The organism is Rhodanobacter sp. BL-MT-08, from assembly GCF_054161255.1.
The window spans coordinates 1081010-1138387 of the sequence record NZ_CP167872.1; the positions used below are offsets into that span (position 1 = coordinate 1081010).

A 57378-nucleotide genomic window follows, 5' to 3' on the forward strand; every position below is an offset into this window, starting at 1 on the left:
ACCGCCCGGGGACGAGGCGAGGCCGTCGCAGGTTTACCGCTGCGATCCGCGTGCCGGAAACGGCACTACCTGGGGCGATGCCGACCCGGGCAGGTGCCAGAATGGCGTGGCTGGCCACTGGCCGGCAAAGTTGACGCCGCTGGCCAGCGCCTGGGTGACCTGGCCCCGATCCAGATGCGGCGCGAACTGCGCCACGAACTCCAGGGCCTGCTCGCGCAGCGGGCTTTCACGCCGCAGCACGATCCACGTGGTGCAGGTCGGAAACAGGTGATCGGCCGGCAATGCGCGCAGGTGCTCCGCATCCGCCGGCTGCAGCGCCATCTCGGCCAGAATGCCCACGCCCATGCCGGCGTTGACGTAGGTTTTGATGAGGTCGGCGTCGCCGGCGGTCATGGCGATCTGCGGGTGCAGGCCCGCCGTCTCGAAGATCTGCCGCAGCGACGAATCCGCTTTCAGCGACGAGTCGTAGCTGATCAGCGGCACTCCGGCCAGCTCGACCAGCGTCAGCGGCCGCGTGAGCTGGGCAAAGGCGTGTTCGCGCGGCACCAGGGCGACGCGGTGCCAGCGGTAGGCCGGCAGCGCCAGGCCGTTGGTCTTCGGCGGCCCGCCCGATGTGCTGACGATAGCGATGTCCGCGCCGTCGCTGTCCAGCACGTCGAGCAGCAGGGCGTCGGCCGTAGGCTGCAGATGCACGCTCAGGTTGGGAAAGCGCTGACTCAGCACGCCGATGGCTGGCGGCAGGGCAAAACGCGCCTGCGTATGCGTGGTGGCGATGCGCAGCATGGTGCGCGTCACGCCATGCATGGTGGCGACCACCGAGCGGATCGAATCCACTTCGGCCAGGATCATGCGGGCACTTTCCAGCACGCGGCCGCCGACGTGGGTAAGGCTTTCCAGATTGCGCCCGCGCCGGTTGAACATCGGAAAGCCGAGTTCCTCCTCCAGATGGCGCAGATGCTTGCTCAGCCCGGGCTGGGTCGCGTGTACGCGCTCGGCGGCCAAGGAGATATTGAGTCCGCAATCGACGATCGCGACGAGATGGCGCAGCTGGGTCAGGGTCATGGCGTTGTTCGCAGTGCGTTTATGAGGGGCTGGCTTGAGGTTTGCCCGAGGAAAGGCAGCTACCTCCGCAAACATCGCCCGTCATTGACGCACGGCCATCCATACGGGCCAAAGCGGCTTGCGCCACTCGACTCCGCTGCGATGCTGGTCTGCACAATAAAGGCCATATGGACGTCTATACATCCATAATGAATGATGAGTCAAGCGTGTTGCTCAGATCGACGGGCGAGTGTTAGCGCGAATCAAGTCCGCAATCCATAGCGGCAGTGACGCGTACTCGTGCTTTGCTCCCTTACGTGCATCGAAGATATGTCGGTGCCGTTGGTACGACCAGTCGTCGCGGCGTACGTAGTATCCAGTAACCCAAGCCTGCAGATTTTCCAGCATCGCGTTCTGCGCCTCGACCGAGGCGTACTTGTGCGGTTCCCATGGCCGTCTCCGGTTGTTGGCCAGGCAGGCCTCACGACCGGGATTGAGAAACACCAGCTCGTCGGCGTGTGGCGCCGCGGCGGCGACAAGTTCGCCATAGCAGCCTTCGATGATCCAGCGCGGATGGGTGTGGAGAAACCCCTGCAGCGAGCGATCGACATCGGCGACTGCACGCGGCACGGCGACCTGTCCGGACTCCCATACGATCGTGTCCAGATCCAGATGAGCCAGTGCGTGCCGCTCGGCCATTGCCTTGGCGTAGGTGCTTTTGCCGGAGCCGGAGTTGCCGAAGACCAGAATTTTCATGACTTGCCTTGACGCACGCCTTTTTATGCAACGCCTGCCGACAGCAGCAGATCCTCGTAGAACGCGCCAAAGGGCTCGGTGGGGTGCGCGATCTGGATTTCCAGAATCCACAGCCCGCTCGCCGGCGTGGCCTCCAGCGCGTCGAGGTCGCCGCCCTTGTGGATCGCGTGCGGAAAGTCGCTGACGCGATGGCCTTTGGTGGCGTGGTTGAGACGGTAGCCCAGCGCCTCGGCGCGTTCGTCGGCATAGGCATACAGCGCCCGGCCGCTCAAACCTTGATTTCGCCACGCGTCGGCAACCTCGTGGAACAGCGCGCGCGCCGCGTCGGCGCAGGCCTGCTGCAGCGGCGCATCGCCCACCGTAAAGGTATCGCCCACATCGCCTTCGTGGCCGTTGAACACCAGGCCAAGGTCGATGAAGTAGCTGTCGTTTTCGCCCAGCCGCACGGTCGGATCGGATTTTTGCCGATACGTCTTGGTGGTGTTGGCGCCGATGCGGATCAGTACCGGATGCCAGAGTCGTTCCGTGCCCAGCTCGCGAAAGACGTTGGCCGCTTCCACTCGCGCCTCGTCTTCGGAAATGCCGGGGCGCATACGCGCGCGGATACCGTGGAGCGCCGCCCAGCTTTTGTCGCGAGCGTGTTGCATCAGGTGGATGTCGTAGCGTGTGCCGACGGCTTCGCGCGTGGTGGCAGGCACGGTGTCGAACCCTAGGGAAAGTTGTTGACGAAGTGACACGATCAACCCAGATGCAAAAGCAGCAAAGCAATCAGCGCCGGCAGCGCCTGGATCCACAGAATCTTCCGGCTGACCGTGAGGCCGCCGAAGATGCCGGCCACCAGCACGCAGGCGAGAAAGAATGTTTTTACACCGAAGCCGGCGACGCCAAGGCTCAGGCCCCAGATCAGTCCTGCGGCGAGGAAGCCGTTGTACAGCCCCTGATTCGCCGCCAGCGCTTTCGACTGCTGGGCAAACTCCGCGGTGAGGCCAAAGGCGCGGCGGCCGGCTGGCTTGGTCCACAAAAACATTTCCAGCACCAGGAAATACACGTGCAGCAACGCGATGATGGCAGTGACGACGGTGGCGGCGACGGACATGAGCTTCCCGGGGTGGCGACGTTCGCCGGCTGCGGCGGTGATCGTGTCGGCCAGTGTCGCAGCCGGATCAGCCTATCGCAAATCCGTCGATCACTAGTTCAACGCGACACCGGAGCAACCGGCGCCAGCACCGGCCGAACATCAACTACTGGCGTGGCCAGCCGCCGCAGCCAGCGATAGTGCGAGGCGATGCCCGCGGCAAAGCTGCGGTGCGTGCGGTAAGTGATGCCATATTCTCGACAGGTGGCCTCGACTACGCGCGCCACGGCCGGGTAATGCACGTGCGAGATGCGCGGAAAAAGGTGATGCTCGATCTGAAAATTGAGTCCGCCGATCAGCCAGCTCAGCACGCGGCTATCGCGCGAAAAATCCACCGTGGTCTCCAGCTGGTGAATCGCCCACGGCGTGTCCATCTGTCGGCTCGCGGTGTTAGGTGCGGGAAAGTCGGCTTCTTCGACCACGTGCGCCATCTGGAACACCAGCGCCAGCAGCACGCCGGCCACGGCGGAGGTGGTTGTATAGAACAACAGCACCGCACCGATCGAGTGAAAGAACAGCGGCAGTCCAAACGCCAGCATAAAGAACACCAGCTTGCCGATCACAAAGCCCGCCAGATCCCACCTACGCGGCCGATCGAACGGGCGCTCGCCGACCGTACCGGTGATCATGTCGCGAAAATCGCCGTAGACGTGCCAGCGAATGGCGGTGACTCCGTACAGCACCCACAGATACAGGTGCTGCCAGCGATGCCAGGGCCGCCAGGGCTGCTCCGGCGACAGTCGCCCCAGCACGCCCAGATCGATGTCGCTGTCGTGCCCGGCAACATTGACCCAGGTATGGTGAAAGCGCGCGTGCTTCCACTGCCAGATGTACGAGCTGCCGCCGACCAGATCGAGCGTCAGCGCCATCAGCCGGTTGACCCAGCGCCGATCCGAATACGCCTGATGGCCGCCGTCGTGCATCACGTTGAAGCCGATGCCGGCCACCGCTGTGCCGAGCACCACGCTGATCGCGAGTGCCTGCCATCCGTTGTCGGCAAAAAACACCAGCGCAATATAGCTGGCGGCAAACGCGGCCAGGATGACGGCGGTTTTCAGAAACATCGCCGCGCTGTCGCGCTGGCGGGTGCCGCTGTCCCTGAACTGCGCGTCGACGCGGCGACGCAGCTCGCGATGAAAGCGGTTGTCGCCGCTGAACTTCAGGCGTTCGGACGGGGCGTCGGGCAAATCCGCGGCGGCGGTCGTCCTGCGATGCGATAAATCGAAGGACATGGGGCAGCCAGACGAGAGATGTGGCTACCAGCCTAGCCCATCCGCGGTTACGCGGGTGTTGTGGTGCTGCGGGTTCGCCGACAGGCAGGCTTAAACCGCCGCCTTGAACGTCACCACCAGCACGTCGCGATGCGCCGGCTTGGTCGGATCGAACGGCGTCACCGCGGTCACCCCGTGGCTGACCTTGGCGTCGTCGACCAGGGCCGCGTCCAGCGCGTGGGTCAGGGTGAAGCTGCCGAGCAGGTCGCCGTTGCCGCCGTGGATGGTGGTAATGCCGCTTTCGATATTGGTACGGTCGATCAGCAGCACCAGCACGTAGTCCACGCCGTCGCGGTGCACGCCTTCGGGGGTCGGTTCGCCGGCCTCGCCGATGCTGGCCTCGATGCGGAACTGATGCACCTCGACGTGCCAGCGCGCCACGCGCGGCGCCAGCGAGCCGAACAGCGCATGGCTGAACGCAATAATGCGGCGAAAGCTGGGGCCGTCGGTGATCTTCGGCCGGATCGGCACGAACCATCGCTCGATGCCGCCCTGCAGCTTGTTGTGCTGAAGCGTTTGCACATGCGGCTGCTGCGGATTGCGGGTGATATCGCCTTCGGCACTGATTTCGAACGTGGCGTGGCGGCGCCGGCGCTTGCGCCCCTTGGCGGCTAGGTAGGCGTCGGGCGCCAGATCGTTCCAGCTTTCGGTGAATGCCTGCCAGTCCGGCAGCGAGCGCGGATCGTCCAGCAATCCATTCATGGTCTCGGCGCCGAGAAAGGCAAAGCCCTCACCCTGCAGCCGGGCGTGCAGGGCGGACAGATCGGATTGAGTCGTCATGCCGTTACGTTACCAGCAGGCGCAGGTGCGCCGATATCCGGAGCGGTCGATGCATGTGCTCTATCAGCCAGGAAACGCGGCATCCAGCCACGCCGGTACCGGAATATTCTTTTCGCGCAGAAAGCCCGGATTGAACAGCTTGGCCTGATAGCGCGTGCCGGCGTCGCAGAGAATCGTTACCACGGTGTGGGCCGGGCCCAGCTCGCGCGCAAGCCGAATCGCGCCGGCCACGTTGACGCCGCTGGAGCCGCCGACGCACCAGCCTTCGTCGTGCAGCAGCCGATGCGCCAGCGGGATCGATTCATCGTCCGGTATCGACCAGGCCAGATCGATCGGCGCGCCGTCGAAGTTGGCGGTGACGCGGCTGGAGCCGATACCCTCGCTGATCGAATTGCCGCTGGCGACCAGTTCGCCGGTGTTGACGTAGCTGGCCAGCGCCGAACCCGTCGGGTCGGCCAGCGCAATTCGTACGCCGGGGTTGCGCGCTTTCAACGCACGACCCACGCCCGCCAGGGTGCCGCCGGTGCCCGACGCGCAGATGAAGCCGTCGATGCGGCCGTCCGTCTGCTCCCATATTTCGACGCCTGTGGTTGCTTCATGGAAGTCGCGATTGGCCGTGTTGTCGAACTGATTGGCGAACCACGCGCTGCCGGGGTCGGCGGCGTTCAGCGCTTCGGCGTGTGCGCGAGCCTGATGGGCGTAGTGGTTGGGATCTTTGTAAGGCACGGCGGGCACCAGCCGCACTTCGGCACCAGTGATGCGCAGCGCGTCGATCTTTTCGCGGCTCTGCGTTTCGGGCATGAAGATGATCGTGCGGTAGCCGAGGCTGGCGCCGAGCAGGCCCAGACCGATGCCGGTATTGCCGGCGGTGCCTTCGACAATGGTGCCGCCGGCGCGGATCAGCTGGCGATGGCGCGCGTCCTGCAGCAGGCCCAGCGCGGTGCGGTCCTTGATCGAGCCGCCCGGGTTCATCAGCTCGGCCTTGGCCAACACCTCACAGCCGGTGAGTTCCGAGGCGTGGCGCAGGCGCAGTAGCGGCGTGCGGCCGATGGCGCTGGCGAAGTTCGGGTGATGGGTCATGAGCTGGCGTCGTCAGTGGCTGGATTCCGGAGGCCAGTTTAGAGCGAATGGGTCACGCCAGCGGGCTGCGAGCGGCAGCTGCGCGCATTTGCTTCAGCAGCGCGTCATCGCATGCGCCCTGGCGAAGTGTGGCGTCGGCGGTCGTAAGGCGGTATGTAGGCATGATCAACGGTTTATACGTTTAGATGTTTAGACGTCTATTGACAACAAAAGGACCAGCCTTTACTGTCGATCCACTCATCGAGACCGGCTGAGGGACAGGCCCATTGAAGCCGGGGCAACCTGCGGAACGTTTCCGCAACGGTGCTAATTCCTGCGGAAGCGCCATCTGGCGCCAATCCGGAAGATGGGCGTCATGTCTCGCAGCGCTTTGCTGACGATTTCACGCATGACGACCTCTCCGGCCCTTCGCAGGACGATGCCGACTGGAGAGATGCCATGACCTGCCCGCCCGAAACCCTGGCCACCACCAGCGCCCACGCCGCGATCGATGCGATCCTGGCGCCGCTGCGCCATCGCCCCAGCCTGACCGTTCGGCGCAGCATGCGCCGCGTCACGCTGACGCCGAAGTACGGCAGCGAAGCGGTCGAGGGTGACGTGCGCTATGCGTGGACCGGTGCGCCGGACGCGCCCACGCTGATCGTGCAGGGCGGTATTTCGGCCGACCGCGACGTGGTGACGCTGGATCGCGACGCGGCGCCGGGCTGGTGGCAGCCGCTGGTCGGGGCTGGCGCGGCTATCGATCTCAACCAGTGGCGCGTGCTGTCGATCGACTGGCTGAGCCCGGCTGAACTGGGTGCCCATGCCATCTCCAGCGAGGATCAGGCCGATGCGCTGGCCGCCCTGCTGCAGTCGCTGAACGTGCCGCAGGCGCACGCCTTTGTCGGCTCTTCCTACGGCGCGATGGTCGGTCTGGCGTTTGCGGCGCGCCATCCGCACGCAGTCGATCGGCTGGTGCTGCTGGCTGGCGCGCATCGTCCGCATCCGCTGGCCACCGCGCAGCGCAGCGTGCAGCGCGGCATCGTGCGCATGGGCCAGGCCAGCGGCCAGGTGAACGAGGCGCTGTCGCTGGCGCGTCAGCTGGCCATGACCACGTACCGCGGCAGCACCGAGTTCGGCAAGCGCTTTGCCGGTGGCCCGGAGTTCCGCGATGGCCGCTTCCATTTTCCGGTCGAGGATTACCTGGAGCACGCCGGCCGCCGCTTCGTCGAGCATTTCGATGCGGACCGCTTTCTGGCGCTGTCCGAATCGATCGACCTGCATGACGTGTCGCCCGAGCGGGTGCCAGTGCGCTCGACCCTGATCGGCTTTCCGTCCGACCGGTTGGTGCCGCTGTCCGATCTGTGCGAGCTGCAGACGCGCCTGCAGGGGTCGGCCACGCTGGAAGTGGTCGACTCGCCGTACGGTCACGACGCCTTCCTGAAGGAACCCGAACAGCTGGCGCCGCTGCTGCGCGGCGCGCTGACCTGATCGACGCGGGCTGATCGCGCCAAACCCCTCTTTCTTTAGACACATATCAAAAAACGGTTTCGGAGATTTCCATGAGCAAATGCTCCCCCTGTACCACCGCGGTCCGTGCCGGCATTGAAACCGATACCCAGCACGGTGCCGTGGTGCCTGCGCTGCATCTGTCGAGCAACTACAGCTTCGAGGGCTTTGGCCGCAAGCGCGCCTACGACTATTCGCGCAGCGGCAACCCGACCCGCGATCTGCTGGGCAATGCGCTGGCCGAGCTGGAGCAGGGCGCCGGTGCGGTAGTCACGTCCAGCGGCATGTCGGCCGTAGCGCTGGTGCTGGAGCTGGTACCGGCCGGTGGCCACGTGCTGGCGGCACACGACTGTTACGGCGGCACCTGGCGCCTGCTTGATGCGTGGGCAAAAAAGGGCCGCTTCACGGTGGACTTTGTCGACCTGACCGACAGCACCGCGCTGGCCGCCGGCCTCGCCAAGAAGCCGGCGCTGGTGTGGGTGGAGACGCCGTCCAACCCGCTGCTGCGCATCACCGATATCCGCCACGTGGCGCAGGCCACGCACGCCGCCGGCGCGCTGCTGGTGGTCGACAACACCTTTCTTTCGCCCGCGCTGCAGCAGCCGCTGCTGCTCGGTGCGGACGTGGTCGTGCATTCGACCACCAAGTACATCAACGGCCACAGCGACGTGGTCGGTGGTGCGGCGGTAGCGAAAGATGCGGCCGTCTACGACCAGCTGAAATGGTGGGCCAACTGCAACGGCCTCACCGGCGCGCCGTTCGACAGCTACCTCACCTTGCGCGGCCTGCGCACGCTGGCCGTCCGTCTGCGCCAGCACCAGGAAAACGCCGAGCGCATCGCCAGCCATCTGGACGGCCATGCGGCCGTACGCAAGGTCTATTATCCGGGCCTGAAAAACCACGCGGGCCACGCGTTGGCCGCCCGCCAGCAGCAGGGCTTTGGCGCCATGCTCAGCTTCGAGCTGGAAGGCGACGTGAGCCAGATCGAAGCCTTTGTTGACGGGCTGGAATATTTCTCGCTGGCCGAATCACTGGGCGGTGTCGAGAGCCTGATTGCCCATCCGGCCTCGATGACGCACGCGTCGATGGCGCCCGAGGCGCGCCACGCCGCCGGCATCGCGGACAGCCTGCTGCGCCTTTCGGTCGGTATCGAGGATGGCGACGACCTGCTGCGTGATATCGATGCCGGGTTGACCCGGGCACATGCGCTGGCGAGCCAGTCAGCGCGTGCCGTCGCTGCCGGCCGGGTCCAAGCATGAGTTCGGCGGTGGTCGCGCCGGTCGCGGGCTTGAAACCTTCGCTGGCTTCTGCGGCAGGGGCGACGACAGGCATCGTGCTGCTTGGCACAGGCGTTGTTGGCGGCGCCTTGCTCAAGCTGCTCAACACGCCGGCCGCTGCGAGCATCCGGCTGGTCGGCGCGGCCAACTCTCGCCGCCAGCACACCGACGCGGCCAGCCTCGCCAGCCGTACGCTGCGCGAGCAGTTGAACAACCACGGTGATGCGCGTGACGACGCCTTGCTGCTGGCCGCGCTCGATGCCAGCGGCGTGCCGCACAAGGTCATCGTCGACGCCACCGCCAATACGTCGCTGGCGTCGCGTCATGCCGAATGGCTGGCGAGCGGGTATCACGTGGTCACCGCCAACAAGGCCTTGGCCGGTGGCGAACTGTCCGGCTGGCGTGCGCTGCAGGCGGCGACCGCGCACGGCGCGCGCTACGGCGATGCGGCGACCGTCGGCGCCGGCCTGCCGGTGCTCTCGACCTTGCGCCGGCTGCGCCAGTGCGGCGACAGCCTGCTCACGCTGGAAGGCGTGTTTTCCGGTTCGTTATCTTGGCTGTTCAACCAGTACGACGGCAGCCGGCCGTTTTCCAGCCTGCTGCTGGAAGCCCGACGGCTGGGCTACACCGAACCCGATCCGCGCTCCGATCTCTCCGGCGACGACGTCGCACGCAAGCTGCTGATCATCGCGCGGAACGCCGGGTTCGCATTGGGCGTCGACGAGGTTCAGGTGGAAAGCCTCGTGCCCGAAGCGCTGCGAGCGATATCGGCCGAACAGTTTCTCGCACGGCTGACCGAACTGGACGAGCCGCTCGCCGCCCGCTACGCCGAAGCGAAAGCCAAGGGCAACGTGCTGCGCTTCCTCGCCCGCCTCAATCAGCGCGGCAAGGCCCGCGTCGGCATCGCCGAAGTGCCGGCGACGCACCCCGCGGCTAGGCTCTACGGCACCGACAATCAGTTCGCCCTCACCACCCTGCGCTACAACACCCAGCCGCTGGTGATCCAGGGGCCCGGTGCCGGGCCGGAAGTGACGGCGCAGGCGCTGCTGGGCGACGTGCTCGCGCTTTGCTGATCATGTTGCTGTACGCGTAGGTTGGCGGTGAGCGCAGCGAACCCCAACGTGTAGGAATCATGTCGTTGGGGTTCGCTGCGCTCACCGCCAACCTACGGACCGCAGGCTACCGAATCTGCAGCGGCCCGACCGTAACCGTACCAATCAGACCCTGGAACGCCTTATCGGCCTCCGCGTGCAGCTGAGTGACCACGGTGTTGGCATCTTCGGGAAACGGCGAATAGCCCCTGAGATAAACAATGCCACCGGTATTGGCCGCATCTTCCAGCGGAGCAATTTCGTGATTGAACCGGCGCATCGCACGCAGGCCGGCGAATTTATCGCCGTACTTCGGCGTCATTTTTTTCAGCAGCACTTCGGAGGCCTGAATGTCCTGCGCGCTGCTTTTGGCGCGGGCGATGGCATAGGATCGTTGATGGTCGAAGTCGTTTCGTTCGGCCGCCAAGGCAAACCATGCCAGCGCCAGCGGACGGTTGGCCGGGATCCCTTGAATGTCGCCGTTGAAGTACATCAGGCCCAGCGCAAACTGCGCATCCTTGTTGGCCCAATATGCCGCTTCCTCCAGTTCCTCAGCGCCGCGCGAGTTGTGGCCGTTCTGGAAGTAAAAGCGCGCTTCGCAGGCGTAATAGTCGCCGGGAAGAATCTGTTCCAGGCCCTGGTTGCAGTTGTTGATCTTTTCGTCTGCCGGCACGCGCGGCGTGGTCGCAGACGAATCGGCGAGCGCGGCAGGGGCGCACGCGATGCTGTTGAGCGCGAGCCAAACCAGCGCGAATCTCATCAATCGTTCCACGCCGATCTCCCTAGCCGCGTCTGCCTCTGATGTCCGAAGTTTGCGTGATATTCGACGCGTCACCGACAAAGTGGCCGATCTGCCTCGTCAGTCAGACACAAACGCATCAGGCACGCTTCTGTTTGCCCGCGTTTCGTATCGCATCGCTTCGCGTGGCCGAGCGGAAGGAGCTTGACTCAGGCGTCCCGCGCTTCCTCGCGCGCCGCCTCGACCGACGGCGTGCGCCAGCCGGACTTCACGCCCCACAGGAAAAACACCAGGCCGATCACCGCGACCACGGCCAGATCCCAGCCGTAGGGCAGGTAACCCATTCCGCCGAACTTGCTGCTGCCGATCAGGGAGACCACCGCCAGGGAAATCAGGTAGAACACCAGCCACCAGGCGCCCTTCATCTGTCGGCCGAAATCGTGGAAGCCGCTCTTGTACTGGTAGTAAAGATATATCGGCAGTGCCACCACGATCAGCAGGATGATCTTGCCGGTCAGCGGCCACTTGGCCCAGTACAGCAGCTCGGCCGACATGATGAACGCGATGCCGGCGATGATCGGCAAACCGATCAGGCGAAACGGACGATGCAGCTCGGGTGCGGTGCGGCGCAGGGTCATCACACTGACCGGGCCGGTGAGATAGGAAATGATCGTGGCCACCGAGATCACCGCGGCCAGCGAGTCCCAGCCGCGGAAAAAGAACAGGAACAAAAACGACACCACCAGATTCAGCCACATCGCCGGCCGCGGCACGCCAGACTTCGGGTCGACATGGCCAAGAATTTTCGGCAGCGTGCCGTTGCGCTCCATGCCGTAGATCATCCGCGCGGTCGAGGCGGTGTACGTCATGCCGGTGCCGCTGGGGCTGACGAACGCGTCGGCGTACAGCAGGATTGCCAGCCAGTTGAGGTTGACGATCACCGCCAGCTCCGCGAACGGCGAGCTGAAGTTGATGCCGTGCCAGCCGGCCTTGGCCAGCATCGCCTGCGGCACCGAACCGAGGTAGGCTACCTGCAGCAGCACATAGACGATCGTGGCCAGCACGATTGCGCCGATGATGGCGAACGGAATGCTCTTGCCCGGATTGCGCGCCTCGCCGGCGAGATTCACCGGACTCTGGAAGCCGTTGAAGCTGAAAACGATGCCGGCGGTGGCGACAGCCGTGAGGATGGCCGCGAAGTCGTTGGTATGGCTGCCGCCGTCGAAGCCGACGGAGAAGTTTTCGCGATGGAAGCCGCTGGCGATCAGCGCGACGCCGGTAGCGGCCGGGATGATCAGCTTGATCACCGTGATGACCGTGTTGGAGCGCGCGAACAGTTTCACGCTCCAGAAGTTCAGCAGGAAATACATCACCACCAGCACCGCGGCGATGCCGAGACCTGCGTGGCTCAGCTCGCCCTTGCCTGCAGTCACCACGTAAAGATCCTGCGCCCAGCCCCACTTCCAGCCCGACATGTATTGCACCGAGGCTTCGGCTTCGACGGGGATCACCGAGACGATCGCGATCCAGTTGGCCCAGCCCGCGATAAAGCCGACCAGCGAGCCATGCGAATAATGGCCGTAACGCACCATGCCGCCGGACTCGGGAAACATCGCGCCCAGCTCGGCGTACGTCAGCGCAATCGTCATGATGATCGCCGCGCCCAGCACCCACGCCCAGATCGCGCCGGGACCCGCCAGCTTGGCCGCGTTCCACGCGCCGAACAGCCAGCCGGAGCCAATGATCGAGCCCAGCCCGGTAAACATCAGGGCCATCGGGCCGACGTCGCGGCGAATCGAATGGGATGCGGACATGGAATCTCCTGGCAACAAGGGTATTGATCGTGGCCGCCATCCCCGATGGCGTCAGCGGTCGATAATGACAGAGGGGGTGCGGACTGTCAGCCCGAAGGGCGGCTTGTCATCAAACGATCAGGTCGCATCGCTCCACGCAAGGGAGTTGATACGTTGAATGGAGTCGTGCTTGGTTGACTGCAACCTGGTCAGGCGCCGTCATCCAGCAAAAGCCCGGTTTGTGACCGTGCAGTGGGCGTTACACGCGCTCGGGAAAAGGCCAGCAATTCATCCAGCCTGGCGCCTTTGTCACGCCAGTCATAAAACAGCGATTCGCCGACAAGCGCATAGCCCCACTCGCGCTCGTCGCGTTCGCTCCCGTCAAGCGCATTGATGCGCTCGCACCAGGTGACGGCAGCTTTCAGCTTGCGCTGCACGTTGGCATTGTTGACCTGCTGCTGCGCCTTGGTTTCGACCAGATAGATGGCCTCAGCCGTACGCACCAGAAAGTCGGGAAAATAAAATGCCGGCAAGCCATCGTCCTTCACATAGCGCAGTCGTACAAAGTCGTGCCGGTTTTCGCTGATCTTGCAAAACGCCTCGACACCGGCATCGGCCTGAGCCCATTCGACGAACGCGCGCTCCAGTCCACCGCTGCGGGTAGGGAAGGGCAGCCGTTCATAGATGCACTTGCTCACTTCGATCGATGCGCTTTCTCGCACCATCAGCTTACTGACCTCGGACAACCATCGATGGCGAACGTCGGTGAGGCCCGTGGTCGATCGTTCTTCCGCGCGTACCAGCGCAAGGCCGAAGATGCGTACAACGTGTTCGATCACCGGCTGTAGAAGAAGCAACCGCCAGCCTTCGTTCTCGAACGGTTCGAATGTTTCGCCGAACAGCCGTTCGCGAATGTAGTCATCCAGCGCGGTAGCCAGTGCAGCGGTATTCAACTGCAGGTACGGCAAATCCAGATGCTGCGCGATCTTGTTGCCTCTGGGTAGCGGCTGATTCAGCGCTTGGCTCACCCGCCGGGTGAGCCGCGACAACAGCTCGTTGTAGCCGCTGACGTTCATGGCGGCGCCATCGACGCGATAGTCGCCGAACAGCGTGCTGCTTTGCAGATCCTGCGAAGTGAACGTGTCGCCCTTGCCAAGCAGTTCACTCAGCTTGGTGCGACTCATCGCCGTGAAGGGCGATAGAGCCAGCACATCGATCGGCAGGTGTTCGATGGTGTCGTCGACTTCGCGCATGATGAAGGGAATGGCGAAATCATAGCGTTCGAATCCCTCTCGCAACTCGGACGCAATCAGGTCACCCGTGCTGCTGCCTTCGTCATCGTCACCGGTCGTGCCTACCAGGCCTTCAGCCATCAGTTCGTCGTAAAAGCTCTGGAATGCCGGATGCTCGACGATCGACAGGATATCGATCAAGCTGCCAGGCTCCTCGCCGTGATTGATACGTTCGCGGTTCTCGCGCTTGATGTCGGCGTATTCGGGATCGCGCCACATCAAACGCAGCCCACGACCGATGGTTTGCTCCAGCAGGATCTGCGCCTGACTGGAACGCAGCGGCACGATGACGCAGATGTTGTTGACGTCGAAGCCCTCGCGCAACATCAGCACGCTGACGATAACCCTGGGCTTGTCAAGCCTGTCGACATTGAAAAGCTTCTGGCGTAGCGGCGCCCACTGCTTTTCGCCGAGCTCTGCCTTCTTGCCCGAGTCAACCGTCAATATGTCGTCTTCGTGCAGGCCTTCGTCGCGAAGAAACTGTTCGACCAGCGGCGACACCGTGGTGTCTTCGCAGACCACCAGCATCTTCGGATGGCGTAAAGCATCGACACGGGCAAAATCCAGCTCCAGCTTGCGCAGCTTTTGCAGGCCGGCGCGCAGCATCACGCACTGTCCTTCGGAGAGGCGCACATTGCCGTCCTCGTCGCGCTCGGCCTTGAACTCCAGCGGCAGCGCGCCGAGCTCCTTGCGTTTGTCCAGCACCAGCGACTTCACCAGGCCAAGCCGCATCGCCTGCTTCAGGTCGAAGTCGACCACAATATGCGGAAAGTAGACCTTGCGTCGGTTCCTTCCGCCACCAACGTCGTTATATGGCGTGGCGGAAAAATCCATCTGCACAAAGCGTCGGCCCTTGCCGGCGGCGATGATCGACAGGCTTTTCTGCCATTCGACCTCGGTGGTTTCGCCTTCTTTTTTCAGCTCATGGATGTGGTGCGCCTCGTCGTTGAACACCATCAGGTCGGGCAGGTCGGCGAGATAGCTCAACACATTGCCGCGCGCCCAGCGGCGATCGAGCACGTCCAGGCTGTTGCCGGTGGCGCGGCCGGGCGTCAGCGGCAATACGCTGTAAGCGACGGCGGCGGCATCGGCAACCATGCCTGGCGCAGTTATCCACTCGGATTCCTCAAGCTCGCTTTCCTCTTCCGCCTCGCTAAGCAGGTGCCAGTTGGTGATGGCGATCATGCCGTTGCCGGTGGCTTTGAGGCCGATCTCGGTCTTGGTGCACACATTGTTTCGCACGAATTGCGCAATTCGCTCACGCCTCGCCGGCGGTGCAAACAGCTCGGCGTAGCTGGCGATGTCGGAGCTGGCAAAGTCACGGCTCTTGTCCTCGCGCTCCTTGCCAAGAAAGGCTTCGATCAGGCGCTCGTAAACGATCAGGCCCGGAGCCACGATCAGAAAGCGCCGGGTGAAGCGGGGATCGTCGCGGCCTTCGTCCAACGCCGCTGTTTTGTTCAATAGCTGCCAGACCAGCAGCGCCTGCAGCACCCAGGTCTTGCCCGTACCCGTTGCCATCTTGAGACAGTATTTCGGATGGCCGTGCTTGTCCTGCGCCAGATCGGTAAGGCGAGTGCCTTCCAGCAGTGCATTCGCGCAAACCTGCCGGTACAGGTCGCCCAGATTCGGGCTGGCCAGCACCTCGTGCGCCACGATCACGTTGAGAATGGCCTGGCGCTGACCCGCGTGAAAATTGAAGACGCGCGATGCGCACGCTTCCTCGCCAAACCACCAGCGCAGCAGTTCCGCAGTGACCGGCGTTACCAGGTCATACAAATCGGCGATGCCCTGTTCCAGGCCCACACAAAGCTGCTCGGTGCGTCGGCTCAGCGCTTCAGCCAATGCCATCGGATGGTCGTTCGGGGCGGCGGTCATGCCATGGACTCCGCCACAACCTGTATCACCTCAGCCTCGAAGCCGAATACATCCACGACGCGCACGCAGATGCGGCGGCTGCCAACTTTGTGCGGTACAGAGAAACTAGCCTCGCTCACCACACGCAACGGGTCGTCGTCATTGGCGGTATTGCCGCGGTAGTCCTGCCAGACGGAGCGGAAGACCTCGCCGTCATAGTCGGGGTCGACGGCCCAGTACTCGATCAGTGCCAGCGGCTCGACATTCATCACCTCGAGCAGCTTTTTGCGATTGTCCTCGTCGAGGTTGATCGCCTCGGGCGAGAGCAGCACGTAATTGTCCAGCGTCACCTGCACCTGCTCGCCATCGCCGTTGCGCTGGCGACGGATAGGTTTGACGGTGAGGTACTACAGGCTGGAGAAACGTACCTGGCCGCGCAACTTTTCAATGCCGCCCTTTTTGCGCAGGCGATCGAGCAGGTCAGGCGGAATCACCAGCACCTCAAGCCGTGCGTCGTTCAGCGCGGTGATGCTCTGGCCGATCGATGGCTCGAAATTCCAGCCCAGCACGACCACACGGTCCCAGCCGCCGAGCAGGTTGTCACGTTGTGCAATGGCCTTGCGCAGCGTGGCGTCGCCGGTGAGCTTGTTCGGCGAATCCACCAGCACCAGGGTCTTCTTGCCAGCGTAGACCACGGCGCCGAGATTGCGCAGCGGATTGTCTTCCGGCTGCAGCGGCAGCGCGCCGTAGAGCGACAGCACGATGCCCGACAGATCGCCGACGCGAAAGCTGCGGCCCATCGCGCTCTTCGCGGCTTCGACCTGGTAATCGCCGATAGCCTGATACAGAAATGGTTTCGCGCCCTGATCGATCAACCGCTTGCGCATGATCATGCAGGCCGGCTTGCCGAGGTCGGTGGTGACCCAGCGCCGGCCCAGCTTTTCGGCGACGGCAGCCGTTGTGCCGGAGCCACCGTTGAAGTCTGCGACGAGGCCATCTTCTGGGCATGAACTGCGAATGATTCGCTCCAACAGAGCCTCAGGCTTTTGTGTCGCGTAGTTCAACCTCTCTGCACCGGACTTCGTCATTTTTATATCTGTCCACACCGACTGGACAGGTCTTCCGGGACTTTCGTCGAGATATTGCTTGACGTAGGGCATTCCAGTTTTGGAAAAGACGATCTTTCCTGTGCCGATTAGGTCATCAATGGTTTCTTGGCTGTAGCGCCAATGAGTTCCCGGTGGAGGGGTTCTGAGCTCTCCATTGAAGAGGCGGGCAGGCCCAGGTCCGGCGGCAGTGGCGGTATTGAGCCAATAGCGTCGACCTGTTCCTTCTTCCGCATTTCTGAAGCGCTCTTGTATGTATTCTTCATCGTAGGGAGTGTGTGTCTGAAAAAATGGGCGAGAATTGGTTTTGCCGTAGAAAAATATGATGTCGTGGATGTTGCCAAATCTGTTGGAATCGTTATGGGCGCCGGTGCGTTGCCACACAATTTCGTTGGTGAAGAAATCCTTGCCGAAGATTTCATCCATCACCACTTTCACGTAATGCCCTACATGCCAATCCAGATGCGCATACATCGATCCGCTGTCGCTCAATAGCTCCCGCATCAAAACCAACCGCGGCGTGATCATCGCCAGATACGACGCCGTACCATCCGACCACGTATCCGAATAAGCAAACTGCTCGATCACCGTCGGGCGCTGCTCCAACTCCACGCCGGGCAGCGTGACCTTGGTGCGGTAGTCCGCCTTGGAGTCGAACGGCGGATCGATATAGATCAGATCAACCTTTCCTCGGAGGCTCGGTGTGTGTTCGTCGCCGGCCAGCAGCGCGGCCATTGCCAGCAGGTTGTCGCCGTAGATCAGTCGATTGGTCCACTCGGCACTACCCGCATCACCCAGATGCACCTGCCGACTCGCATTGTTGATCCAGTCGCTGTCGCGCGTGTCCTTCGAGGGCAGCACCCATTCGCGCGTCTGCAGGCTGACCCGGTGGCGGCCTTCCAGGCTCTCCAGAATCTTTTCGGCCTGCTGGCGCCCGCGCGCGACGATCTCCGGAAGTTGTTCGAGCAGAGACTTGGGCATGACGACGACCGGGATGAGGTTCAATCGTCGATGAAAGAAAAATTTTCAATCTATATAATGAAAAACTTTCATTTGCAGGGCAGAGCGACGCCTATGGTCCCAGACCATGAAGATCGACAAGACAGCCTTCGCCGACCGCCTCAGGGCAGCGTTAAAGCATGAGCGAATTGAAGCCAGCGCCGCAGAACTGGCAAGGCTTCTCGAGTTGCAGGGGGAGAGCGTGTCGCAGCAGGCGGTATCAGGATGGCTCAACGGCAAGCATCGTCCCAGGCCGGCACATATGGAGGCGCTCGCCAAGATTCTGGGCATGGAGCCGCATGAGCTGGAGTACCCAATCCATCGGTCGAAGGGGGTCCGCGATGTGAACACCGCCTGGCCGGATCACGTCGGCGGCCACGATCGATTGGCTTTCGAAGACTACCTTCGCCTGTCCGATGAAAAACGCAAGCTGGTTCGCGAGCTGATCACCGAGTTGGCGAAGAGTTCGTCGGCCAGGACGCGCTGACGCTGTGAGAAGGCGGCACTGCCTGACCGTGGACTCTCTCACCGTTCCTTTAAGCTCAGCGCGTGGCCGACCGCCGAGCTGCCTTGGGTTTTGGCGCAAGCGTAATGCGCAGTACGCAGCCCACCGCGTCGGCGTAGCGACGCAGCGTTGCCATCGACGGCGCATGTTTGCGACTGCCGGCGCTGGATTCAAGCCGTGCCACGGAGGCCTGTGCAATACCCATGCTTGCGGCGACATCCGCCTGGGTCATCTCGGCAAGCTGACGTGCCCGCACCAGTTCGCCCAACGTGGCGAACTCGTCGGCCAAAGCAGCGTAAGCCGTGGCAAACGCAGGGTCTTTGGACCAGCGCTTGCCGGTGGTGGCTGGATTCAAGGGAACAGGGCTGTAACGTTCACGGGTCATGGCTGAACCTCCTTTTGCCGGGCACGAGCCTTGGCCAGCTCACGCGCGGGGGTCTTATCTGTTTTCTTTATGATGACGTGGAGAATCACGATACGCTCGCCGATGCGCGTGCAATAAAACGCCCTGCCAATGCCTTCGCGCCCTCTCGTGCGTACTTCAAACAGGCCCGCGCCCATCGCTTTCGTATGCGGCATGCCGATATCCGGGCCGTGCACCTGCATCAGCTCGACGATTCGCAGAAATGAGGCACGGATGCCGACAGGCCACGTTTCCACCTGGGCCGCCACCTTCGCGTTGTAATAGCTCAGCTGCCATGCCATGACTATATCATCCTTGTTATTGTCAATGCGCCACATGTAACGGCCGCCGTGCCAGTCACGTCCCTGGGTGTTCGGCAGATGGGTCTCCGAGCGCGCGCGTCTTTGAGTCTTTAAAAGACGTGCGTCGCTCAACACTCCATCACGCTGGCGACCAGCCCGCTGCGCGAGGTCGAGGCTGGATCGACATGCGTTGAAGCGCATGTCGATACGGGCGAGAGCGAGCCGTGAACCGGCGGACGGTGAAATGGCAGTGCCAGCCTCGCGCCTCAGCACTCGATCACGTTGACGGCCAGCCCACCGCGCGATGTCTCTTTGTATTTGTCCTTCATGTCGCGGCCGGTGTCGCGCATGGTCTTGATCACCTTGTCGAGTGACACATGGTGTTTGCCGTCGCTGCGAAGGGCCATGCGGCTGGCGTTGATCGCCTTGACCGAGCCCATGGCGTTGCGCTCGATGCAGGGAATTTGCACGAGGCCGCCGATCGGATCACAGGTGAGTCCGAGGTTGTGCTCCATGCCGATCTCGGCTGCGCTTTCGACCTGCAGCACGTTGCCGCCGAGCGCGGCGGTGAGGCCGGCGGCGGCCATCGAGCAGGCCACGCCGACCTCGCCCTGGCAGCCGACTTCGGCGCCGGAGATCGAGGCGTTTTCCTTGTACAGAATGCCGATCGCTGCGGCGGTGAGCAGAAACTCGATCACGCCGTCGTCGTTCGCTTTCGGGCAGAAGCGCTCGTAGTAGTGCAGCACGGCCGGCACGATGCCGGCGGCGCCGTTGGTCGGCGCGGTGACGACGCGGCCACCGGCGGCGTTCTCTTCGTTGACGGCGAGCGCGTACAGATTGACCCAGTCGAGTATCGTCAGCGGATCGCGCAGTGCGGCCTCGGGCTGATTGCGCAGTTCGGTCGCCATGGCGGGTGCGCGGCGCGAGACTTTCAGCCCGCCCGGCAGCACGCCGGGCGAACGCAGGCCGCGCGCGACGCAGTCCTGCATGGCCTTCCAGATGGTCATCAGGCCGGCGCGGATTTCTTCTTCGCTGCGCCAGACCTTTTCGTTGGCCATGGTCAGCTGGGCGATGCTGAGGTTGTGCTTTTTGCACAGCGCCAGCATCTGGTTGCCGGTGGAAAACGGGTAGGGCTGTTCGGTGGTGTCGGCGACGATGCGGTCGTCCGCGGCCTCGTCGGTGTTGACCACGAAGCCGCCGCCGACCGAGTAGTAGTCGCGGCTGGCCAGCTCGTTGTCGTCGGCGTCGTACGCGGAAAAGCGCATGCCATTGGTGTGGAACGGCAGCTTCTGGCGCTTGTTGAACACCAGGTCGCGCTTCTCCTCGAACGCGATCATCTTCTTGCCGAGCAGCAGTAGCTGCTGCGTGCCGCGGATGCGTTCGAGCACGGCGGGGATGCGGTCCGGATCGACGCTGTCAGGATGCTCGCCCTCCAGGCCAAGCAGCACGGCCTTGTCGGTGCCGTGGCCGCGGCCGGTCATGGCCAGCGAGCCGAACAGCTCACCACGCACGCGCGTGACGCGATCCAGCACGCCGTTCCCGTCCAGCCAGCGCTCGGCGAAGCGCGCGGCCGCGCGCATGGGTCCGACGGTGTGCGAGGAGGACGGCCCGATGCCGATCTTGAAAAGGTCGAAGACGCTGACGGCCATGGCGCTACTGCTGATCGAAGAAGATGACCGGCTATTCTACGCGTCGCCTCCAGCCATTCGCAGCCGCATGTCCGATCTGATCCTTTACCAGCGCGATTACTGCCACCTGTGCGATCAGGCATTGGCCGTGCTGGCCGAGGCGCGCGCGCCGGATTTCGAGAGCCTGTGGGTGGATGACTCGGCCGATCTGGTGCAGCGTTACGGCATTCGCGTGCCGGTGTTGCGCGACGATCGCGACGGCCGCGAGCTGGACTGGCCTTTCGATGCCGCCGCGGTGCGTGCGTTTATCGCGGGCATCGATTAGGCGGCCACCCGGCGCGGATTACTTGGCGACGAGCTGCAGATGCGCCGTGACCTTGACGTCCGCCGCAATCACCGACGTATCGGCGTAATCGCCCCCGCCGACGCCAAAATCCAGCCGCTTGAGCGAGCCGGCGACATCCAGCACCGCGCCCGCGCCCTGTGGCTTGAAACTCACGTTGAGGGTCACCGGCTTGGTCACGCCGTGGAGCGTCAGATTACCGTCGGCCAGCACCTGCGCGCCTACCTGACGAAAGCCGGTGGTGACGAAGTGCGCCTGCGGGAATTTCGCGACGTTGAAAAAATCGGCGCCGGGCAGCGCGGTGTCGCGATCCTTGTCACCGGTTTTCGCGCTGGCCAGATCGACGGTCACGTCGAACTTCGACGTGTTGAGGTGCGCCGCGTCGTAGCTGATGGCGGCGGTCCACTTGCCGAATGTGCCGCTGAAGCCGGCGCCCTGGAACGTGCCGGCAAAACCCAGCGTGCTGGTAGCCGGCTGCACTGTGTAATCGGCGGCAGCTGCGACGGCTGGTGCGGTCAGAGCGAGTACGAGCAGGGCGGAATAAAAGGCTTTCATCGAGACTCTCCTGGGGAACATGATTCGGTCGGTAACGCGATCATTACGGACGCGGACTGCCGAAAGGCATCATCCGGCGCAGCACGTTGTCCTTGTCGAACACGTGGTGCTTCAGCGCGGCGCCGACGTGTACGACCAGCACCGCCACCAGAAACCAGAACAGGTACTCGTGGACGGCGAACACGGCGTCGGCGATGCTGTCATTCTTGGCCGCCAGCGACGGCAGGTTGAACAGCTTGAACCACTGCAGCGGCTTGCCGGCGACGGAATTGAACCACCAGCCGCTCAGCGGAATGGCCGCAATCAATACGTACAGCACGCCGTGAACAACGTGGGCCGAAATCTGCTGCCAGCGCGGGCCGGGCTCATCCGGCGGGCGGCGATCGATCAGCCGCCACAGCACGCGCAGCAGAAACAGCGCGAGCACGGTGAGTCCGATCGACTTGTGCAGCGCCAGCCAGTTGATCTTCTGCATCGGGCCGTGCGCCAGATCCATCAGCAGCCCGAAGATGCCGTTGCCGATAATCGCCAGCGCCGTGATCCAGTGAAAAAACCGCGCCACCGTACCCCAGCGGCGATTGTCGTTGCGCAGACTCATGGTGTGTCCTTGGTCGGTTTTTCGTCGTCGCCACGGATGGCTTCGAGCTCCATCCAGATCGCCACGTCGTGACCGATCGAATGGGCAAAGGCATTGATGCCGAACGACTCGCGCTGCAGCGACGCGGTGGCGGAAAAACCGGCCACGGTGTGCATGCCGTAGATAGTCGTGGCGAGACGGTTGAAGGTGAACATCAAATCCATCGGCCGGGTCACGCCGTGCAGCGTGAGCTGGCCGTGCAGCACGCCGTGCTGATCGTCCTTGCGCTCCACGCCGGTGCTGACAAAGTGCGCATAGCGATCGTGCGCGCAGTCGAGCAGCGACGGTTTGCATACGGCCGCATTCCAGTCGGCGTCCCCCATGTCCACGCTGGCCAGATCGATGTCCAGTTCGGTGGCCGCCGTGCTCCAGTCTTTCGGATCGAACTGAAGCCAGCCTTGGGCGATGTGCAGGCGTCCAATCGGTCGCGAATAGCCGTCGTGGTCGATGCTGAAAAGCACCTGGCTGTGCACCGGGTCATAGTGATAGCGCGCGCCGGCGGATTTCGCGGCCAGCGGCAGCCACAGCAGTGCGGCGCATAACAGCAACCGGTGGAATGGGTGGGCTCGAGGCATGAACGAGAGTCTGGCTGATCTTGTTTGGCCACGCCAGCTGGCGGCCGCTGGACGCACTGTTTCGCTGGCGCGTTCAGTGTTGCTCGCGGCCGGGTGCCAGTTTTGGCATGATGAGGCAGGGATCGGGGGATTTGTGCATGGCTGCATCGCGTTTGCAACAAGGTGTTTCTGCGCTTGTTCTGCTCGTCGTCGTTGCCAGCGGCAGGGCTCAGGTCGACACGCCGCCCCAGGCTTCGATGGCTCCCATGACGCGTATGCCGGCCATGACCGGGCCGGTGTCGACCCTGCCCGCAATCAACCCTGCGGCGACCGACAGCGCTTCCAGTCCGACGCCATTGGCGACGCCGCAGTTTCGCCGGTATGGCGTCGACGAGGGCGTGCTGCGCGGTCCGGTTTATGCGGTGGCGCAGGATCGCCATGGACTGATGTGGTTCGGTTCGGCCGCCGGCTTGATGCGCTATGACGGCGTCAGTTTTCAGGCGTTTCGCAACGCACCGGACGATCCGCGCTCATTACCCGCCAACCAGAGCTACGCGCTCTACGTCGACCGCGACAACAAGGTGTGGGCGGGCGGCATCTCGACCGGCCTGATCGTCTACGATCAGCAGACCGAGCGCTTCCGGCAGTGGACGCACGACGACGCCAAGCCCTTGAGCCTTGCCGACAACGAAGTGTGGGGCATCACCCAGACAGCCGACGGCCAGCTGTGGATTGCGACCGGCGACGGGCTCGATCGCATGCGCAAGGACGGCCAGGGCTTTGATCACGTGCCGCTGGATAGTGACGGCACGCACGCGGCGTCCTTCGGTGAAACGCGTGCGCTGCTGGCCGAAGCCGATGGACGGCTATGGATCGGCACCGCGAAAGGCCTGTATCTGCGCAGCGCCGATGGTCGGCTGCGCCGCATCGCCATGGATCCCACCTTTCATGGTGACCCCGGCAAGATCTGGCGCATCGAAGGCGGCCTGGCTGATCCGCAGCAGCGTGAGGTGCGCATCGCGATGGAGGGCGGCCTGCTGATCGTTCACGATGACCTGGTGGCGCATTTTCTCGCACCGCAGGTGCTGTCGTCGCTGCGTGTTGTGAGCAGCACGCGCGATGCGCAGTGCCGACTGTGGATCGCCACGGTCAGCGGTCTGCTGCTGGACGAGGGCGACGGACGGCTGCAGCCGCTCACGGGCCAGCCGCTTCTGCCGGGTGGACTGCCGAGCAACAAGATCTGGCAGACCATGCTTGATAGGGAGGGCGGACTGTGGATTACCTTTGACCAGTCCAGCATGGCGTATCTGCCGCCATCGTGGAACGGTTTTACCCGCTTCACTCACATCCCGGATGATCCGAACAGCCTCAGTGGCATCTCTGCTACTTCCGTGGCTTTTGCACGAGACGGTCTGCTCTGGGTTGGGGGCAACGACGGCTGGATCGACAAGCTCGACGTGGGCACGGGTACCGTCACGCATGTCATTCGCGACATGCATAACCAGATCATCGCGATGGTGGAGGATCCGCGTGGACGACTGTGGATCGTCAGTTCCGGCGAACTGCACGTGTTCGACCACGGAAAGCTCATCGCGGTGCCGGCGGGGGATTCGCCGATGCAGCGGCCTGTGCTGATCGCCATGGCAGAGGACGGCACGCCCTATGTCGGTTCGTGGGGTGGCGGCATCGTGAAGGTGAATCCGGAGACATTGGCGATCACGCCATTGCGTCTTGAAGCCGGCGCATCGCCGTCGGTGACAGACGATAGCTTGCTGCCGGAGCAAATCAGTTTTCATGCCGGCAGCCTCTGGTATGTGAATCACGGGGGGCTGATGCGCTGGGATGCTTCCGCCCAGAAGCTGGTCTTCGTGCCGGGCGTACCGCAAAACCTTGTGCGCAGCGCGGCCTTCGATGCCACCGGATTCTGGCTGCTCTTTTCCTCCACCATCGAGCATTATCGCTATGCCAACGGCCGCGCCGTGCGCGACGATATCGTCGATTTCACGCACGAGCCGTTCGTCTCGGATCTGGTCGACATGCAGGTCGATCGCCTCGGGCGTCTCTGGCTCCTCGCCAATCCCGGGCTGCTCCGCTTCGATGCACGCAGCCGCCGCTTTCAATCGTTCGGTCCGTCACAGGGTCTTTCCAATGCCGACTTCAACAGCGCGACCATCGCCGCTGACGGCACCATCTTTGCGACCAACAGTGCCGGCGTGCTGATGTTCCAGCCCGAGCAGTTGACCGCGGCGAGTAACGCGCCCACGCCACCGGCGCTGAGCTTGACCCGCGTCAGCGTGCGCAGGGGCGGGGATGTTTATGAGCTGCCGCTCACGGGCGGCGCCATAGCGCTGGGCTGGCGCGATCGCGACCTGCGCGTGGACGTGCGTGCAGCGTCATTCATCAATCCCAAAGGCAACCACTACCGGTTCAAGCTTGGCGGTTTCGACAATGGCTGGGTCAGTGTGGACAGCCGGGGCGAGCGCGATTTCGCCGGACTGCCCGCCGGCAATTACACGCTGCAGGTGCAGGGCGCGGGCGAGAACAGCGCGTGGAGCAGCCTGTCGACACCGCTGCGGATTTCGGTGCAGGCGCCGCCGTGGGATCGCTGGTGGGCGTGGGCCTCCTACGTGCTGCTGGTCCTCATCACCGCGGGCCTGATCCTGCGCGGCTGGCGCCGACGCCTGGCGCAGCGTCATCGCATGCAGATGATCGAGCAGCAGCGGCAGCTGGCCGAGGCGGCGAGCGCGGCGAAGACGCAGTTTCTTGCCACGCTCAGCCACGAGATCCGCACGCCGATGACCGGCGTGATGGGCATGGCCGAACTGATGCTGACCACACCGCTGACGCCGCAGCAGCACGACTACACCAAGGCAATGCAGCGGTCGGGCGGCATGCTGCTGAAGCTGCTGAACGACGCGCTCGACCTGGCCCGCATCGAGGCCGGGCGACTGGAACTCGAGCCTTCGCCGTTCGATCCGCGTCAGCTGCTGGAGGATGTAAGCCAGCTCGAGCAGGGCCTCGCGCATATGAAGGGCATCCGTTTCGTGCTCGATGTGGCGGACGATCTGCCTGTGCGCCTGATCGGCGATGCGGTGCGTATCAAGCAGGTGCTGCTCAATCTGGCCAACAACGCGTTGAAATTCACCGAGCGCGGCAGCGTCACGCTGCGCGCGCAGCGCACGGCGCAGGGGCTGGTTTTCAGCATCAGCGACACCGGCCCGGGCATTCCCGAGGCGAGCCGGGCGCGCCTGTTCCAGCGCTTCGAACAGGAGGAGGGCCCGCACCGCAGCGCCGGCAGCGGCCTGGGCCTGGCGATCTGCCGCGAGCTGGTGGAGATGATGAGCGGCAGCATCGAACTGGAATCGCGCATGGGCCACGGCAGCACCTTCCATGTGCGCCTGCCGCTCTCCGAGCCAGCGGCGACAGCCGTGCCGTCGTCCGCCGTCGCCAACGGCCCTCGCAGCTATCGCCTGCTGCTGGTGGAGGACGACACCATCATCGCCGCCGTGATATCCGGCCTGCTCGAACAGCAGGGCCATACGGTTCTCCACGTGGCCAACGGTCTGGCCGCGCTGGCCGAGCTGGCGCACGCCGACTTCGATGCCGTGCTGCTCGATCTGGATCTGCCGGGCGTAGACGGTTTCCAAATCGCGCGGCTGATTCGCCAGCGCGAACACGACGGTCAGCGTTTGCCGATCGTGGCGGTCACCGCGCGTTCGGGCAGCGAAGACGAAATGCGCGCGCAGGCCGCCGGGATGGACGGCTTTCTGCGCAAGCCGCTCAGCGGCGATCAGCTCGCGCAGGCGCTGGCACGCGTGATTGCCCGTCCAGAAGTGGTGACCGACGACGCGCGCTAAGCGTGTCGCTACTACTTACATATCGAATTTTTTCAGCTCGAAACCCATCGTCTGGTAGTCACGCCAGCGTACGCGCGAGCCGTCGCGCTCGGCCGGATCGGCGGCGACCACTTCGAGAACGCGCTGAAACTGGCCGGTGGCGCAGCTGTCGCGCAGGTTGATCAGCAGCGGCCGATCCGCCGTCTCGATGCCCGGCGGCACGATCAGCACGGCCGTGTCCGCATCGTCGTCGTCACCGGCGAGCTGATGCGGAATCCACACGTCCTCGTCGAACGCCCACAGCAATTCGTCGATCGCCTCGGCCTGCTCGAAGTCGCGGGTCAATATCAGCGTCGGCTGCTGCGCCGCGAAGGCTTTCTTGGTCAGCTCGCACACGAGCAGCAGCGGCTGCTCGCGGAACCGCGGCTTGTCGATCAAGTAAAAATCAGCGCGTGGCACGGGATTTAAGCGGGCAACGGGGAACAGGGAATCGGGAACATCCGCGATGCGGAGATCGTCCGCATCGTCGCAGAGTCAAAATGCTGGAAAAAGGCGATGAGGGTGCACAAAGGCTCACGCTCGCCGCGAGCTGTGCGTTCCCTGTTCCCTGTTCCCCGCTCTTCATACCCGATCCATCAACCACTGCGTCAGCAGCGCGACCGGGCGGCCGGTGGCCAGGCCCTTGCGGCCCTCTTCCCACGCGGTGCCGGCGATGTCCAGATGCGCCCAGCGCTGGCCTTCGGTGAAGCGAGACAGGAAGCAGCCGGCGGTGATCGCGCCGGCGCTCTTGCCGCCGATGTTGGCGATATCGGCAAAGCCCGAATCGAGCTGGACCTGATAGTCGTCCCACAGCGGCAGGCGCCAGGCGCGGTCGAGCGTTGCTTCGCCGGCGGCCATCAGTTCGGCGGCCAGGTCGTCGTGCTTGCTCATCAGGCCGCTGGCGTGCTTGCCCAGCGCGACAACGCAGGCACCGGTGAGCGTGGCGGCGTCGATGATGGTGTGCGGCTGGAAGGTCTGCGCGGTGTAGGTCAGCGCGTCGCAAAGAATGAGGCGGCCCTCGGCATCGGTGTTGAGCACTTCGATGGTCAGGCCGGACAGGCTGGTGATCACGTCGCTGGGGCGGTACGCGTCGCCGTCGGGCATGTTTTCCACAGTCGGTACCACGCAGACCAGGTTGACCTTCAGCTCCATCTTCACCGCGGCGATAAACGCGCCGAGCACGGCCGCGGCGCCGCCCATGTCGAACTTCATTTCCTCCATGCCCGGGCCGGGCTTGAGGCTGATACCGCCGGTGTCGAAGGTGACGCCCTTGCCGACGAAGGCATACGGCTTGTCACCTTCGGTACCGTTTTTGTATTCCAGCACCACCAGCTTGGGCTTGTTGACCGAACCACGGGCCACGGCAAGCAGCGAGCCGAAGCCCAGCCGCTCCATTTCCACGTGGTCGAGCACACGGCAGCTGACCTTGTCGCCCTGGCCGTCGGCAAACGTCTGCGCCTGTTCGGCGATGTACGCCGGATTGCAGATGTTCGGCGGCAGGTTGGCCAGCTCGCGGGTGAACTCGATGCCGGAGGCCAGCGCGCGCGCCTGCTCGAGACCGGCCTGGGCGTCGGCGCCGCCGGCAAAGCTCACGCCGGCCAGCGTCACCTGCTTGCTCTTGTCGCGCGGCTTGAAGGTGGCGGTGTAGCGATACGCGGCGTGGTCGGTCGTCAGCGCGGCCATGCGCACACGCCAGGCGCTGTCGCGGCCCGGCACGTCGACTTCGGTGAGGTACGACACGGCGTCGGCCACCGGCAGCTTGCCCAGCGCACGCGCCGCTTCGATGCAGACTTTCTGATAGCGTGCCGCGTCGAAGGTTTTCTGCGCGCCGAGGCCGACCACCAGTACGCGCTTGGCCGCGACGCCGTGGGGTGCGAACAGCAGCGTGGTCGAGCCGGCCTTGCCGGTAATGTCGCCGCTTTCCACCTGGCGTTTGATGATGCCCTCGGCCGCGCTGTCCACGCGCGCGGCGGCGCTGGTCAGCATGCCTTGCTCATACACGCCCACGAGAACGCAGGCGGTGTCGACGGCTTCGGGGGCGGCGGCGCCAAGGCTGAACTGAAGTGTCATCGGATGTTTCCTGTGCGGGCGCGACGGCTGTCGAACCGGCTAGACTTGAGGTTTGCCGACCGTATCGGTCGCGGCGAAGGATCACTTAAGTTTATCTCATGCTGAGCATTCTCGACCGCTATTTCCTGCGTGAGCTGGCGCAAACCGTGGCTGCCACGGTCGTGGTGCTGCTGGTTGTGGTGGCGGGCAGCGCGTTTGCCAAGGTGCTGCAGCAGGTCGCCAACGGCAGTTTTCCGGCCAGCGTGATGTTCCAGGTGCTGGGGTTGCAGACGCTCGACGGCCTGACCAACATGGTGCCGCTGGCGAGCTTTCTTGGCGTGCTGATGGGGCTTGGCCGCATGTACCGCGAAAGCGAGATGCACGTGCTTGCGTCCTCCGGCATGGGCCCGCGCGGGTTGCTCAAGCCGGTGCTGATTCTCAGCGCGGTGCTGGTTGCCATCACGGCCGCCGTTTCGCTGTGGGTGGGACCATGGGCTGTCAGCACCAGTGACAACATGGTGGCGGTGGCCAATCGTTCGGTGATTGCGGCAGGCCTTGATGCGGGCCGCTTCACCGACCTGCCGGGCAAGGGCGGCATCATCTTTGTCGATTCGTTGAGCCGAGACGGCAGCAAGCTTGGCCATGCCTTCGTCGAAACGCAGCGCGATGCGGCGGGCGGCGCGTTGCATCTGAAGGTGGTCAGCGCCGACCACGGCGAGCTGTATCAGGAAAGCAACGGCTCGGACCGCTTCATCACCTTCCGCACCGGCTGGCAGTACGACATCCCGCTGGGCGCGGACAACTGGCGCAAGATGCAGTACGAGCGCAACGACACCTCGCTTTCCAGCGTGCAGTCTGACGATGGCGACAATGATCCCAGCCACTCGATGGATACGTTGAGCCTGCTGCGATCGCGCGATCCCGACGCGCGCGCCGAGCTGGCCTGGCGCGTCAATTCGCCACCCCTGACCTTGGTGCTTCTACTGCTGGCACTGCCATTGTCGCGCCAGAGCCCGCGCGAACCGCGCTATGGCCGTCTGTTTCTGGCCATCGTCACTTTCTATCTTTATTACGTGGTGCTGGCGCTGTGCCGTGGTCAGATTGCGAAAGGGCACTGGCACAGCCAAGTGCCCATGTGGGCACTGCACCTGCTGGTTTGCGGCATCGCCGGCTGGCTGCTGTGGAAGCAGTACGCACCGCGCAAGCTGCGTCTGAGCCAGCGCGCATGAGTAGCCCGGCATGAGTGTGCTAAGTATCAAGCGCGTCGACCGACTGGTGATGCTCAGCGTCCTCGGGTCGGTGCTGATGGTCTGGCTGGTGCTTGCCGGCTTCGATGCCGTGACCCAGTTTTTGCGCCAGCTCGGCAGCGTGGGCAAGAACGGCTACACGTTGAACAACGCGATCGTCTACGTTCTGGTGACGTTCCCACGCCGGCTGTACGAGATGTTCCCCAACGCAGCGCTGATCGGCGGCCTGCTCGGGCTTGGGGGTCTGGCCTCTACGGGCGAGCTCACCGCGCTGCGTGCGGCGGGCATGTCGCGCCTGCGCATCGCCATCTCGGCGGTCGGCGTGGTCACGCTGCTGATCATTGGCGTGGTCATCATGGGCGAAACGATCGGCCCCTGGGGCGATCAGAAGGCGCAGTCGATGCAGCTGCGCATGAAAAATGCCAACGTCGGCACCACCAGCAGCGGCACCTGGGCGCGCGACGGCAACAATTTCATCAACGCGCGTGGCAGCATGCTGACCAACCGCGGAGGCATCAGCAGCGTCGAGCTGGCCGACGTGCGCATTTTCACGATGACGCCGGACGGTCAGCTTACCCGGTTCGAATGGGCCAAGGCAGCCGAGCACAACGGCAAGCGCTGGCTGCTCAAGGACGTGCGCGACAGCACGCTGGATGCAACCGGTGTCCACACCACCACACTGGCCACGCAGCCATGGGCTACCGGGCTCAATCCGCAGGTCCTGGCGCAGTCGATCATCCTGCCGCAGTACCTTTCCATGCGCGACCTGCAGCGCAATATCCGCTACCGCGCCGCCAACGGCGAATCGCCCGGCGTGTATGCGGTGGCGTTCTGGGGACGTGCGCTTTATCCGCTCAGCGTGCTTGTGCTGGTGCTGTGCGCGATGCCGTTCGCCTTCGGTGCACTGCGCTCCGGCGGTCTGGGCAAGCGCATGTTCATCGGCATGCTGCTGGCGATCGGCTGGTACTTCCTGCAGAAGGCGATGGTGAACTTCGGTACCGTTTACGGCATGCCGCCGCTGCTGGCGAACCTGTTGCCGATTCTCATACTTGCCACTGCAGGTTGGCTGTACTTCCGCCGCAGCGGCTGAGTTCGCCCGCCTTCCACTTTTTATTCTTCTTCAAGCCGCGAGAGTCCGCCATGCGAGTTGTCGATTTACGCAGTGATACGGTCACCCAGCCGACCCAGGCCATGCGCGAAACGATGCTGCTGGCCGATGTCGGTGACGACGTCTACGGCGAAGATCCCACCGTCAACGCGCTGCAGCAGCGGCTGGCCGACGATCTCGGTTTCGAGGCCGGACTCTTCGTGCCTACCGGCACCCAGTCCAACCTGCTGGCGCTGATGGCGCACTGCGAGCGTGGCGATGAATATCTGGTCGGCGCCGACGCCCATACCTTTCGCTGGGAAGGCGGCGGTGCGGCCGTGCTCGGCTCCATCCAGCCGCAGCCGATTCCACAGGACGCCGACGGCACGCTGCCGCTCGACAAGGTCATCGCGGCGATCAAGCCGATCGATCCCCATTTCCCCCGCACCAAGGTGCTGGCACTGGAAAACACCTGGTGGGGCCGCGTGCTGCCGCAGGACTATCTCAAGGCCGCACGCGACCTCACCCGCGAACGCGGGCTCGGCCTGCATCTCGATGGCGCACGCCTGTTCAACGCCGCGGTTGCCGGCAACCTCCCGGCGCGCGACATCGCGCAGCACTTCGATAGCGTCTCGGTCTGCCTGTCGAAGGGATTGGGCGCGCCGGTCGGCTCCGTGCTGGTCGGCTCGAAGGCGCTGATCGACAAGGCGCGGCGCTGGCGCAAAGTCGCCGGCGGCGGCTGGCGCCAGGCCGGCCTGCTCGCCGCGGCGTGCATCTTCGCGCTCGATCACCATGTCGCGCGGCTGGCCGACGACCATCGCCGCGCCGCCTATCTGGCCGGCCGCCTGCGCGAGATTGCCGGCGTCAACTTGCTGGGGCAGTTCACCAACATGGTCTACGTCGACGTGCCCGCCGAGCGCTTGCGCGATTTGGACGTCCATATGAAAGCCGCCGGTATTCGCATCAGCATCGGCTATCTGCCGACGCTGCGGCTGGTGACGCATCTGGATGTGGATGATGAGGGGGTGGAGAGGGTGGTCGAGGCGTTCCGCTCGTTTTTTGCTCGCGGTTAGTTCGCGCTGCATTTTTCGCTAGTTTCTGCCGTGAATCTTCGCGGGTCTTGATGGATTGAAGTGCAGAGCTTTCGCACTCCTTCGGAGCGCGAGGTACTTCTCTTTTGCTTGTCCACACGCACGCGTTAGCGTGCGTGAACAGCGAAGCTGACCCGAAGGGCGAGGGGCTTTCAGCCCGGAGTAAAAGAGAAGTACCCAAGAGAAAACGACACCCCGCTTGGCGCTTGCCGGGCATCCCTGCCCGGCAAGTCCGTAAGCTGGGGCCGGGCTTTTCGACAGGACTCCTGTCCTGACGAAAAGGAATCGACATCCTGTCGATCCCCGCTGCGCGGCCTGTCGACCCCACCTCACCGCCGCACAGGGGCCCTATTAAAAGCGGCGCGCATCCTGCGCTCAGCAGGCTGACCGTTTGAGTCAATGTAAAAAGCTTTGTCTCGCTGATTTTCTTATCGCTTGACGCAAAACACGCGCAGCCTGAACATCTATTGCATATGCCTCAATCCGAGGTCTATTAGGTGTTAGCTCCAAGGGGAAAATATGCCAGGCCGTCCGCCAAAAGCTGCACATGTCAGGGACACATTTCTTGCAGCATCTTCATCTGCAAGTGATTTGGTGAAGACCATCTCAGGTCTTTCGGGAGTAAATCCCAATTCAACTTGTCCACGGCTGCACGCAGAACAGGCGCGACGGGTTGTAGAACTTGCTTTCCTCGGCCTCGTGTCTGCATGGGAGGAATTTTTAGAACAATCCTTCGTGCGCTACTTAGCGGGAGCCAAAGCAGACAATGACTTTTGCCCAGAGCTTCGCATGGGAAAGGCAACGGATATCTCTCATGCTTATCAAATCATTTCAGGTGATCCGAACTTCGATCCTTCCCGCAACTATGCGAAATTTGGAGAGCCTAAATGGGTCATATCCATCTCAAAAAATTACTTTGCGTTAGGTGCACCTTACGCCACAGTGCTTCAACCAAACATTGACCCAATTCAGCACTCGATCAAGCTTCGGAATCGTGTTGCGCATAACTCAAGCAAGTGCCGAGAAGACTTCATAAAATCGGCAAAGATTCATCTAAACATTCCAGAAGACGGAAAACTCAGGCAAGGCTACACAGTTGGGGATCTACTAGCTGCGCCCGCGGACCGTTTATTTGGGCAAGAAGCAAGGAATAAGGGTTGGACGTACTTTCAAGCCTACAATGCTCGCTTTCGCGCAATGGCACGCAAGATTGTGCGTTAGAACTAACAAATCGTTCGAGGCGGACGGCTGCGCCGCGGCGTAACTCCAGCGTTAGCCACTTAGGAATATCATGTTCTATCACGTAATCGTCGAAACAACTGAGAAGGTCGGCAAGCAGGGTGTGAATAAGGAGTATTTTGAACTCGACAAGTCCGATTTAAACGACGTCATGGAGCGCATCGTCTATCCCTTCCTTCGGAAGGAGGGATTCCAATTTGACGGATATTTCCTTCAGTACAACGAAGTTCGACGTATCGCCATTAAGGAGACGGAGAAGAGCTCTCAAACATTGTCGAAGTACGAAAACGACAATATGCCGGCTGGCATAATCATGTTCGTTTCGCCAACAAGCGTAATTTCTTATGAGAGACATGCGAAGGACATCACTGTCAAAGTCTTCGATGAGGCGAAGACGACTGTTCCTCCTAAAGCCCTATCAAAAACGTCTGCTAACCGCGACTTATCTAAAGTATTCATTGTCCATGGTCGTGAGGAATCGGCAAAAACAGAGGTTGCCCGTTTCGTTGAGAAGCTTGGCTTTGAGGCCATAATTCTTCACGAACAAGCGAGTTCCGGACAGACAATTATTGAGAAGATTGAAGCTCATACGAACGTAGGTTTCGCGGTTGTTCTTTACACCCCCTGCGATATCGGTGGCTTTGCAAAAGAGCCTCAACGGCCGCGCGCGCGGCAGAACGTAGTGTTCGAGCACGGATATCTCATCGGCAAGCTTGGTCGCCACAACGTGTCTGCTCTAGTGAAGGGCGACGTTGAGATTCCTAACGACATAAGCGGCGTTGTTTACGTGCCGCTGGACCAACACGGGGCTTGGCGCGTTGCTCTTGCTAAGGAACTCCGTACGGCTGGTTATCCCGTGGATATGAATCGTGTTGTTTAGAGCGAGGGCTAACCACTCGTTCAAGGCGGACGGCTTCGCCGCCGCTTAACTCCAGCGTTAGGAGTCTGCGTGAGCAACGATCAGGATGACCCTATGTGCCTTATGTTCAATCCGCCCCTGGTGGCATTGCTCTACAAGGCAGAGCAAACAATGGGCGCGCCGCTCACCGAGGCCCAAGTCCTCGCAATCCGGGACCAAGCCACTTGCATTGTTCTGCCTTATAGCGTGGCCGCCGCGGGGGAGAAGGCACGAGGCTATCCGGACATCGTTGCCGAGAATTGCTGGGCCGAGTGGCAATCGGTTCGGACTCAGCTTTTCGGCCAAGGCTCCTAACAACTCGTTCAAGGCGGACGGCTTGGCCGTCGAGTAACTTCAGTGTTGTACGGCATAGTGAAATTACGGGAACCTTCTTTGCTTTTCCAACCCCCTGTGCGGCGGTAGGGCGTGGTCGACAGGCCCGTCAGGGGAATCGACATGGATGTCGATTCCTTTTCGTCAGGGCAGGAGCCCTGTCGAAAAGCCCGGCCACGGCTCACGGACTTGGCGGGCGCAGCCCGGCAAGCGCCAAGTGGGGTGTCGTTTTCTCTTGGGTACTTCTCTTTTGGACAAGCAAAAGAGAAGTACCTCGCGCTCCGAAGGAGCGTGAAAGCTCTTGAGCTTTTTATTCCGAATATAGATGGCGAACAGCGGAAGGTTGAAAGCGTTGCGCACGCTGGCCCTTCGACTCCGCTCCGCTACGCTCAGGGTGAACGGAGTTCGATGATTGATCGAAGTTTGATGATTGATCGAAGTTTGGTGGTGAGGCCGTTTGGTCGTGAACGGATATGAGCATGTCCGGCGGGGAACTCGTTGATCATGACCGCGTGGCATAGGTCGAAAAAATGCGCCACCGCATGTGCACCAAATCAGCCCGCCGCAGGCGCCTTCTTCCCGACCACCGCCACCTTGTCAAACTTCCGAATAAAATCCCGCACCTGCGGATATACCGTCTCGCGCCAGCGGCGGCCGCTGAAAATGCCGTAGTGGCCGGCGCCTTCGATCACCTTGTGCGAGCGGCGCTTGGCAGGCACGCCGCTGCACAGTTCGTGCGCGGCTTCGGTTTGGCCGAGGCCGGAGATATCGTCCAGCTCGCCTTCGATGGTCAGCAAAGCGGTGGTCTTGATCGCCGAAGGCGTGACGCGCTCGCCGGCAACGTCCCACAACCCGCGCGGCAGCAGGAATTCCTGGAAAACTTTTTCTATGGTGTCGAGATAGAACTCGGCCGGCATGTCGAGCACGGCGTTGTATTCGTCGTAGAACTTGCGGTGCGACTCGGCGTCTTCCATGTCGCCGCGCAGCAGGTCCTGGTAGAAATCCCAGTGCGAGTTCAGGTGCCGGTTCGGGTTCATCGCGATGAATCCGGCGTGCTGCAGAAAACCCGGATACACCTCGCGGCCGTGGCCGGGGTAGTTGGCCGGCACCGTGTGGATGACGTTGCTTTCGAACCACGACAGCGGCTGCGTTGTAGCCAGGTTGTTGACGCTGGTGGGGCTGAGGCGCGGGTCGATCGGGCCGCCCATCATGGTCATGCTGCGCGGGGTTTTCTCGCCGCGGGCGGCCATCAGCGAAATGGCGGCAAGCACGGGCACCGTCGGCTGACAGACGGAGATGACGTGGACGTTATCGGAGCCGATGTGGCGGATGAATTCCTCGATATAAGCGACGTAGTCATCGAGGCTGAAGGCGCCCAATTCGAGCGGCACCATGCGCGCGTCGACCCAGTCGGTGATGTAGACCTTGTGATCGTGCAGCAGGGTGCGCACTGTATCGCGCAGCAGGGTGGCGTGATGGCCGGACAGCGGCGCCACTACCAGCACGATCGGATCGTGCTTCATTTTTTCGATGGTGGCCGGATCGTCGCTGAAGCGCTTGAAGCGTTTCAGCTGGCAGAACGGCTTGTCCAGCGCCACGCGTTCAATCACCGCGATTTCGTGATCGTGCGCCATGGCAATGGTGATGCCGAATTCGGGTTTCTCGTATTCCTTGCCCAGACGGTGCATCAACTCGTAGCCGGCCGCGATGCGCTGCGCGCCGCTGAGCTTGCCGAGCGGGCTGCTGTTGTCGTTGAGCATGCGCGCGTTGGCCTGCGCGAAGTAGCTCAAGGGACCGAGAAACGCACGCTGCCATTCATGGAGTTGATAGAGCATCGAAGAGACCGGCTGGCTAGAAGGAATTCTCCCATCTTAGCGCGGATTTCGGCGGTCTGCTGCGATGCGGTATTTGCCGACCACTGCGCGACAGCGCTTTTTCAATCAATTACTTGGAAAAGATTCCGCGCATTGGCTTGTGCACTGGTCTTACAGGTAGCGGCAGCGCAGCAGCAGTTCGTCCACGCCCTGCGTGTCGCCCATGCCTTCGCGCCATGCCAGCGGCTTTTGAAAACGCACGCCCAGCGGCATGAACACGCGGTTGTACCACCACATGGCGCGCTTGCGCTGATGGGTGAGAAACCAAAGCCCGACGTCGAGCAGGCGCGAGGATTTGGGTTGCATGCCGTAGACGGCACTGTGCTCGATGGTGAAGCCGTGCTGGGCCAGTCGCGTGATGATCTGTTCCGGCTCGTACCGGCGGCAGTGGCCGACGAAATCGTCGAAAGCGGTCCATGCGTCAGGATGCAGCGGCACGGAAAGCAGCAGAGTGGCGCCGGGCCTGGCCACGCGCGCCAGCTCGGCCAGCGCTGCGTTGTCGTCGTCGACATGCTCAAGAATATCCAGCGCGCAGATCAGCTCGAACCGCGCATCGCTGTACGGCAGCGCGCCGATCATGCCGTGCACGGCGTCGGCGCCGCGCTGGTGCAGGCGATGCAGGGCGGCATGGCTCAGGTCGACAAAGCAGGTGCCATCAAGCGGCATGCGCGGGCGCAGGCCTGGCGCCACTTCCAGCCGATGCGGCGCGCTGGATGCCAGCTCGCTGAGCAGCGGCCAGGTGTTGAAGCGATCGGGATCGATCAGCTGCGCGTCGGCCCACAGCGTTTCGTAAAATCCGCGGTTGGCGCGGATCAGCTCGGCGTCGGTGCGGGCGTGGGCGGGCGAGCTGGACATGGTCGAAGGGGATCCTGCGTGGATGGAGCGGGAGGCTTCAGCCGAGCAGGCGAATCTCGGTGCCGGCGGCCAGATCGTGCAGCGCCCGCCGCCGAGGGTTGGACAACGCTAGCGCAAACCATACCGCCCACGCGAGCAGCACGGCCCACAGCGTGTGCGGCAATCCCAGGACGGGTTCCAGCAGCAGCAGGAGCAGCGGCGCGGCGGCGACCAGCAGACGAATGACGGATTGCTGTAGCGAGGGCGTGGTGCCCGCCGTATTGGTCAGGCGCATGCGCCATGGCCGCATGCCGACGGTCTGGCCGCCGCGTCGCCATGCGCTGATGAAGTACGCCGCCACGACGGCTCCCTGCAAGGCCTGATACCAGACCGGCACCGAAGTCGTTGCGCCGGTGCGGATCAGCTGGCCGCCGGTTGCGAGCTGGCACAGCAGGCCCACCACCATCACGATCGCCACCACGATCAGCACGTCGTAGACCAGCGCCAGCAGGCGCCGCCACAGCGGGCAGGGGATATCGGTGGTGTGCAGCGTGGTCGGCATCGGCGGCTTGTCGCTTGCGTAGTGCGCGCGCAATGGCCAGCATCGTGCGCATGAAGAAGGAAGAAAACGTGTCCAGTATCGCCGAAGCCGATCGGCACAGCATCGCCGCGTTTCTCGAGCGCGTGTGGTCGGAGGACGGCCTGGCCGATCGCACGCTGGAAGCGTATCGGCGCGATCTGGAAGCGCTGGCGGCATGGCTGGCCACGCGTCAGCGCACGCTGCGCACCGCACAGCGCGAAGATATTTCCGGTTTTCACGGGCGGGCGTCGGGCAGCGCGCAGCCCGTGGCGATTCGCTCGATCGCGCGGCGGCAGTCGGCGTTTCGCCGCTATTACGCGTTTCTGGCGCGCAACGAGCCGGGCTTTGCCGACCCGACCCTGCTGATCGAGCGGCCGCGCATGCCGCGCAGCCTGCCCAAGGCACTGGCCGAGCGCGAGATCGTCGGCCTGCTCAACGCGCCGGATGTCACCACCGTGCTCGGCCAGCGCGACCGCGCGATGCTGGAGCTGATGTATGCGTCGGGCCTGCGCGTGTCCGAGCTGGTCGAGTTGCCGCTGGCGGCGCTCAACACGCGCCAGGGCGTGCTGCGCGTCACCGGCAAAGGCGGCAAGGATCGGCTGGTGCCGGTGGGCGAGGTGGCGCTGGAGTACATCAACAGCTATCTCAGCAGCGCGCGGCCGGAGCTGGCCAGGGGCCGGCAGCCGCCGGCGCTGTTTCTCAGCCGCCGGGGCGAAGGCATGACGCGGCAGATGTTCTGGACGCTGGTGAAACGCTACGCGCTGCAGGTTGGTATCAACGCCAAGCGCATTTCACCGCACGTGCTGCGGCATTCGTTCGCCACGCACCTGCTTAATCACGGCGCCGACCTGCGCGCGCTGCAGATGCTGCTGGGGCACAGCTCGCTCAGCACCACGCAGATCTACACCCTGGTGGCGAAAGAGGGGTTGAAACGGCTGCATGCGCAGCACCATCCGCGCGGTTGATCAGTTGAGCAGAGAGACCTAGACGTCGGCCCACATGCGCATGAGGTTTGCATGCGACTTGCTGATGGCGTCGAACGTCGCGCTTTTGCCCTCGCGCCCGAAGATGTTGCGCTTGGCGTTTTGCAGGTCCCACAGCAGCTCGCGCTGGCTGGCGTCGCGGACCTGACTCTGCACCCAGATCACCGCGGCATAGCGTGCGCCCTGGGTCACCGCGGCAACGCGATGCAGGGAATTGGCCGGGTACGCGATCGCGGCGCCCGCTTCGAGCTTGAACGCGCACTCCATGCCGTTGGCATCCACGATCAGTTCGCCGCCCGCGTAGGTTTTTGGGTCCGACAAAAAGAGGGTGATCGCCACGTCGCTGCGCACCGCGTTGCCCATGCCGCCCATCACCGGCGCATCCACGTGCGGCCCGTATTCCATGCCGAGATCGTAACGATTGAACAGCGCCGGCGTGACGGCCGATGGCAGCACCGCGGCCTGCAGCATGGCATTGCGAAGAAAGCCGTCGTAGACGATTTTCTGCAGCTTCGCCTGGCTTTGGGTGTCGTGGGTGACCTGCAGGTTCTTCTTTACCTCGCGCGCCGACCAGCCGGCGGTGCTGGCGCCGTCAACAAACGAAGCGGCGCCGAGCTCCCTGCGCAGCGCGCCGAGTTCCTCGTCGGTCAAGACATTGGGAATGCAAATGATCAAGTGATTCCGCCTGGACGTTCGAAACATGGGGCTAGCGATACCGCAATTTCCCTCGTCGGCACGGTCAAGGTCAAGCGACGTCTGGCCACCGTCTTCCTTCAGCTCAGGCGCATTCAGTCGCCTGTGCGAGAATGCACGATCGACGCCGCTATCGGGCGTCCGCACTGAATGACGAGGTTCTGGATGTTGAAGCAATGGCTGTTGGCCGCCGGTGTGGCCGCCTGTTCTTTTGGAGCAACGGCGGCGGATACGCCTGCCGCACCGGTCGCTACGGCCGCCACCAGCGCCACCCTGGGTCCGGGCGTAACGCCTGCGGCCGAAAAAATGGTGCGCGAGTCGATCGCCAAGATTTCGTCCAAGGCGGACATCGACGAGATCGACGTTGCGCCGATGCCGGGCTTCTACATGGTCATCGTGTCGGGGCAGATGCTCTACGTGAGCGCCGACGGCAAGTACATGCTCAACGGCGAGCTGGTCGATCTGGGCAGCAAGCAGAACACCAGCAAGATGGCGTGGGCGAAGTTCCGCAAGGCGCAGATTGCCAAGGTGCCCGCCTCGCAGCGCATCGTGTTCGCGCCAGCGCATCCGAAGGTCACCATCAGCGTGTTCACCGACGTCAACTGCGGCTTCTGCCGCGCCCTGCACGAGCATATCGCCGACTTCAACAAGGCCGGCATCGCCGTGGAATACCTGGCGTGGCCGCGTGAGGGTGTGACTACCACGGCCGGGCGACCGACGCCGACGTATACCGAAATGGTCTCGGTCTGGTGCGCAGCCGATCGCAAGGCCGCCTTTACGGCCGCCATTGGCGGTGCGGCGCCCAAGCCGGCTACCTGCACCAATCCGGTCAAGGACCAGTTCGAGCTGGGTTTGAAGCTGGGCCTGGACGGTACGCCGACCATCTACGGCCCGGACGGCCGCGTGCTCGGCGGCTATGTGACGCCTGATCAATTGCTCAAATCCATCAAGGATGGCTCGGACGTCAGCGGCAGCTGAGCGTCCGACGAGGTGCAGCAACGGGCCATGTGCCCATGTGCGGTGCCGTATCGCAGCATCAGCTAGACCGCATCGGTTAGAATAGGTGTTTTCCCGCAAAGCGCCGTTCCCCGCATGATCGCACTCGACGGGCAGAGCGCCCTCTCGCCATTCCGCCTCGAACGTCTCAATGCCCGCCTGGATGCCCTGCATCACGGCGTTCGCGTGCAGGCCTCGTGGTTCGTCTTTTTCGTCGACACCGACACGGTGCCGCAGGGCACGCTGCGTCAGCACCTGCTGGCCGTGCTGGAAGCGAAGGACGCCAAGCCCGAGCCAGCCACGCTGTGGGTCGTGCCTCGGCTGGGCACCATCTCGCCGTGGTCGAGCAAGGCTACGGAAATCCTGCACGGCGCCGGCTTCGGTGCGGAAGGCTCCGGCATCCGTCGCGTCGAGCGCGGTATGGCCTGGCAGATCACCGGCCTGCCCGCGGCAAGCGCACCGGACCACGCGGTGATCATGGCCGAGCTGCACGACGCGATGACGCAGTCGGTGCTGACGACGATCGACGAGGCCCAGGGCCTGTTTCTGGTCGGCCAGCCCGGCGATCTGGTGCACATCGCGCTCGGCAGCAACCCGAAGGGCGCGCTGGATGAAGCGAACGGCCGGCTCGGCCTGGCCCTGGCCGACGATGAAATCGAGTATTTGGTCGACCGCTACGCCGAACTGGGCCGCGACCCAACCGATGCCGAACTTTTCATGTTCGCGCAGGCCAACTCCGAGCATTGCCGGCACAAGGTGTTCAACGCCAGCTGGACGCTGGACGGCGTCGATCAGGACAAGAGCCTGTTCGGCATGATCAAGCACACCCACCAGCAGTCGCCGGCGCATACCCTTTCCGCCTATTCGGACAATGCGGCGGTGATCGAGGGCAGCGTGGGCAAGCGCTTTTTCCCCGATGCGAAAGACGGCATCTGGCGCGCGCATGAAGAACGCATCGACTTTGCGATCAAGGTCGAGACGCATAACCACCCCACCGCGATCGCGCCGTGGCCCGGTGCGGCCACCGGTGCCGGCGGCGAGATTCGCGACGAGGGCGCGACCGGCCGCGGCGGCAAGCCGAAGGCAGGTCTCACCGGTTTCTCGGTGTCCGATCTGCGCATTCCCGGCCACCCGCAGCCGTGGGAAATCGACCGCCCGCTGCCGCCGCGCATGGCCAGCGCGTTCGAGATCATGCGCGACGGCCCGCTGGGCGCGGCCGCGTTCAACAACGAGTTCGGTCGTCCGTGTCTGGGCGGCTATTTTCGTACCTACGAACACGAAACCGGCGAATCCGGCCTGCGCCGCGGCTACGACAAGCCGATCATGCTGGCCGGCGGCCTGGCCAATCTGCGTCCGGGCCATGTGCTGAAGCACGCCGTGCAGCCGGGCAACAAGGTGATCGTGCTGGGCGGCCCGGCGATGCTGATCGGGCTGGGCGGCGGCGCCGCTTCGTCGGTGGCGTCGGGCAGCTCCAGCGCCGAGCTGGATTTCGCCTCGGTGCAGCGCGACAACGCCGAGATGGAGCGCCGCTGTCAGGAAGTGATCGACACTTGTTGCCGTCTTGGCGAGGCGAATCCCATCGTCAGCGTGCACGACGTGGGTGCCGGCGGCTTGTCCAATGCGATTCCCGAGCTGCTCAACGACGCTGGTGTGGGCGGCGAAATCGATCTTTCAAAAATTCCCTGCGACGACCCGCAGCTCTCGCCGATGCAGGTGTGGAGCAACGAATCGCAGGAGCGCTACGTGCTGGCGATCGGCCCGGAACACCTGGCCGAATTCGAGGCCATGTGCCGGCGCGAGCGCTGCCCGTATGCCGTAGTCGGCGACGCTACGGCCGAGCGTCGCCTGCGCGTGACCGATCCGCGCCGCGACCTGGTGGTGATCGACCTGCCGATGGATGTGCTGTTCGGCAAGCCGCCGCGCATGCATCGCAACGCTAGGCACATCAAGCCGCGCATCGACGTGCTGCCCGATCTCACCGGCATCGGTATGAACGAGGCGCTGCTGCGCGTGCTGCGGCTGCCGGTGGTAGGCAGCAAGAGTTTTCTGATCACCATCGGCGATCGCACGGTGGGTGGCCTCAATCACCGCGACCCGATGGTCGGACCGTGGCAGATTCCGGTCGCCGATTGCGCCGTGACGCTTTCGGATTTCGACGGCTACGTCGGAGAAGCGATGGCGATGGCCGAGCGCGCACCGGTCGCCGTGCTCAACAGCGCGCAGGCCGCGCGCCTCGCCGTGGGCGAGGCGATCACCAATATGGCCGCCGCGCCGATAGCCAGCCTCGGCGAAATACGGCTGTCGGCCAACTGGATGGCGGCGGTGAATCATCCCGGCGAAGACGCCGCGCTGTTCGATGCGGTGAAAGCCGTTGGCATGGAACTTTGCCCCGCGCTGGAAATTTCCATTCCGGTTGGTAAGGACTCGCTGTCCATGCAGACCCAGTGGGAGCATGAGGGCAAGCCGCAGCGAACGGTGTCGCCGGTGTCGCTGGTGATCACCGGCTTCGCCCGCGTCAGCGACGCGCGCCGCACGCTGACGCCGCAGCTGCGGCTGGATCACGGCCACTCCGATCTGTGGTTGATCGACCTGGGCGCGGGGCGCGATCGCCTCGGCGCTTCGGCGCTGACCCAGGTATTCAACCGCGGCGGCGGCGTGCCGCCCGATCTCGACGATCCGAAGCGGCTGAAGGCGCTGTTCGATCTGGTGCAGGAAGCGAATGCCGGCGGCCTGCTCTTGGCCTATCACGATCGCTCGGACGGCGGCGCCATCGTCACCCTGCTGGAGATGGCGTTTGCCGGCCACTGCGGTCTGGAAATTCACATGGACGGCTGGGCCGAGGCGACACTGCGCGGCCTTTTCAACGAAGAGCTTGGCGCGGTCCTGCAGGTGGCCGAGGCCAACCGCGAGCCGTTCGAGGCGCTGCTGGTCAAGCACGGTTTGGCTGCCATCAGTCACCGGATTGGACGGCCGAAAGAAAAGCTCGGCATCAAGTTTTTTCTGGGCGGCGACACGCTGTTCAAGTGGAACTGGAGCACGCTGTTCGAAGCGTGGAACGACACCAGCTACGCCATGCAGCGCCTGCGCGACAACCCGGCCAGCGCCGACGCCGAGCGCCAGTGGCGCCGCGACGACATCGATCCCGGCATCACGCCGAAGCTCGGTTTCAACGCGAGCGAGAATATCGCTGCGCCGTTCATCACGGCGTCCAAGGGCAGCGGCGTGCGGCCGCGCGTGGCCGTGCTGCGCGAGCAGGGCGTCAACGGCCAGGTCGAGATGTCGGCCGCATTCACCCGCGCCGGCTTCGACGCGGTCGACGTGCACATGTCCGATCTGGCCAGCGGGCGGATCAAGCTGGCCGACTTCCGCGGCCTGGCCGCTTGCGGTGGCTTCTCCTATGGCGACGTGCTCGGCGCCGGCCGCGGCTGGGCTGCGTCGATCCTCTTCAACGAGATGCTGCGCGCGCAATTCACCGCGTTTTTCGCCGACGAGACGAAGTTCGCCCTGGGCGTGTGCAACGGCTGCCAGATGATGTCGCAGCTGAAGGACATCATCCCCGGCGCGCAGCACTGGCCGAAGTTTCTGCGCAATGCGTCGGAGCAGTACGAGGCGCGCGTGGCCACGCTGGAAATCCTCGATTCGCCCAGCCTGTTCTTCAAGGGCATGGTCGGCTCGCGCATTCCGGTGGCGGTGGCGCACGGCGAGGGCCGGGTGAGTTTTCCCAACGCGTGCAGCCCGGCCAAGGCGCATGCGGCGGTCCGTTTCGTCGACAACCGCGGCAAGCCGACCGAGAACTATCCGCTCAACCCGAACGGCTCGCCCGGCGGCCTGGCCGGCTTCACCGCCGCCGACGGTCGCGTGACGATTCTGATGCCGCACCCCGAGCGCGTGTTCCGCAGCGTGCAGATGAGCTGGCATCCGGAAAGCTGGGGCGAGGATTCGCCGTGGATGCGCATGTTCCGCAACGCCCGCGTGTGGTGCGGCTGATCGCTATTCCAGACGCAGGGCGGCGCTGAGCCATGGCCCGGCGCCCGACGTTTGTGCCGGCGCTGTGGCTCGGCACGATCTCGTGGTGCGTGCTCCTGGCGCTGGCCCCATGGTGGACCGGTTTTCCTCTGCTGCTGGCGATGGCGGCGGTACTCTGGCTGCTGGAACATCGCCTGGCGCACGAACATCGCTGGCTGCTGCGGCACGGCCTGGGCTGGGGCTTGCCCGGGGCGCTGTTCGCGCTGCAGCGCGCGCTTGGCGGTGGCGTCTTCGCATGGGTGATTGCGCTGCTCGGCATGCTGGTCGGTTACACCCTGCTGGCCGGTCTTGAAGCGTGGCTCGATCGCGATGCGCGCCGCGCGCTCAAGCTCGACGCCGGCGCCTTGAATCAGCCTGCCGCCGAGCCATCCGAATGGCCGCGCGCGCGTGTCGGGCCGCCCGCGGAAATCATCGAACTGCAGGCGCCGCGCTGGTGCGATGCCGCGGAGGGTATCGATGATCCCTACGGCGGTCGGGTCTTGCATCGTGACGGCGCGTATGGCTTCGATGACGGCACCCGCATCGATGGCGTCGGCGCCCAGGCTGCTTTCAGTCCTTCGGGACGCTGGTTCGCTGCGCGCCTGACGAATGACCGCGGCGTCGCGCTGCGCGATCGTGAGACCGGCAAGCTGCATCGGCTGCGCGGATGGCAGTTGGACGGCTGGTACCGCGAGCAGCCGTGGTTGATTCGCCGCCACGGCGATATGCCGCTCGCGCTGCGCGCCGTGCTCGGTGACGATGCGGCCGCCGAGGACTGAGTCCGCTGAGCCAAGTGGGTCGATGCTGCGTATATGTAGGGTACGCATCGCCGGAACCGCGTGACCAAATGACGCGATGCCCTGATGCGATTCACCGACGCCGCGCACGCTTTGCAAGACATGGGCGCGTGGTGCCGTTCTCCCTTCACTCAACCTAAAGCATACTTGCTGCGTGAATAGTCCAGCCTCCTCCCGCTCGCCGTTTGCGACCGTGCTCAGTGTCATCGTCGTGTCCGCCGATAGCGGCCAGATGATGCGTGACTGCGTGCGTCGCCTGCTCAACACTACGCTGGCGCTGGAAGTGATCCTGGTCGACAACGGCTCCGATGACGGCGTGCCGCAGGCGATCGGGCGCGCGTATCAGGGCGACCCGCGGCTCACGGTTATCTACAACCGTGCCAACCTGGGCTTTGGCCCGGCGATGAATATCGGCGCGACGCGGGCCAGAGGCCAGGCGCTGCTGCTGCTCAACCCCGATTGCCTCGTGCTCGAGGACGACCTGACCGACCTGCTCAACGTGCTGGCGCGCAATCCGAAGGCCGGCCTAGTTGGTGCGGTGGTATGCGACGAGGACGGCAAACCTGACCCGGCCTCGTGGCGCCGCGATCCGCTGCTGCGTCGTGCGGTCAATACGATGTTTGGCCGCGCCGGCGAAGGCGTCAACATCACTGAAGAAATTCCCGAAGAAGTGATCGAGGCCGAAGCTGTTTCCGGCGCCCTGATGCTGATGCCGCGCGCGGTGTTCAACCGGATCGGCGGCTTCGATCAGGATTATTTTCTGCACTGCGAAGATCTCGACCTGTGCCGCCGCGTGCGCGACATGGGTTATCAGGTGCTGCTCGCCGGCGATGTGCGCGTGACGCACGCCAAGGGCACGTCCAGCGCGCACCGGCCGGTCTTCGTCAGCCGCAACAAGCACCACGGCATGTGGCGCTGGTTTCGCAAGCACGATCCGGCCGCGCGCAACCCGCTCATTGCCAGCGTCGTCTGGCTGGGTATCTGGGCGCATTACTGGCTGAAGGTGCCGGGGCAGCTGCTGAGCAGGCCCAGGAAGTAGAGCGGGAACGGGGAACGGGGAACGGCAGCTTATCGCTACGTCTCATGACGCTCACACTGCAATGGCTGCGAACTAAAATACTTCGTAACGTTACATATCGCGTGCTCTGCTTTAACCGTTCCCCGTTCCCCGTTCCCCGTTCCCCGTTCCCGACCAAAACATCCATGCTCAGCACGCGCTCCACCACCACGCTCGCCACCCTCGGCCTTCTGGCGATGACCGCCGTGTGGGGTTCGACGTTTTTTCTGATCAAGGACGTGGTCTCGCGGATGCCGGTGGTGGATTTTCTGGCCGTGCGCTTTGTCGTGGCGGCACTGGTGATGCTGGCGCTGTTTGCGCGGCCGGTGCTGCGGCTCGGTCGCCGGCAGCTGCTGCGCGGCCTGTTGCTGGGCGTGATCTACGGCGTCGGCCAGCTGCTGCAGACCTGGGGGCTGTCGCGCATTGCGCCCAGCGTCAGCGGTTTTGTCACCGGCATGTATGTGGTGTTTACGCCGCTGCTGGCCATGCTGCTGCTGCGACATCGCACGCCCGGCGTGGTGTGGCTGGCGGTGCTGCTCGCCACGGCCGGGCTGGCCCTGCTGTCGCTCAACGGTGTGTCGGTCGATCTGGGCGTGTGGCTGACTCTGGCGTCGGCGCTGATGTACGGCCTGCATATCGTCGGGCTGGGCCAGTGGTCGCGCAGCGGTGAGGCGTTCGGCCTGTCGGCCGTGCAGATGGTGGCGATCGCCGTTGTCTGCCTGCTCGCCACCGTGCCGCATGGCCCGACGCTGCCGCCGGATCGCGCGGCGTGGTTTGCCGTGCTGTACATGGCGCTGATCGCCGGCGCTGGCGCGATGCTGATGCAGACCTGGGCCCAGTCGCACATGCCGGCGGCGCGGGCGGCGATCGTGATGACTACCGAGCCGGTGTTCGCCGCCGGTTTCGCCGTGGTCTTCGGCAGCGACGTGCTGACCTGGCGCATGCTGGTGGGCGGCGCCCTGGTGCTGGCGGCGATGTACACGGTGGAGCTGATGCCGCGACGTGACGGCGGTGAGCTGCCGGCCGAGGCAATGCATCACGAGGTGTGATCGGCAAGGCCTTCTCGACGCATCGAGGCACGGCGCTCTGCCCGGGCGAGATTGCGCCGAAGCGGGGAGTCGCTCTCAACCCTCGCTCTTCATCTCTTTGCGCGACTGCAGCGCTATGCGCACCAGATAAATCACGATCAGGATGTTGGCGATCAGTGCCGCCAGCTTGAGCCAGGTGAAGTGGTGGATGGCCTCGTAAAGTTCGACCGGGATCAGCGAGCCGGTGGCAAAAACGGTGAACCACTCGGCCCAGTATTTGTGCAGCCAAAGGCCGATGCCCTCCGTCGCGAAAATCGCCGCATACGCGAGCGCGACCAGACCGATCGCCACGAACTTGTTCGGGCCCATGTCTTCCAGCATCTGCACCAGCCTCCAGCGCAGGCCGTTGCTGTCGGTCAGTGACAGGTGCTCCATCCAGTGCACCAGCTGGTCGAAATTCTGGGTCTTGTACAGATGGAACGAGGCGATGGCGATCAGGATCAGGCCCACCGTCTTCACCGCCTTGTAGATCGCGATCACGCGCAATCCCACGCCATGTTGTGACTCGCGCCGCGCCGGCTTGCCGGCTGCGCGCTGGCCTGCGTCATGGGAAGTATTTGTGCTGGACATGTTGGCCATGAGGTCACATCGGGAAATCGACCTGTGATTGTCCCTGTTATCCGGTGAATGGTCGATGCAGAACTTTGCCGCGCCGCCTCGCGGGTCGGCATTTCGGCCCGGGGACTGGGCTGCCATGCCCGATCCAGCTTGACGCCACCTTCACCGGTGGGCACGCTGCGCGGATGAATCTCATGCTTCTCCGCAACGCGCAGGTTTATTCGCCCGAACCGCTCGGCCTGCAGCATCTGCTGCTGGGCGGCGGACGCATCCTGTGGATGGGCGCGCAGCTCGCCGATTTGCCCGCCGCGCTGTCGGTGGAGACGATCGATCTGCACGGCCGCCGGCTGATTCCGGGCCTGATCGACGCGCACGTGCACGTGACCGGCGGTGGCGGAGAGGCCGGGTTCCGCACGCGCGTGCGGCCGCAGGGCATCTCACGCTTTACCCGCGCCGGCATCACCACGGTGGTCGGCCTGCTCGGCACCGACGACGTGGCGCGCGGGCCGCGCGATCTACTGGCCACCGTTTACGCGCTGCGCGAGGAAGGCTTGAGCGCGCTGGCGTTTACCGGCGGCTACCACGTGCCGCCGCAGACGCTGACCGGCAGCGTGCGCGGCGATCTGGTGTTTATCGAGGCCCTGATCGGCATCGGCGAGCTGGCGATCAGCGATCACCGCTCCAGCCAGCCGACGCTGGATGAGCTGATGCGGCTTGCCGCCGATGCGCACGTGGCCGGGCTGATGACGGGCAAGGCCGGCGTGCTGCATCTGCATCTGGGCGACGGCTTGCGCGGACTCGATCTGGTGCGCCAGGCGCTGGAAAAAAGCGAGCTGCCGCCGCGGGTGTTTCATCCCACCCACGTCAACCGGCGCAGGGGCTTGTTCGACGAGGCGCTGGCGCTCACCGCCAGCGGCTGCACGATCGACCTCACAGCGTTTCCGGTGGAAGACGGCGAGGACGCGTGGAGCGCCGCCGATGCGCTGCTGCGCTATCTCGACAGCGGCGCGCACGCCGAGCGGATCACGGTGAGTTCCGACGCCGGCGGCTGCCTGCCGACCTTCGATGCCAACGGCCACGTCTGCAAGATGGGCGTGGGCGAATCCGGCGCGCTGCTGGAAACCTTGAACGAGGTGATCGCCCGCGGCGTGCCGCTGGAACGTGCGCTGCCGGCGTTCACGAGCAATCCGGCGCGGCTGCTGCGGCTCGCTTCCAAGGGTTATATCGGCGTTGGTGCGGACGCGGATCTGGTGGCACTGGACAGCGCAGGCGCGGCGCACGATGTGATCGCCCGCGGCGTGATCCACGTGCGCGATGGGCGGATCAAACACCATGGCATGTTCGAGGACACGTCGCCATAGTCCGCGTCCCCGGTTCGACACGGCGAAGCAGGCGCCGTGAACAAATAACAGACGTTCGATGCGTCACGATCGATGGGCTAAACCCCTTGAATTCCGAGACTCAGAGAGCCCATGACTTCGAATAAAGATGAGAACGCAATGAGTCCCAGCAGGGTAGTGGAAGGGGAGCAGCGGGGCTGGATCGTGCCGATTGGTGGCGCGGAAGAAAAGGAAGACGATCCGCGGATTCTCAAGCGCTTCGTCGAGCTGTGCGGCGGCAAAGACGCCAATATCGTGGTGATCCCTACAGCCAGCCAGCTGGTCGACACGGGCGAGCGCTACGAAAAACTGTTTACCGGTCTGGGCGTGGGCACAGTCGGCGTGCTCGATTTCGACATGCGCCGCGACACCGAGGAAAAAAATCGGCTGCAGCGGCTCGATCAGGCCACCGGCATTTTCTTTACCGGCGGCAATCAGCTGCGCCTGTCGACCATGCTGGGCGGCACGCCGGTGGCGCAGCGCATCCGCGCGTTGAACGCGCGCGGTGTCCATGTGGGCGGCACCAGCGCGGGCGCCAGCATCCTCAGTGAGCACATGATCGCGTTCGGCAAGGAGGGCCTGTCGCCCACCGCCGGCAGCGTGCGGCTGGCGCCGGGCCTGGGCCTGACCAACCGTTTCATCATCGACCAGCACTTCAGCCAGCGCGATCGCCTGGGCCGGCTGATGGCCGCGCTGGCGTACAACCCGTACGCGGTCGGCATCGGCCTGGACGAGGACACCGCGGCGTTCATCCGGCCCGACAACACCGTGGAAGTGGAGGGCAGCGGCTCGGTTACGGTGCTGGACGCGGGCAACCTGCAGTTTTCCTCGATGGCGCAGGCGGGCGAACACGATCCGGTGTGCATGCTCGGCGTGACCATTCACGTGTTGATTGCCGGTGCTACGTTCAACATGCAGACGCGCCACGCCTCGGCGGGTACGCTGGCCGTACCGAAAAAAAGCGAATGAAGTAAAGCCGCTCCAGCGAGACCGCCGCCGCCCGTCCAATCTTCCAAGGAAAACCTATGCGCATTCTGGAACGCTCTGTGTTTGTCGGTCCGTCGCTGTACGCGCATTTTCCGGTGATACGGCTGACGCTTGATCTGGGCGAGCTGGAGCAGTGGCCGACCGGCAGACTAGGCGCGGGTTTCGTCGACGGCTTGATCGCTGCATTGCCAGGCCTGGCCGAACACGGCTGTTCGTTTCGCGAGCCGGGCGGCTTTATCCGCCGCATGCGCGAGGGCGACGGCACCTGGCTCGGTCACGTGCTCGAACATGTGGCAATCGAGCTGCAGAATGTCGCCGGTGAAGACGTCACCTTCGGCAAGACCCGCGGCGTCGACAAACCCGGCGTTTATTCGGTGGTGTACGAGTACGCGCAGAAGGAAGAAGGCATTGCCGCCGGCGAACTCGCGCTTCGCTTGTTGTCTTCATTGCTGCCGGAAGAACTTCGCACGCGCAACAGCGTGCCCGAAGGCTGGGAATGGCCGAGCGCGCGCGACGAATTCATTCGCTACGCGCAGCGTCGCGCGCTGGGCCCGTCGACCGCCTCGCTGGTGCACGCGGCTGAGAAGCGCGACATTCCCTGGCTGCGCTTGAACGGGCAGTCGCTGGTGCAGCTCGGCCACGGCAAGTACCAGCAGCGCATCCAGGCCACCGTCACGGGCCGCACGCCGCATATCGCGGTGGAGCTGGCCAGCGACAAGGAAGAGACCAACAAGATTCTCGCCACGCTCGGCCTGCCGGTACCCAAGCAGGAGTTGGTCACGACGGAAGAGGGCGCGCTGCGCGCCGCGCGCCGGCTCGGCGTGCCGGTGGTGACCAAGCCGTTCAACGGCAACCATGGTCGCGGCATCTCGATTCATCTGATGACCGACGAGGAGATCATCGCCGGCTTCAACGAGGCGCGCGAAATTTCGCGCTCGGTGATCGTGGAGAATTTTCTCAGCGGCGACGATCACCGCCTGCTCGTGGTCAATGGTGAACTCGTGGCTGCCACGCGCCGCACGCCCGGCCACGTGATCGGCGACGGTGCGCAGACCATCGCACAGCTGGTCGATGCGGTGAATGCCGATCCGCGCCGTGGCGTCGGCCATGAAAAAGTGCTGACCCGCATCGTGCTCGACGCCCAGGCGGACATGATGATGGAGCGCATGGGTTACACCGCCGAGTCGGTGCCCAAGGCTGGCGAAACCGTGTTCCTGCGCTCCACCGCCAATCTCTCCACCGGCGGCACCGCGACCGATGTCACCGACGTGATCCACCCCGACAACCGCGACATGGCGGTGCGCGCGATCCGCGCGATCGGCCTCGATGTGGGCGGCGTGGATTTTCTTACCACCGACATCACCGAAAGCTACAAGACCATCGGCGGCGGCATCTGCGAAGTGAACGCGGCGCCGGGTTTCCGCATGCATGTGAGCCCCAGCGAGGGCACGCCGCGCGATGCGGCCGGGCCGGTCATCGACATGCTGTTTCCGCCGGGCACGCCGTCGCGCGTGCCGATCGCGGCCGTGACCGGCACCAACGGCAAGACCACCACCGCGCGCATGCTGGCGCACATCACCAAGATGGCCGGCTATACGCCCGGACTCACCACCACCGACGGCGTGTATATCGATGGCCAGCGCACGGTCGAGGGCGACATGACCGGGCCGGTGTCCGCGCGCATGGTGCTGTCCGATCCGCAAATCGATATAGCGATTCTGGAAACCGCCCGCGGCGGCCTGATCCGTGCCGGCATGGGCGTACCCAAGGTCAATGTGGGCGCGGTGCTCAACGTGCAGTCCGATCATCTGGGCTTGAAGGGCATCGACACGCTGGAGCAGCTGGCCGAGGTCAAGCGCATCGTGGTGGAAGTGGCCACCGATTGCGCCGTGCTCAACGCCGACGATCCGAACGTGCTGAAGATGTCCGGCTACACCGACGCCAAGGTGATTTGCTATGTCACCATGAATCCCTCGCACGCGCTGGTGCGCGAGCACGTGCGCGCGGGTGGACGCGCGTGCGCGCTGGAGGCGGGCGTCAACGGCTCGATGATTACGCTGTACGACAAGGGCAGCCATATTCCGCTGCTGTGGACGCACCTGATTCCGGCGACGATGGAAGGCCGCGCCCTGCACAACGTGCAGAATGCGATGGTCGCCGCGTCGATGGCGTTTTCGCTCGGCATCAAGCTCGATGCGATCCGCCAGGGCCTGCGCACGTTCGACACCACGTTTTTCCAGGCGCCTGGGCGCATGAACGTGTACAGCGAGCATCCGTTCAAGGTGCTGTTCGACTACGGCCACAACGCGCACGCCGTGTCAGTGATGGCCGATCTGGCGCAGCGGCTGGAGGTGAGCGGTCGGCGCATCGTGGTGATCTGCGGCCCGGGCGATCGGCGCGACGAGGACCTGGTGGCCATTGCCAACGCCGTGGCCGGCCGCTTCGACCACTACATCTGCCGGCGTGACGATTCGCTGCGCGGCCGCGACGGCGACGAGGTGCCGCGCATCCTGTCCAGCGCGCTGCAGGCCGCTGGCGTGCTGGCCAACGATATTTCCGTGATCCCCGACGAGCAAAAAGCGACCGACGCCGCGCTGCGCATGGGTCGCCCGGGGGACCTGCTGCTGATTTTTGCCGACGCGCTGGTGCGCTCGTGGAAGCAGATTGTGAAGTTCCGGCCCGAGGGAGCGCCCGAGGTTCGCGTCGACACGTCGGCGAGCCCGCCCGCGCCTACGGTGATCGATCCGGGCTTCGATGAGGCGAGCTTTGCCGATCTCGGCGACGTGGTGCGTGACGAGCGCGGCGTGCGCTTCTCGCGCGAGAGTGACGACTGATCGATGCCTGCGATCGAGCCCAACGATTCGGCCGTCTTTACGGCTGAAATATCGACGCCGGTGTCATCCGAGCCGCTGCCGTTCGAGGACTCGCGCCGCCTCACCGGCATCAACCTGTATTTCGCCGGCACCGGCGCCGTTCTCGAAACGCTGGGCGTGCTGCCGGACGAAACGCTGCGCCATGCTTGGCGCGTGAACGTGTCCCTGGCCCGCGATGCGCTGGGCTGGCCGCACGCGCCGCTGTTCGAGCGGCCGCACGTGGGCGGCGCCGCGCTGGCCTTCGAGGCGCCGGTCGACCAGCTCTACAGCGCCACCGAAGTGAACGAGTGGGCGTGGCTGGCCACGCTGGCCGATGCGCTGGCGATGAACGTCGGCCTGCATGCGCCAGGCCATCCGGCCACGTGGGATCGGGATTCGGCCTTCCATACGCTGCGTGCGCTAGCGGCGGCAGAGCGCCGGCCCGGCCTCATCGCGCTGATGCAGGCGGCCGAGGCGAAGGGCATCGCGGCGCTGGCGGACGACGATGCGGTATCGATCGGCGAAGGCCGCGGCGCGCGCGTCTGGCCGATCGATCAGCTGCCTGCCGTGGGTGAGGTGGATTGGACATCACTGCACCATATTCCCGTCGCGGTGGTGACCGGTTCCAACGGCAAGACCACCACGGTGCGCCTGCTCGCCGCGATGGTGCGCGCGCACGGTTGGCACTCGGGACACAGCTGCACCGACGGCGTGTTCATCGACGGCGAAGCGATCGACTCCGGCGATTTCTCCGGCCCCGCCGGCGCGCGCGAAGTACTGCGCCAGCCGACCGTCGATGCGGCGATTCTGGAAACTGCGCGCGGCGGCATCCTGCGCCGCGGGCTCGCCGTGCGGCACGCCAATGTGGCCGTGGTCACCAACGTCAGCGATGATCACTTCGGCGAATACGGCATCCACACGCTCGACGATCTGGCCCAGGTGAAACTCACCGTGGCCCGGGCCCTGGGTCACGCCGGTTTGCTGGTCCTCAATGCCGACGATGCGATGCTGGTGAAGCACGCCGCGACGATCGGCGTACCGCTCGCGTGGTTTGCGCAGGATGAAGCGCATCCGATTTTGCTGGCGCATCGCGCGCACGGCCGCAGCACCTGCGGCGTGCGCGAGGGTCGTCTTTACTTGCACTATCTTGGCGTCGATCACGACCTGGGTAGCGTGTCCGAGATGCCACTGAGTTTTGCCGGCAGCGCGGCCTACAACGTCGCCAATATGTCCGCGGCCGTTCTCGCCGCGACGGCGCTCGGCATCTCCGCCGAAAAAATCGTCAAGGTGCTTGCCAGCTTCGGCCGCGCACATGCCGACAACCCCGGTCGACTGCAGCACTGGCAGCTCGGCCGTCTGCAGGTCTTCGTCGACTACGCGCACAATCCCGAAGGCCTGCGCGGTCTGCTGGGTGTGGCGAGAAGCGCGAACGAGACGGGCCGCCTCGGACTCGTGCTCGGCCAGGCCGGCAATCGCGAGGATGCCGACATCCGCGAACTCGCGGCGGTCGCAGCGAGCTTCCACCCGCAGCGTGTGGTGCTGAAAGATATCGATGGTTTCATGCGTGGACGCGTCGCCGGTGAGGTTGCCGATATCCTGCGTAACGAGCTGGCCGTTCGCGGCGTACCTGCCGACGCCGTGGTCGAGTGCCTCGACGAAATCGACGCCGTCCGCGGCCTGCTCGCCTGGGCGCAGGAAGGCGACATGCTGGTCTTGCCCACCCACGGCACCCAGGCCCGACAGGCCGTGGTAACGCTGCTGGATGAGCTTCAGGCAACGCATTGGATTGCGGGGTCACCGCTTCCGTCGCTTTTGTAGGTTGGGTTGAGCAAAGCGAAACCCAACAACACGCTGCGGGGACGTTGGGATTACGGGCCGCTCCTGCGGCTCGCCCTGCGGGCCATTCGCTTCGCGAATGTTCGTTCCGGCATCCTGCCTCCACAGTCGCTTCGCTCACTCCAACCTACATTACGGTTACGCGCCTGCGCTAACCTGTATCCAAGCCCCCATCGACCTCCATCCCCATGACCTTCCAAAGCACCGACACCTACGTCGCCACCTCTGACCTCAGCCTCGCGGTCAATGCGGCCATCACGCTGCAGCGGCCGCTGCTGATCAAGGGCGAGCCGGGCACGGGCAAGACCCTGCTGGCCGAGGAGCTGGCGCGCTCGCTGCAGACGCGGCTGATCACCTGGCACATCAAGTCCACCACCAAGGCGCAGCAGGGTCTGTACGAATACGACGCGGTGAGCCGCTTGCGCGATTCCCAGCTCGGCGTGGAAGGCGTCAACGACGTGCGCAACTACCTGCGCAAGGGCAAGCTGTGGGAAGCGTTCGAGTCGGGTGAGCGCGTGGTGCTGCTGATCGACGAGATCGACAAGGCCGATATCGAGTTTCCGAACGACCTGCTGCAGGAACTCGACCGCATGGAGTTCTACGTCTACGAGACCGACGAAACCATCCGCGCCCGCCATCGCCCCATCATCGTCATCACCTCCAACAACGAGAAGGAGCTGCCGGACGCGTTTTTGCGCCGCTGCTTTTTCCACTACATCGTGTTCCCCGATGCGGCGACGCTGGAAAAGATCATCGCCGTGCATTACCCCGATATCGACAAGGCGCTGGTCGACGAAGCGCTGGCGATGTTTTTCCAGCTGCGCGACGTGCCCAACATCAAGAAGAAGCCGTCGACCTCGGAGCTGATCGACTGGCTCAAGCTGCTGCTGGCCGATCGCATCCCCGCATCCGCCCTGCGCGAGCGCGATCCCGGCAAGGCGATTCCGCCGCTGTACGGCGCGCTGATCAAGAACGAGCAGGACGTGCAGCTGTTGGAGCGGCTCGCCTTTATGCATCGCCGCCAGTCGCGCTGAGGTTGATGGCGCATGTTGATCGGCTTGTTCAATGCCGTACGCGCCGCCGGCGTGCCGGTGAGCCTGCGTGAGCTGCTGGATCTGCACGGCGCGCTGAAGGCGCACGTCGCCTTCGCCGATCAGGAGGATTTCTATGAGCTGACGCGCCTAATCTGGGTCAAGGACGAGCGCCACTACGATCGTTTCGACCAGGCCTTCGGTGCGTGGTGGCAGGGCGTGGCCAGCCAGCCGCTGACGCCCGAGGCCGTGATCCCTGAGGACTGGCTACGGCGCGACTTTATGCGCCAGCTTAGCGACGAGGAAAAAGCCGCGATCGAAAAGCTCGGCGGCCTCGATGCGCTGATGGAAGCCTTTCGCCAGCGTCTGGCCGAGCAGAAAGAGCGCCATGCCGGCGGCAACAAGTGGATCGGCACCGGCGGCAGCAGCCCGTTCGGCTCGGGCGGCTTTCATCCGGAAGGCATTCGCGTGGGGCAGGGCGGCAACCGCAGCGCGGTCAAGGTCTGGGACAAGCGCCAGTTCCGCGGCCTTGCCGACGATGCCGAACTCGGCGTGCGCAATCTGCAGATGGCCTTGCGCCGGCTGCGCCGCTTTGCGCGACGCGGCGCACAGGAGGAGTTCGACCTCGGCGGCACCATCGACGCCACCGCACGTGACGCCGGTCTGCTCAACGTCAAGATGCGGCCCGAACGCCGCAACGCGATCAAGGTATTGCTGCTGCTCGATATCGGCGGCTCGATGGACGACCACGTTAATGCCTGCGAGCAGCTGTTCACCGCGGCCCGCGGCGAGTTCAAGCGGCTCACGCATTACTACTTCCACAACTGCGTCTACGAGCGCCTGTGGCAGGGCGACGGCGGCACGTACAGCAACAGCATCGGCACGATGGAGGTGCTGCGCACGCATCCGCCGGATACGCGGCTGATCTTCGTCGGCGATGCGGCCATGGCGCCTTACGAAATCACCCACACCGGCGGCAGCGTCGAGCACAACAACCCCGAACCCGGCGGCATCTGGCTACAGCGGCTGGCCGCCAAATTTCCTCGCCTGGCGTGGCTCAACCCGATGTCGCAGGACAGCTGGAACTACACCGTCTCCAATCGCCTGATCACCGAGATCCTCGGCCCGCGCATGTTCGAGCTGACGCCGAAGGGCATCGAGCTGGCGATGCGGGAATTGGTGCGTTGAGAGGTCCCTCGATGGCAACGGCTTGGTAGGTTGGTGGTGAGCGCAGCGAACCCCAACTTCGCGCTGCCGAGATGTTGGGGTTCGTTGGCGCTCACCACCAACCTACGAATCAACAGCACCGGCCGCCGGTGCCCTTGTATCGCGCGATCTGCCGCTCCCGAAAGAACGCGTCATAACTCGGCACATCGCGCT

50 protein-coding genes and 1 riboswitch (1 of these 51 running past the window's edge) are annotated in these 57378 nt (G+C 64.1%); of the genes, 24 read left to right on the top strand and 26 right to left on the bottom strand.

Annotated elements, in window-relative coordinates; all coding sequences use genetic code 11:
- Positions 1-33: 33 nt before the first annotated feature.
- The 7 genes from ACDK93_RS04490 to ACDK93_RS04520 all read right to left on the bottom strand — a co-directional run bounded on the left by ACDK93_RS04490 (position 34) and on the right by ACDK93_RS04520 (position 6063).
- Positions 34-1062: a LysR substrate-binding domain-containing protein gene (locus tag ACDK93_RS04490; RefSeq protein WP_458071393.1), complete on the bottom strand. Its 1029-nt coding sequence runs from the start codon at positions 1060-1062 to the stop codon at positions 34-36.
- Positions 1063-1275: 213 nt separating this feature from the next.
- Positions 1276-1797 (bottom strand): shikimate kinase, encoded by a 522-nt coding sequence (locus ACDK93_RS04495; protein ID WP_458071394.1) that lies wholly within the window; start codon positions 1795-1797, stop codon positions 1276-1278.
- Positions 1798-1820: 23 nt separating this feature from the next.
- Positions 1821-2495: a M24 family metallopeptidase gene (locus ACDK93_RS04500; protein ID WP_458071395.1), complete on the bottom strand. Its 675-nt coding sequence runs from the start codon at positions 2493-2495 to the stop codon at positions 1821-1823.
- Positions 2496-2536: 41 nt separating this feature from the next.
- The gene (locus ACDK93_RS04505; RefSeq protein WP_458071396.1) at positions 2537-2893 is read right to left on the bottom strand and encodes a DUF1304 domain-containing protein; all 357 of its coding nucleotides are present in this window, start codon (positions 2891-2893) and stop codon (positions 2537-2539) included.
- 98 nt (positions 2894-2991) lie between these two features.
- Positions 2992-4164: a fatty acid desaturase family protein gene (locus ACDK93_RS04510; protein WP_458071397.1), complete on the bottom strand. Its 1173-nt coding sequence runs from the start codon at positions 4162-4164 to the stop codon at positions 2992-2994.
- A gap of 90 nt (positions 4165-4254) precedes the next feature.
- Entirely contained in the window at positions 4255-4983 is a 729-nt protein-coding gene (locus tag ACDK93_RS04515; RefSeq protein ID WP_458071398.1) for a 2OG-Fe dioxygenase family protein, read from the bottom strand.
- A gap of 63 nt (positions 4984-5046) precedes the next feature.
- Entirely contained in the window at positions 5047-6063 is a 1017-nt protein-coding gene (locus ACDK93_RS04520; protein WP_458071399.1) for a cysteine synthase A, read from the bottom strand.
- Positions 6064-6297: 234 nt separating this feature from the next.
- A riboswitch (SAM riboswitch) is annotated at positions 6298-6416 on the top strand.
- An 85-nt stretch (positions 6417-6501) separates the two neighbouring features.
- Between ACDK93_RS04520 and metX the strand changes: the two genes are divergently transcribed.
- From metX to ACDK93_RS04535, 3 genes are all read left to right on the top strand, one after another.
- Positions 6502-7533 (top strand): homoserine O-succinyltransferase MetX, encoded by a 1032-nt coding sequence (metX, locus tag ACDK93_RS04525; RefSeq protein ID WP_458071400.1) that lies wholly within the window; start codon positions 6502-6504, stop codon positions 7531-7533.
- A gap of 71 nt (positions 7534-7604) precedes the next feature.
- A complete protein-coding gene (metB, locus tag ACDK93_RS04530) occupies positions 7605-8810 on the top strand; it encodes a cystathionine gamma-synthase (RefSeq protein WP_458071401.1) in 1206 nt (401 codons plus the stop codon).
- On the top strand, positions 8807-9901 hold the full coding sequence (locus tag ACDK93_RS04535; RefSeq protein ID WP_458071402.1) for a homoserine dehydrogenase: 1095 nt from the start codon (positions 8807-8809) through the stop codon (positions 9899-9901). The genes metB and ACDK93_RS04535 overlap by 4 nt, the downstream gene beginning before the upstream one ends.
- A 106-nt stretch (positions 9902-10007) precedes the next feature.
- Here ACDK93_RS04535 and ACDK93_RS04540 read toward each other — a convergent pair whose 3' ends face one another.
- The 5 genes from ACDK93_RS04540 to ACDK93_RS04560 form a co-directional block, all read right to left on the bottom strand.
- A complete protein-coding gene (locus ACDK93_RS04540) occupies positions 10008-10679 on the bottom strand; it encodes a hypothetical protein (protein ID WP_458071403.1) in 672 nt (223 codons plus the stop codon).
- 188 nt (positions 10680-10867) lie between these two features.
- Positions 10868-12472: an APC family permease gene (locus tag ACDK93_RS04545; RefSeq protein WP_458071404.1), complete on the bottom strand. Its 1605-nt coding sequence runs from the start codon at positions 12470-12472 to the stop codon at positions 10868-10870.
- A 188-nt stretch (positions 12473-12660) separates the two neighbouring features.
- Positions 12661-15618 carry a DEAD/DEAH box helicase family protein gene (locus ACDK93_RS04550; RefSeq protein ID WP_458071405.1) on the bottom strand — a complete coding sequence of 986 codons (2958 nt, stop codon included), beginning with the start codon at positions 15616-15618 and terminating at the stop codon, positions 12661-12663.
- Complete coding sequence (locus ACDK93_RS04555; protein WP_458071406.1) at positions 15615-15953, bottom strand: hypothetical protein; 339 nt, start codon at positions 15951-15953, stop codon at positions 15615-15617. Before ACDK93_RS04555 ends, ACDK93_RS04550 begins: the two co-directional genes overlap by 4 nt.
- Before the next feature lie 51 nt (positions 15954-16004).
- Positions 16005-17684: a site-specific DNA-methyltransferase gene (locus ACDK93_RS04560; RefSeq protein WP_458071407.1), complete on the bottom strand. Its 1680-nt coding sequence runs from the start codon at positions 17682-17684 to the stop codon at positions 16005-16007.
- A gap of 106 nt (positions 17685-17790) precedes the next feature.
- On the opposite strand from ACDK93_RS04560, the gene ACDK93_RS04565 reads away from it, so the two are divergent.
- Positions 17791-18189 carry a helix-turn-helix domain-containing protein gene (locus tag ACDK93_RS04565; protein ID WP_458071408.1) on the top strand — a complete coding sequence of 133 codons (399 nt, stop codon included), beginning with the start codon at positions 17791-17793 and terminating at the stop codon, positions 18187-18189.
- A gap of 55 nt (positions 18190-18244) precedes the next feature.
- Here the strand turns inward: ACDK93_RS04565 and ACDK93_RS04570 are convergent, their stop codons facing one another.
- From ACDK93_RS04570 to ACDK93_RS04580, 3 genes are all read right to left on the bottom strand, one after another.
- The gene (locus tag ACDK93_RS04570; RefSeq protein ID WP_458071409.1) at positions 18245-18592 is read right to left on the bottom strand and encodes a helix-turn-helix transcriptional regulator; all 348 of its coding nucleotides are present in this window, start codon (positions 18590-18592) and stop codon (positions 18245-18247) included.
- The gene (locus tag ACDK93_RS04575) at positions 18589-19113 is read right to left on the bottom strand and encodes a type II toxin-antitoxin system RelE/ParE family toxin (protein ID WP_458071410.1); all 525 of its coding nucleotides are present in this window, start codon (positions 19111-19113) and stop codon (positions 18589-18591) included. Before ACDK93_RS04575 ends, ACDK93_RS04570 begins: the two co-directional genes overlap by 4 nt.
- Before the next feature lie 65 nt (positions 19114-19178).
- On the bottom strand, positions 19179-20561 hold the full coding sequence (locus tag ACDK93_RS04580) for an L-serine ammonia-lyase (RefSeq protein WP_458071411.1): 1383 nt from the start codon (positions 20559-20561) through the stop codon (positions 19179-19181).
- Positions 20562-20628: 67 nt separating this feature from the next.
- Between ACDK93_RS04580 and ACDK93_RS04585 the strand changes: the two genes are divergently transcribed.
- The gene (locus ACDK93_RS04585; RefSeq protein ID WP_458072341.1) at positions 20629-20865 is read left to right on the top strand and encodes a glutaredoxin family protein; all 237 of its coding nucleotides are present in this window, start codon (positions 20629-20631) and stop codon (positions 20863-20865) included.
- Between the two features lie 18 nt (positions 20866-20883).
- Here the strand turns inward: ACDK93_RS04585 and ACDK93_RS04590 are convergent, their stop codons facing one another.
- From ACDK93_RS04590 to ACDK93_RS04600, 3 genes are read right to left on the bottom strand one after another with little or no spacing between them, the layout of a single operon-like run.
- The gene (locus tag ACDK93_RS04590; protein WP_458071412.1) at positions 20884-21438 is read right to left on the bottom strand and encodes a YceI family protein; all 555 of its coding nucleotides are present in this window, start codon (positions 21436-21438) and stop codon (positions 20884-20886) included.
- 43 nt (positions 21439-21481) lie between these two features.
- Entirely contained in the window at positions 21482-22036 is a 555-nt protein-coding gene (locus ACDK93_RS04595; RefSeq protein ID WP_458071413.1) for a cytochrome b, read from the bottom strand.
- On the bottom strand, positions 22033-22650 hold the full coding sequence (locus ACDK93_RS04600) for a YceI family protein (protein ID WP_458071414.1): 618 nt from the start codon (positions 22648-22650) through the stop codon (positions 22033-22035). The genes ACDK93_RS04595 and ACDK93_RS04600 overlap by 4 nt, the downstream gene beginning before the upstream one ends.
- A gap of 245 nt (positions 22651-22895) precedes the next feature.
- Here ACDK93_RS04600 and ACDK93_RS04605 point away from each other — a divergent pair, with 245 nt between their 5' ends.
- Positions 22896-26486: an ATP-binding protein gene (locus ACDK93_RS04605; protein ID WP_458071415.1), complete on the top strand. Its 3591-nt coding sequence runs from the start codon at positions 22896-22898 to the stop codon at positions 26484-26486.
- Between the two features lie 15 nt (positions 26487-26501).
- Here ACDK93_RS04605 and ACDK93_RS04610 read toward each other — a convergent pair whose 3' ends face one another.
- Both ACDK93_RS04610 and ACDK93_RS04615 read right to left on the bottom strand, forming a co-directional pair.
- A complete protein-coding gene (locus ACDK93_RS04610) occupies positions 26502-26924 on the bottom strand; it encodes a DNA polymerase III subunit chi (protein WP_458071416.1) in 423 nt (140 codons plus the stop codon).
- 162 nt (positions 26925-27086) lie between these two features.
- Entirely contained in the window at positions 27087-28574 is a 1488-nt protein-coding gene (locus tag ACDK93_RS04615) for a leucyl aminopeptidase (protein ID WP_458071418.1), read from the bottom strand.
- A gap of 98 nt (positions 28575-28672) precedes the next feature.
- On the opposite strand from ACDK93_RS04615, the gene lptF reads away from it, so the two are divergent.
- The 6 genes from lptF to ACDK93_RS04645 all read left to right on the top strand — a co-directional run bounded on the left by lptF (position 28673) and on the right by ACDK93_RS04645 (position 34430).
- The gene (lptF, locus tag ACDK93_RS04620) at positions 28673-29782 is read left to right on the top strand and encodes an LPS export ABC transporter permease LptF (RefSeq protein ID WP_458071420.1); all 1110 of its coding nucleotides are present in this window, start codon (positions 28673-28675) and stop codon (positions 29780-29782) included.
- Positions 29783-29792: 10 nt separating this feature from the next.
- Positions 29793-30890, top strand: coding sequence for an LPS export ABC transporter permease LptG (gene lptG, locus ACDK93_RS04625; RefSeq protein ID WP_458071421.1), 1098 nt, complete (start codon positions 29793-29795; stop codon positions 30888-30890).
- Positions 30891-30940: 50 nt separating this feature from the next.
- Positions 30941-31960, top strand: a complete 1020-nt coding sequence (gene ltaE, locus ACDK93_RS04630) for a low-specificity L-threonine aldolase (RefSeq protein ID WP_458071422.1) — start codon at positions 30941-30943, stop codon at positions 31958-31960.
- A 537-nt stretch (positions 31961-32497) separates the two neighbouring features.
- The gene (locus ACDK93_RS04635) at positions 32498-33199 is read left to right on the top strand and encodes a hypothetical protein (protein ID WP_458071423.1); all 702 of its coding nucleotides are present in this window, start codon (positions 32498-32500) and stop codon (positions 33197-33199) included.
- 70 nt (positions 33200-33269) lie between these two features.
- On the top strand, positions 33270-34097 hold the full coding sequence (locus ACDK93_RS04640; RefSeq protein ID WP_458071424.1) for a TIR domain-containing protein: 828 nt from the start codon (positions 33270-33272) through the stop codon (positions 34095-34097).
- A 69-nt stretch (positions 34098-34166) separates the two neighbouring features.
- Positions 34167-34430: a hypothetical protein gene (locus ACDK93_RS04645; protein ID WP_458071425.1), complete on the top strand. Its 264-nt coding sequence runs from the start codon at positions 34167-34169 to the stop codon at positions 34428-34430.
- 572 nt (positions 34431-35002) lie between these two features.
- On the opposite strand, the gene ACDK93_RS04650 is transcribed toward ACDK93_RS04645, so the two are convergent.
- The 3 genes from ACDK93_RS04650 to ACDK93_RS04660 form a co-directional block, all read right to left on the bottom strand.
- The gene (locus ACDK93_RS04650; RefSeq protein ID WP_458071426.1) at positions 35003-36283 is read right to left on the bottom strand and encodes a polyhydroxyalkanoate depolymerase; all 1281 of its coding nucleotides are present in this window, start codon (positions 36281-36283) and stop codon (positions 35003-35005) included.
- 150 nt (positions 36284-36433) lie between these two features.
- Complete coding sequence (locus ACDK93_RS04655; RefSeq protein WP_458071427.1) at positions 36434-37177, bottom strand: class I SAM-dependent methyltransferase; 744 nt, start codon at positions 37175-37177, stop codon at positions 36434-36436.
- Between the two features lie 37 nt (positions 37178-37214).
- Complete coding sequence (locus ACDK93_RS04660; RefSeq protein WP_458072342.1) at positions 37215-37718, bottom strand: RDD family protein; 504 nt, start codon at positions 37716-37718, stop codon at positions 37215-37217.
- Positions 37719-37768: 50 nt separating this feature from the next.
- On the opposite strand from ACDK93_RS04660, the gene xerD reads away from it, so the two are divergent.
- Positions 37769-38701, top strand: a complete 933-nt coding sequence (gene xerD / locus ACDK93_RS04665) for a site-specific tyrosine recombinase XerD (protein WP_458071428.1) — start codon at positions 37769-37771, stop codon at positions 38699-38701.
- A gap of 18 nt (positions 38702-38719) precedes the next feature.
- Here the strand turns inward: xerD and ACDK93_RS04670 are convergent, their stop codons facing one another.
- Positions 38720-39394: a Fe2+-dependent dioxygenase gene (locus ACDK93_RS04670; RefSeq protein WP_458071429.1), complete on the bottom strand. Its 675-nt coding sequence runs from the start codon at positions 39392-39394 to the stop codon at positions 38720-38722.
- A 183-nt stretch (positions 39395-39577) separates the two neighbouring features.
- On the opposite strand from ACDK93_RS04670, the gene ACDK93_RS04675 reads away from it, so the two are divergent.
- From ACDK93_RS04675 to ACDK93_RS04695, 5 genes are all read left to right on the top strand, one after another.
- On the top strand, positions 39578-40390 hold the full coding sequence (locus ACDK93_RS04675; protein ID WP_458071430.1) for a DsbC family protein: 813 nt from the start codon (positions 39578-39580) through the stop codon (positions 40388-40390).
- Between the two features lie 114 nt (positions 40391-40504).
- Positions 40505-44395, top strand: a complete 3891-nt coding sequence (purL, locus tag ACDK93_RS04680) for a phosphoribosylformylglycinamidine synthase (RefSeq protein ID WP_458071431.1) — start codon at positions 40505-40507, stop codon at positions 44393-44395.
- A 32-nt stretch (positions 44396-44427) separates the two neighbouring features.
- On the top strand, positions 44428-45192 hold the full coding sequence (locus tag ACDK93_RS04685; protein ID WP_458071432.1) for a hypothetical protein: 765 nt from the start codon (positions 44428-44430) through the stop codon (positions 45190-45192).
- A 172-nt stretch (positions 45193-45364) separates the two neighbouring features.
- Complete coding sequence (locus tag ACDK93_RS04690; protein ID WP_458071433.1) at positions 45365-46249, top strand: glycosyltransferase family 2 protein; 885 nt, start codon at positions 45365-45367, stop codon at positions 46247-46249.
- A gap of 164 nt (positions 46250-46413) precedes the next feature.
- Positions 46414-47316 carry a DMT family transporter gene (locus ACDK93_RS04695; RefSeq protein WP_458071434.1) on the top strand — a complete coding sequence of 301 codons (903 nt, stop codon included), beginning with the start codon at positions 46414-46416 and terminating at the stop codon, positions 47314-47316.
- A gap of 75 nt (positions 47317-47391) precedes the next feature.
- Here ACDK93_RS04695 and ACDK93_RS04700 read toward each other — a convergent pair whose 3' ends face one another.
- Entirely contained in the window at positions 47392-47934 is a 543-nt protein-coding gene (locus ACDK93_RS04700; protein ID WP_458071435.1) for a DUF2127 domain-containing protein, read from the bottom strand.
- Between the two features lie 173 nt (positions 47935-48107).
- Here ACDK93_RS04700 and iadA point away from each other — a divergent pair, with 173 nt between their 5' ends.
- From iadA to ACDK93_RS04730, 6 genes are all read left to right on the top strand, one after another.
- Entirely contained in the window at positions 48108-49274 is a 1167-nt protein-coding gene (iadA, locus tag ACDK93_RS04705) for a beta-aspartyl-peptidase (RefSeq protein WP_458071436.1), read from the top strand.
- A 138-nt stretch (positions 49275-49412) separates the two neighbouring features.
- Positions 49413-50261 carry a cyanophycinase gene (locus ACDK93_RS04710; RefSeq protein ID WP_458071437.1) on the top strand — a complete coding sequence of 283 codons (849 nt, stop codon included), beginning with the start codon at positions 49413-49415 and terminating at the stop codon, positions 50259-50261.
- Between the two features lie 56 nt (positions 50262-50317).
- Entirely contained in the window at positions 50318-53113 is a 2796-nt protein-coding gene (gene cphA, locus ACDK93_RS04715; RefSeq protein ID WP_458071438.1) for a cyanophycin synthetase, read from the top strand.
- Between the two features lie 3 nt (positions 53114-53116).
- Positions 53117-54949 carry a Mur ligase family protein gene (locus tag ACDK93_RS04720; RefSeq protein WP_458071439.1) on the top strand — a complete coding sequence of 611 codons (1833 nt, stop codon included), beginning with the start codon at positions 53117-53119 and terminating at the stop codon, positions 54947-54949.
- 206 nt (positions 54950-55155) lie between these two features.
- Positions 55156-56001: an AAA family ATPase gene (locus ACDK93_RS04725; RefSeq protein ID WP_184509356.1), complete on the top strand. Its 846-nt coding sequence runs from the start codon at positions 55156-55158 to the stop codon at positions 55999-56001.
- Positions 56002-56013: 12 nt separating this feature from the next.
- Complete coding sequence (locus ACDK93_RS04730; protein WP_458071440.1) at positions 56014-57186, top strand: vWA domain-containing protein; 1173 nt, start codon at positions 56014-56016, stop codon at positions 57184-57186.
- 109 nt (positions 57187-57295) lie between these two features.
- Here ACDK93_RS04730 and ACDK93_RS04735 read toward each other — a convergent pair whose 3' ends face one another.
- A protein-coding gene (locus ACDK93_RS04735) for a YbdD/YjiX family protein (RefSeq protein WP_458071441.1) crosses the window boundary here: on the bottom strand, positions 57296-57378 show its 3' end. The gene runs 127 nt beyond the window's last position; 83 of the gene's 210 nt are visible here — the last part of the coding sequence; its start codon lies off the right edge, out of view; its stop codon occupies positions 57296-57298.

Excerpts from the sequence above, each read along its gene's own strand:
- ACDK93_RS04505 (WP_458071396.1), bottom strand. The coding sequence starts at position 2,893 with ATGTCCGTCGCCGCCACCGTCGTCACTGCCATCATCGCGTTGCTGCAC.
- ACDK93_RS04720 (WP_458071439.1), top strand. The coding sequence starts at position 53,117 with ATGCCTGCGATCGAGCCCAACGATTCGGCCGTCTTTACGGCTGAAATA.
- metX (WP_458071400.1), top strand. The coding sequence starts at position 6,502 with ATGACCTGCCCGCCCGAAACCCTGGCCACCACCAGCGCCCACGCCGCG.
- ACDK93_RS04730 (WP_458071440.1), top strand. The coding sequence starts at position 56,014 with ATGTTGATCGGCTTGTTCAATGCCGTACGCGCCGCCGGCGTGCCGGTG.
- ACDK93_RS04710 (WP_458071437.1), top strand. The coding sequence starts at position 49,413 with ATGAGTCCCAGCAGGGTAGTGGAAGGGGAGCAGCGGGGCTGGATCGTG.
- ACDK93_RS04540 (WP_458071403.1), bottom strand. The coding sequence starts at position 10,679 with ATGAGATTCGCGCTGGTTTGGCTCGCGCTCAACAGCATCGCGTGCGCC.
- ACDK93_RS04585 (WP_458072341.1), top strand. The coding sequence starts at position 20,629 with ATGTCCGATCTGATCCTTTACCAGCGCGATTACTGCCACCTGTGCGAT.
- ACDK93_RS04510 (WP_458071397.1), bottom strand. The coding sequence starts at position 4,164 with ATGTCCTTCGATTTATCGCATCGCAGGACGACCGCCGCCGCGGATTTG.
- ACDK93_RS04600 (WP_458071414.1), bottom strand. The coding sequence starts at position 22,650 with ATGCCTCGAGCCCACCCATTCCACCGGTTGCTGTTATGCGCCGCACTG.
- metB (WP_458071401.1), top strand. The coding sequence starts at position 7,605 with ATGAGCAAATGCTCCCCCTGTACCACCGCGGTCCGTGCCGGCATTGAA.
- ACDK93_RS04660 (WP_458072342.1), bottom strand. The coding sequence starts at position 37,718 with ATGCCGACCACGCTGCACACCACCGATATCCCCTGCCCGCTGTGGCGG.
- ACDK93_RS04515 (WP_458071398.1), bottom strand. The coding sequence starts at position 4,983 with ATGACGACTCAATCCGATCTGTCCGCCCTGCACGCCCGGCTGCAGGGT.
- ACDK93_RS04635 (WP_458071423.1), top strand. The coding sequence starts at position 32,498 with ATGCCAGGCCGTCCGCCAAAAGCTGCACATGTCAGGGACACATTTCTT.
- ACDK93_RS04535 (WP_458071402.1), top strand. The coding sequence starts at position 8,807 with ATGAGTTCGGCGGTGGTCGCGCCGGTCGCGGGCTTGAAACCTTCGCTG.
- ACDK93_RS04695 (WP_458071434.1), top strand. The coding sequence starts at position 46,414 with ATGCTCAGCACGCGCTCCACCACCACGCTCGCCACCCTCGGCCTTCTG.
- ACDK93_RS04700 (WP_458071435.1), bottom strand. The coding sequence starts at position 47,934 with ATGGCCAACATGTCCAGCACAAATACTTCCCATGACGCAGGCCAGCGC.
- ACDK93_RS04550 (WP_458071405.1), bottom strand. The coding sequence starts at position 15,618 with ATGACCGCCGCCCCGAACGACCATCCGATGGCATTGGCTGAAGCGCTG.
- iadA (WP_458071436.1), top strand. The coding sequence starts at position 48,108 with ATGCTTCTCCGCAACGCGCAGGTTTATTCGCCCGAACCGCTCGGCCTG.
- ACDK93_RS04640 (WP_458071424.1), top strand. The coding sequence starts at position 33,270 with ATGTTCTATCACGTAATCGTCGAAACAACTGAGAAGGTCGGCAAGCAG.
- ACDK93_RS04490 (WP_458071393.1), bottom strand. The coding sequence starts at position 1,062 with ATGACCCTGACCCAGCTGCGCCATCTCGTCGCGATCGTCGATTGCGGA.
- ACDK93_RS04495 (WP_458071394.1), bottom strand. The coding sequence starts at position 1,797 with ATGAAAATTCTGGTCTTCGGCAACTCCGGCTCCGGCAAAAGCACCTAC.
- ACDK93_RS04605 (WP_458071415.1), top strand. The coding sequence starts at position 22,896 with ATGACGCGTATGCCGGCCATGACCGGGCCGGTGTCGACCCTGCCCGCA.
- ACDK93_RS04575 (WP_458071410.1), bottom strand. The coding sequence starts at position 19,113 with ATGCGCTTCAACGCATGTCGATCCAGCCTCGACCTCGCGCAGCGGGCT.
- lptG (WP_458071421.1), top strand. The coding sequence starts at position 29,793 with ATGAGTGTGCTAAGTATCAAGCGCGTCGACCGACTGGTGATGCTCAGC.
- ltaE (WP_458071422.1), top strand. The coding sequence starts at position 30,941 with ATGCGAGTTGTCGATTTACGCAGTGATACGGTCACCCAGCCGACCCAG.
- ACDK93_RS04580 (WP_458071411.1), bottom strand. The coding sequence starts at position 20,561 with ATGGCCGTCAGCGTCTTCGACCTTTTCAAGATCGGCATCGGGCCGTCC.
- ACDK93_RS04650 (WP_458071426.1), bottom strand. The coding sequence starts at position 36,283 with ATGCTCTATCAACTCCATGAATGGCAGCGTGCGTTTCTCGGTCCCTTG.
- ACDK93_RS04595 (WP_458071413.1), bottom strand. The coding sequence starts at position 22,036 with ATGAGTCTGCGCAACGACAATCGCCGCTGGGGTACGGTGGCGCGGTTT.
- ACDK93_RS04565 (WP_458071408.1), top strand. The coding sequence starts at position 17,791 with ATGAAGATCGACAAGACAGCCTTCGCCGACCGCCTCAGGGCAGCGTTA.
- ACDK93_RS04520 (WP_458071399.1), bottom strand. The coding sequence starts at position 6,063 with ATGACCCATCACCCGAACTTCGCCAGCGCCATCGGCCGCACGCCGCTA.
- ACDK93_RS04590 (WP_458071412.1), bottom strand. The coding sequence starts at position 21,438 with ATGAAAGCCTTTTATTCCGCCCTGCTCGTACTCGCTCTGACCGCACCA.
- ACDK93_RS04725 (WP_184509356.1), top strand. The coding sequence starts at position 55,156 with ATGACCTTCCAAAGCACCGACACCTACGTCGCCACCTCTGACCTCAGC.
- ACDK93_RS04560 (WP_458071407.1), bottom strand. The coding sequence starts at position 17,684 with ATGCCCAAGTCTCTGCTCGAACAACTTCCGGAGATCGTCGCGCGCGGG.
- ACDK93_RS04685 (WP_458071432.1), top strand. The coding sequence starts at position 44,428 with ATGGCCCGGCGCCCGACGTTTGTGCCGGCGCTGTGGCTCGGCACGATC.
- ACDK93_RS04675 (WP_458071430.1), top strand. The coding sequence starts at position 39,578 with ATGTTGAAGCAATGGCTGTTGGCCGCCGGTGTGGCCGCCTGTTCTTTT.
- lptF (WP_458071420.1), top strand. The coding sequence starts at position 28,673 with ATGCTGAGCATTCTCGACCGCTATTTCCTGCGTGAGCTGGCGCAAACC.
- ACDK93_RS04615 (WP_458071418.1), bottom strand. The coding sequence starts at position 28,574 with ATGACACTTCAGTTCAGCCTTGGCGCCGCCGCCCCCGAAGCCGTCGAC.
- ACDK93_RS04655 (WP_458071427.1), bottom strand. The coding sequence starts at position 37,177 with ATGTCCAGCTCGCCCGCCCACGCCCGCACCGACGCCGAGCTGATCCGC.
- ACDK93_RS04570 (WP_458071409.1), bottom strand. The coding sequence starts at position 18,592 with ATGACCCGTGAACGTTACAGCCCTGTTCCCTTGAATCCAGCCACCACC.
- xerD (WP_458071428.1), top strand. The coding sequence starts at position 37,769 with ATGAAGAAGGAAGAAAACGTGTCCAGTATCGCCGAAGCCGATCGGCAC.
- cphA (WP_458071438.1), top strand. The coding sequence starts at position 50,318 with ATGCGCATTCTGGAACGCTCTGTGTTTGTCGGTCCGTCGCTGTACGCG.
- purL (WP_458071431.1), top strand. The coding sequence starts at position 40,505 with ATGATCGCACTCGACGGGCAGAGCGCCCTCTCGCCATTCCGCCTCGAA.
- ACDK93_RS04545 (WP_458071404.1), bottom strand. The coding sequence starts at position 12,472 with ATGTCCGCATCCCATTCGATTCGCCGCGACGTCGGCCCGATGGCCCTG.